48 protein-coding genes (2 of these 48 running past the window's edge) are annotated in these 57,671 nt (G+C 35.6%); 16 read left to right on the top strand and 32 right to left on the bottom strand.

What is annotated here, in order from left to right; all coding sequences use genetic code 11:
* The 11 genes from purL to GX311_09315 form a co-directional block, all read right to left on the bottom strand.
* Positions 1 to 964 carry the 5' portion of a phosphoribosylformylglycinamidine synthase subunit PurL gene (gene purL, locus GX311_09365; protein ID NLK16589.1) on the bottom strand. It extends 1,259 nt beyond the left edge of the window, so the window shows 964 of its 2,223 coding nt (coding positions 1–964); it begins with the start codon at positions 962 to 964; its stop codon lies beyond the left edge, outside the window.
* Positions 965 to 1,173: 209 nt separating this feature from the next.
* Positions 1,174 to 2,187 carry a S41 family peptidase gene (locus GX311_09360; GenBank protein ID NLK16588.1) on the bottom strand — a complete coding sequence of 338 codons (1,014 nt, stop codon included), beginning with the start codon at positions 2,185 to 2,187 and terminating at the stop codon, positions 1,174 to 1,176.
* Between the two features lie 7 nt (positions 2,188 to 2,194).
* Positions 2,195 to 3,115 carry a hypothetical protein gene (locus tag GX311_09355; protein ID NLK16587.1) on the bottom strand — a complete coding sequence of 307 codons (921 nt, stop codon included), beginning with the start codon at positions 3,113 to 3,115 and terminating at the stop codon, positions 2,195 to 2,197.
* Between the two features lie 155 nt (positions 3,116 to 3,270).
* On the bottom strand, positions 3,271 to 4,410 hold the full coding sequence (locus tag GX311_09350) for an ABC transporter substrate-binding protein (protein NLK16586.1): 1,140 nt from the start codon (positions 4,408 to 4,410) through the stop codon (positions 3,271 to 3,273).
* A gap of 17 nt (positions 4,411 to 4,427) precedes the next feature.
* Positions 4,428 to 4,895 carry an HIT domain-containing protein gene (locus tag GX311_09345; GenBank protein NLK16585.1) on the bottom strand — a complete coding sequence of 156 codons (468 nt, stop codon included), beginning with the start codon at positions 4,893 to 4,895 and terminating at the stop codon, positions 4,428 to 4,430.
* A 71-nt stretch (positions 4,896 to 4,966) separates the two neighbouring features.
* Positions 4,967 to 5,488, bottom strand: coding sequence for an NAD(P)H-dependent dehydrogenase/reductase (locus GX311_09340; GenBank protein NLK16584.1), 522 nt, complete (start codon positions 5,486 to 5,488; stop codon positions 4,967 to 4,969).
* Between the two features lie 36 nt (positions 5,489 to 5,524).
* The gene (locus tag GX311_09335) at positions 5,525 to 8,185 is read right to left on the bottom strand and encodes a PAS domain S-box protein (protein ID NLK16583.1); all 2,661 of its coding nucleotides are present in this window, start codon (positions 8,183 to 8,185) and stop codon (positions 5,525 to 5,527) included.
* A 110-nt stretch (positions 8,186 to 8,295) separates the two neighbouring features.
* The gene (locus tag GX311_09330) at positions 8,296 to 9,336 is read right to left on the bottom strand and encodes an isoaspartyl peptidase/L-asparaginase (GenBank protein ID NLK16582.1); all 1,041 of its coding nucleotides are present in this window, start codon (positions 9,334 to 9,336) and stop codon (positions 8,296 to 8,298) included.
* A gap of 47 nt (positions 9,337 to 9,383) precedes the next feature.
* Positions 9,384 to 9,731: a translation initiation factor gene (locus tag GX311_09325; protein NLK16581.1), complete on the bottom strand. Its 348-nt coding sequence runs from the start codon at positions 9,729 to 9,731 to the stop codon at positions 9,384 to 9,386.
* 120 nt (positions 9,732 to 9,851) lie between these two features.
* Complete coding sequence (nspC, locus tag GX311_09320) at positions 9,852 to 10,994, bottom strand: carboxynorspermidine decarboxylase (protein NLK16580.1); 1,143 nt, start codon at positions 10,992 to 10,994, stop codon at positions 9,852 to 9,854.
* A gap of 139 nt (positions 10,995 to 11,133) precedes the next feature.
* Entirely contained in the window at positions 11,134 to 12,327 is a 1,194-nt protein-coding gene (locus GX311_09315; protein NLK16579.1) for a saccharopine dehydrogenase family protein, read from the bottom strand.
* 242 nt (positions 12,328 to 12,569) lie between these two features.
* Here GX311_09315 and GX311_09310 point away from each other — a divergent pair, with 242 nt between their 5' ends.
* From GX311_09310 to murB, 6 genes are all read left to right on the top strand, one after another.
* A complete protein-coding gene (locus GX311_09310; protein ID NLK16578.1) occupies positions 12,570 to 13,709 on the top strand; it encodes an endonuclease/exonuclease/phosphatase family protein in 1,140 nt (379 codons plus the stop codon).
* A gap of 185 nt (positions 13,710 to 13,894) precedes the next feature.
* Entirely contained in the window at positions 13,895 to 17,440 is a 3,546-nt protein-coding gene (locus GX311_09305) for a SpoIIE family protein phosphatase (GenBank protein ID NLK16577.1), read from the top strand.
* A 194-nt stretch (positions 17,441 to 17,634) separates the two neighbouring features.
* On the top strand, positions 17,635 to 21,564 hold the full coding sequence (locus GX311_09300) for a SpoIIE family protein phosphatase (GenBank protein ID NLK16576.1): 3,930 nt from the start codon (positions 17,635 to 17,637) through the stop codon (positions 21,562 to 21,564).
* A 103-nt stretch (positions 21,565 to 21,667) separates the two neighbouring features.
* Positions 21,668 to 24,289, top strand: coding sequence for a hypothetical protein (locus GX311_09295; protein ID NLK16575.1), 2,622 nt, complete (start codon positions 21,668 to 21,670; stop codon positions 24,287 to 24,289).
* Positions 24,290 to 24,449: 160 nt separating this feature from the next.
* Positions 24,450 to 26,303 (top strand): YgiQ family radical SAM protein, encoded by a 1,854-nt coding sequence (locus tag GX311_09290; protein NLK16574.1) that lies wholly within the window; start codon positions 24,450 to 24,452, stop codon positions 26,301 to 26,303.
* A gap of 6 nt (positions 26,304 to 26,309) precedes the next feature.
* Positions 26,310 to 27,326, top strand: coding sequence for a UDP-N-acetylmuramate dehydrogenase (murB, locus tag GX311_09285; protein ID NLK16573.1), 1,017 nt, complete (start codon positions 26,310 to 26,312; stop codon positions 27,324 to 27,326).
* Between the two features lie 215 nt (positions 27,327 to 27,541).
* On the opposite strand, the gene GX311_09280 is transcribed toward murB, so the two are convergent.
* From GX311_09280 to GX311_09265, 4 genes are all read right to left on the bottom strand, one after another.
* Entirely contained in the window at positions 27,542 to 28,738 is a 1,197-nt protein-coding gene (locus GX311_09280) for an ATP-dependent 6-phosphofructokinase (GenBank protein NLK16572.1), read from the bottom strand.
* 235 nt (positions 28,739 to 28,973) lie between these two features.
* A complete protein-coding gene (locus GX311_09275) occupies positions 28,974 to 29,936 on the bottom strand; it encodes a hypothetical protein (protein NLK16571.1) in 963 nt (320 codons plus the stop codon).
* A gap of 119 nt (positions 29,937 to 30,055) precedes the next feature.
* Entirely contained in the window at positions 30,056 to 31,495 is a 1,440-nt protein-coding gene (locus GX311_09270) for a hypothetical protein (GenBank protein NLK16570.1), read from the bottom strand.
* 163 nt (positions 31,496 to 31,658) lie between these two features.
* Positions 31,659 to 32,195, bottom strand: coding sequence for a T9SS type A sorting domain-containing protein (locus tag GX311_09265; protein ID NLK16569.1), 537 nt, complete (start codon positions 32,193 to 32,195; stop codon positions 31,659 to 31,661).
* Positions 32,196 to 32,955: 760 nt separating this feature from the next.
* On the opposite strand from GX311_09265, the gene GX311_09260 reads away from it, so the two are divergent.
* From GX311_09260 to GX311_09215, 10 genes are all read left to right on the top strand, one after another.
* Complete coding sequence (locus tag GX311_09260; GenBank protein ID NLK16568.1) at positions 32,956 to 33,300, top strand: hypothetical protein; 345 nt, start codon at positions 32,956 to 32,958, stop codon at positions 33,298 to 33,300.
* Between the two features lie 5 nt (positions 33,301 to 33,305).
* Positions 33,306 to 33,728: an anti-sigma regulatory factor gene (locus tag GX311_09255; GenBank protein ID NLK16567.1), complete on the top strand. Its 423-nt coding sequence runs from the start codon at positions 33,306 to 33,308 to the stop codon at positions 33,726 to 33,728.
* A 63-nt stretch (positions 33,729 to 33,791) separates the two neighbouring features.
* Positions 33,792 to 35,177, top strand: a complete 1,386-nt coding sequence (locus tag GX311_09250; protein ID NLK16566.1) for a 4Fe-4S binding protein — start codon at positions 33,792 to 33,794, stop codon at positions 35,175 to 35,177.
* 37 nt (positions 35,178 to 35,214) lie between these two features.
* Positions 35,215 to 35,547, top strand: a complete 333-nt coding sequence (locus GX311_09245; protein NLK16565.1) for a serine kinase — start codon at positions 35,215 to 35,217, stop codon at positions 35,545 to 35,547.
* Positions 35,548 to 36,309 carry a PHP domain-containing protein gene (locus GX311_09240; GenBank protein NLK16564.1) on the top strand — a complete coding sequence of 254 codons (762 nt, stop codon included), beginning with the start codon at positions 35,548 to 35,550 and terminating at the stop codon, positions 36,307 to 36,309.
* Between the two features lie 10 nt (positions 36,310 to 36,319).
* On the top strand, positions 36,320 to 36,874 hold the full coding sequence (locus tag GX311_09235; protein NLK16563.1) for an ATP-binding protein: 555 nt from the start codon (positions 36,320 to 36,322) through the stop codon (positions 36,872 to 36,874).
* 15 nt (positions 36,875 to 36,889) lie between these two features.
* A complete protein-coding gene (locus GX311_09230; GenBank protein ID NLK16562.1) occupies positions 36,890 to 37,288 on the top strand; it encodes a (2Fe-2S) ferredoxin domain-containing protein in 399 nt (132 codons plus the stop codon).
* A 15-nt stretch (positions 37,289 to 37,303) separates the two neighbouring features.
* On the top strand, positions 37,304 to 39,097 hold the full coding sequence (locus tag GX311_09225) for an NADH-quinone oxidoreductase subunit NuoF (GenBank protein NLK16561.1): 1,794 nt from the start codon (positions 37,304 to 37,306) through the stop codon (positions 39,095 to 39,097).
* Positions 39,098 to 39,110: 13 nt separating this feature from the next.
* The gene (locus tag GX311_09220) at positions 39,111 to 40,886 is read left to right on the top strand and encodes a 2Fe-2S iron-sulfur cluster binding domain-containing protein (GenBank protein NLK16560.1); all 1,776 of its coding nucleotides are present in this window, start codon (positions 39,111 to 39,113) and stop codon (positions 40,884 to 40,886) included.
* A 31-nt stretch (positions 40,887 to 40,917) separates the two neighbouring features.
* Entirely contained in the window at positions 40,918 to 41,412 is a 495-nt protein-coding gene (locus GX311_09215; GenBank protein NLK16559.1) for an NAD(P)H-dependent oxidoreductase subunit E, read from the top strand.
* Positions 41,413 to 41,634: 222 nt separating this feature from the next.
* On the opposite strand, the gene GX311_09210 is transcribed toward GX311_09215, so the two are convergent.
* The 17 genes from GX311_09210 to GX311_09130 all read right to left on the bottom strand — a co-directional run.
* Entirely contained in the window at positions 41,635 to 41,976 is a 342-nt protein-coding gene (locus tag GX311_09210) for an alkylphosphonate utilization protein (GenBank protein ID NLK16558.1), read from the bottom strand.
* A gap of 137 nt (positions 41,977 to 42,113) precedes the next feature.
* The gene (locus GX311_09205) at positions 42,114 to 46,436 is read right to left on the bottom strand and encodes a 2-hydroxyglutaryl-CoA dehydratase (protein ID NLK16557.1); all 4,323 of its coding nucleotides are present in this window, start codon (positions 46,434 to 46,436) and stop codon (positions 42,114 to 42,116) included.
* Positions 46,437 to 46,647: 211 nt separating this feature from the next.
* Positions 46,648 to 47,454 carry an alpha/beta hydrolase gene (locus GX311_09200; protein NLK16556.1) on the bottom strand — a complete coding sequence of 269 codons (807 nt, stop codon included), beginning with the start codon at positions 47,452 to 47,454 and terminating at the stop codon, positions 46,648 to 46,650.
* Positions 47,455 to 47,483: 29 nt separating this feature from the next.
* On the bottom strand, positions 47,484 to 48,245 hold the full coding sequence (locus tag GX311_09195) for a cell wall-active antibiotics response protein (protein NLK16555.1): 762 nt from the start codon (positions 48,243 to 48,245) through the stop codon (positions 47,484 to 47,486).
* 196 nt (positions 48,246 to 48,441) lie between these two features.
* Positions 48,442 to 49,251, bottom strand: a complete 810-nt coding sequence (locus GX311_09190) for a CPBP family intramembrane metalloprotease (GenBank protein NLK16554.1) — start codon at positions 49,249 to 49,251, stop codon at positions 48,442 to 48,444.
* Positions 49,248 to 50,063, bottom strand: a complete 816-nt coding sequence (locus GX311_09185) for a CPBP family intramembrane metalloprotease (protein ID NLK16553.1) — start codon at positions 50,061 to 50,063, stop codon at positions 49,248 to 49,250. The genes GX311_09190 and GX311_09185 overlap by 4 nt, the downstream gene beginning before the upstream one ends.
* 114 nt (positions 50,064 to 50,177) lie before the next feature.
* Positions 50,178 to 50,636 (bottom strand): hypothetical protein, encoded by a 459-nt coding sequence (locus tag GX311_09180; GenBank protein ID NLK16552.1) that lies wholly within the window; start codon positions 50,634 to 50,636, stop codon positions 50,178 to 50,180.
* A 272-nt stretch (positions 50,637 to 50,908) separates the two neighbouring features.
* Positions 50,909 to 51,361 carry a hypothetical protein gene (locus GX311_09175; GenBank protein ID NLK16551.1) on the bottom strand — a complete coding sequence of 151 codons (453 nt, stop codon included), beginning with the start codon at positions 51,359 to 51,361 and terminating at the stop codon, positions 50,909 to 50,911.
* 36 nt (positions 51,362 to 51,397) lie between these two features.
* On the bottom strand, positions 51,398 to 52,048 hold the full coding sequence (locus GX311_09170; GenBank protein NLK16550.1) for an acyloxyacyl hydrolase: 651 nt from the start codon (positions 52,046 to 52,048) through the stop codon (positions 51,398 to 51,400).
* Between the two features lie 17 nt (positions 52,049 to 52,065).
* Positions 52,066 to 52,956: an alpha/beta hydrolase gene (locus tag GX311_09165; GenBank protein NLK16549.1), complete on the bottom strand. Its 891-nt coding sequence runs from the start codon at positions 52,954 to 52,956 to the stop codon at positions 52,066 to 52,068.
* Positions 52,957 to 52,975: 19 nt separating this feature from the next.
* The gene (locus GX311_09160; GenBank protein NLK16548.1) at positions 52,976 to 53,740 is read right to left on the bottom strand and encodes a CPBP family intramembrane metalloprotease; all 765 of its coding nucleotides are present in this window, start codon (positions 53,738 to 53,740) and stop codon (positions 52,976 to 52,978) included.
* Between the two features lie 26 nt (positions 53,741 to 53,766).
* Positions 53,767 to 54,519 (bottom strand): hypothetical protein, encoded by a 753-nt coding sequence (locus GX311_09155; protein NLK16547.1) that lies wholly within the window; start codon positions 54,517 to 54,519, stop codon positions 53,767 to 53,769.
* An 11-nt stretch (positions 54,520 to 54,530) separates the two neighbouring features.
* Entirely contained in the window at positions 54,531 to 54,740 is a 210-nt protein-coding gene (locus GX311_09150) for a hypothetical protein (protein NLK16546.1), read from the bottom strand.
* 14 nt (positions 54,741 to 54,754) lie between these two features.
* Positions 54,755 to 55,648, bottom strand: coding sequence for an alpha/beta hydrolase (locus GX311_09145; protein NLK16545.1), 894 nt, complete (start codon positions 55,646 to 55,648; stop codon positions 54,755 to 54,757).
* A gap of 18 nt (positions 55,649 to 55,666) precedes the next feature.
* Positions 55,667 to 56,488 carry a hypothetical protein gene (locus GX311_09140; GenBank protein NLK16544.1) on the bottom strand — a complete coding sequence of 274 codons (822 nt, stop codon included), beginning with the start codon at positions 56,486 to 56,488 and terminating at the stop codon, positions 55,667 to 55,669.
* A 7-nt stretch (positions 56,489 to 56,495) separates the two neighbouring features.
* Positions 56,496 to 57,641, bottom strand: coding sequence for an alpha/beta hydrolase (locus GX311_09135; GenBank protein ID NLK16543.1), 1,146 nt, complete (start codon positions 57,639 to 57,641; stop codon positions 56,496 to 56,498).
* 17 nt (positions 57,642 to 57,658) lie between these two features.
* On the bottom strand, positions 57,659 to 57,671 hold the end of the coding sequence (locus GX311_09130) for an NAD(P)/FAD-dependent oxidoreductase (protein NLK16542.1). 1,469 nt of this gene lie beyond the right edge of the window; the window shows 13 of its 1,482 coding nt (coding positions 1,470–1,482); the start codon falls outside the window, past its right edge — the gene reads right to left on this strand; it ends in the stop codon at positions 57,659 to 57,661.

The raw sequence follows: 57,671 nt of genomic DNA, 5'->3' as shown, positions 1-57,671 counted from the left end.
TTTGAACTACCATCAGCATACGTTCTTGAGACTCGCTAAGAAGTATTTCCCATGCCTCCATGTTTTTTTGTCGCAAAGGCACTTTATCAAGCTCGATACGCATACCACAACCGCCTTTTTCGCTCATTTCACTTGTTGAACATATAATTCCAGCTGCTCCCATATCTTGCATACCAATCAGTGCGCCTGATTTAGCTACCTCCAAAGTAGCTTCAAGAAGTAATTTTTCCTGGAATGGATCTCCAACCTGGATACTTGGTATATCGTTAGCCGAGTCCTCTGTAAGTTCGGCTGATGCAAATGTAGTTCCGTGTATTCCATCTTTTCCTGTTGCTGAGCCTACAATGTAAACTGGGTTTCCTACACCTTTGGCTACGGCTTTTATCAGTCTGCCTTTTTTCATTATGCCTACCGACATAGCGTTAACCAATGGGTTTTGTGCGTAACATTCATCAAACATCACTTCGCCACCAACTACAGGTACTCCAAAAGCATTTCCATAACTGGCAATTCCTTTAACAACGCCGGTTAAGTGCCATTTGGTTCTGTCTGAATCTAAGTTTCCGAATCGTAAGCTGTTCAGTTGAGCAATAGGTCGGGCACCCATTGTGAAAATATCGCGGTTTATACCCCCTACTCCTGTTGCTGCGCCTTGAAATGGCTCTACCGCTGATGGGTGGTTATGCGACTCCATCTTAAATGAGCAAGCCAAGCCTCCGCCAATATCGACTAATCCGGCGTTTTCCTCGCCTGCTGCTACCATAATAGCTTTGCCTTCACGCGGAAGGGTTTTAATCCATTTTATACTGTTTTTATATGACGCGTGTTCACTCCACATTACCGAAAAAATGCTCAGTTCGGTGTAATTTGGCATTCTGCCCAAGTGTTTTTGAATCATTTCAAACTCTTCAGCATTTAAGCCTAATTCCTTGGCTACTTCAAGATTTACTTCGATGTTTGACATAACGATAGTTTTTGTTTAAATTATCGTTGCAAATATAGCGAAGTTAGGGCATAGTTTTTACTCTATTTGATATTTTGTTGATTTTTTGTAGAATTATTTTATGTTATCTCTCGAATATTCATGTAATACCGATATGTTAAATTTATTTTGACATAAATAAAAAGAGGCAGAACACTCTCCGCCTCTACAATATTTTGATTTTCAATCAACTATTTTTTAACTGTTAGAATCTCGTCTATCGCTCTGTCGATAATTTCGTCTTTGGTAAGATCGCTCCAGTCAAATTGTGCTACTATATCAGGTGGCACTCCATCTTCGGCATAATTATTTCCCTCTAAATCAAGTGCTTGTCCTATGCTAAAACGGTAAGTCCAACCATTTGGAAGTTGACCTCCGTTAGGTAGCCCTCCGCCTCCGCCTGTGGTATCTCCAACCAAAACTATATTAGAGAGTGCTTTGGTTGCAAGTGCGAAATGTGTGGTTGCGCTATAAGATCCGCGGTCAATTAAAACCATAACTGGCTTTTTATATCTTATACCATCGTGTGGCGTTATTACAAATGATTCTCGATCGCTAAAGTCGTTGTGATTTCTTCCATTACGGGTAATAAAATAACATACAGTAGTATTTGTCTCAACAAAGCGACCTAATATTTGTGGAACTATAAATAAGCTGCCACCGCCATTCATTCGCATATCCAAGATCAAGCCGTCTGTGTCTTTATATCTATTTAAAATAAAATCTAACTGTTCATCTGAAAATGAGTCCATAAATGAGCTATATCTTATATAGCCTACTCTATTATTTGCCAAAAAAGCATGAGTAAAAGCTCCCGTATAATATACATTCTCTTTCAGATAATAATCTTGAATGGTTCTTGCAAAAAAGTTTGGGGGACTCTGTAGTTCAACATAATAGATTGCAATATTAAATGGCGATATCAGATTTGTATGGTCGTCACGCAGTTCAAACAGCATAGCTTTAAGAACGTTAAACAGTGAGTCTTCTGACATACCTGGAAACAGCTTAGCCCTATATGTAGTTTTAATTTCGTTCCAATCGATGTTTTTAAGTTCGAAGTATGAATACTTTCTGTCAGCTTCATCCCACAAATAATCGAAATTGTCATACGGATTTGTTGATGCTAAATCAGGTTCGAACAATATTTTTTCGCACGACTGTGAAACAATAGCAACAATGAGGATTATTAATAATTTTCGCATAGTTATATTAATTTAAATCTAAATATCTTGTAAAACGAATTGAATGTGTAGCCATTTGAAAAGGCTCTATTTTTCCCTTAGCATTAAAGGCTTCCCATACATAGGCAATGCTTTGTGCACGACCTTTTTTATTGTAGGTTTTATATATCAGGTGTGTTCTTAAACGCCAGCCATTTACAGACCATTTGTAATCATTAAAAAACCATTTTACAGGATCTGTTTCTGTTCCTATCACCTCAGCTTCATACGAATAGGCATATCCCGGGCGATGGTTAATGTTTAGTACTCCCACATCGGCTTGAAATATCAAATCGCGTTTCATGGGTTTAAGGTTTATCTTAAAAAGATATAGATTAATGGTTTTATCCGCGGTTCTTGATATATCGCGCACAACACGCCCCGATACCATTAAATTTATCAAATTGTCTGCAGCTAATCCGTTATTACCTAAAAATGGATTGTAACGAAAGTTTGATGTAAACACCCCTACTCCTCCTATTTGCACTCTATGTTTATTAAAAATTAATTTTGAGTGTTGATAGAGAGTTGAAAATTCTACATCTAATCCCATACCCATAGAGAATGCATTGGGGTTAATTAATGAACTTTTTGGAATTTTTGCATCTGCACCATAAATATTAAAGCCCAGTTTATAGTCTAACTCAATTTTGGAAAAAACAAATGTCTGACCACCGGAAAAATTAAACATAGCCCCTCTGTAAAATAGTGGAGATGTCGCAAAATCACGAAAATTCAAATAACCAAGTCCAGAAGATGAATTATAAGTTTTGGATAGTATTTGAAATTGTTTTACAGTGCTGTCGCTTTCAACATTATCACTCAGAAACATTGGTTTTGAGTAAATTGTGGAGTGTGTAATAATAAAACTAGTTATCAATATTAGTTTTAAAAATTTTGTTTTTAACATATTAGTTGTTTTTGTTTTGTGCAAAAGTGAGTGTTTTTTTTAGAGTAACAATTAAATTGTTGTTAAATATATGTTAAGTATTATGAATGTAAGTGTAAATGTAAGTGTAAATATAAACAACAAGACAATCATTTGATTTTCAATATATTAACTGATTATTCTAATTGTTTGTAATAGTACAATTCGTGTTCTTCAATCAGTTCTGGATGTAGGATTGAGATTAAATCTTTAAGTATTATTTCGGGGCTAACAATTCCTGATTCTAAATAGTCGTTACCCCCTATGCTGTTTTGTCTTTTATTGTTGTTAAATACCTTTTTGTTAGCAAATGCTTTAAACTCAACAAATCTCTTATCTGTCATTGAAATGTCAGACAAGCTGTTTGCAATTCCTGTATTTATCCAAAAATCGGCGTTTCCTGCGTGTAAAAAAACCTCCTCAATTCCCAATTGGTAATTAACCTTCTGATTAAGATGCGAATAGATATACTCGCCTCCTGCATCTGATATAAGCGCAGCTGTAAATGTGTTGCCTCCCGAAATATTCCATATATCTTTCCAAGGCAACCCTGTTAATACAGTTGGTCTCGTTTTTACTTGACTTGCAATTTCTTTATATTGGTTATATGTCTCTACTTTGTAGCTGATAATGCTATCGGCGATATCTAATTTGTCGTAAAAACATCCCATAAATCGCAGCCACTCAAGTTTTGCTAATGGCGTAGTTTCGTTAAACTCGGAAACGAACACAACGGGCACTCCCATTTTTACAATTCTATGGAAAGTTTGTGAAATACCTTGCGATAATCCGTAAACGAAAATAGCATCCGGCTTGAGTTCCAATATCTTTTCTACATCAATTGAGTTTTCGTAGCCAATATCTGAAATGCCATTCTGTTCATAAATTTTCCAAAAAAGCGAATCGTAAACATATCTACTCTCCGATATTCCAACAACAGAATGTGTCTCATTCAAAGCTGCAATCATAGCTAAATGCGTAGTTGACATTATTGCGACTCGCTTTACCGGTATAGGAACAACCTGATTTTCCATTGTATTTGAATGCTGGGCAGTATCGTTAGTTGTAAGTCTGTAAGTGAATGTTGTTGAATAGTTGTCCATCCACGGGGATAGTAGTTTTATAGTGTACCCGTCTGTTTCAGTAATAATTTCAAACCCTTGCGCATATTTATTATCGGTTGATTGTTGAATGTTAAAGTTTTGTTGATTGCCACCACAAGAAGCTAATATTAAGGCTATTAATAGAATTATTGCACTGTTAAATCTCTTTTTCATTTTTATATGGATTAAGATTAATCGTTAAATATTTTTTGTGAAACTCTTCTTAATTTTGAAGTGATATCGTTTAATTTCTCTTCTGATAATTTTGGACGCAATGCACTATCAATAACGCTTTTATCGTCATTGTACAGTAAATCGTACCAATCGCCTGCATTGGGTAAATCGCCTGATATTCTTGGGATTACATGTATATGCAAGTGCATTATTGTTTGTCCGGCTGCCGTTCCATCTTGAATACTTATGTCAAAATCTTGTGTATTAAACAGTTCTGATAATATTCTGTTTACTTTAATTACAAATGGCATTACTTCTTGCGTTTCTATTTCCGACAAGTTCGCAAGGCGTACAACGTGGCGTTTCGGGATTACAAGTGAGTGCCCTGGCAGTATTGGAGAGATATTGTAAGTGGCGAAAAAGTATCTGTTTTCGTAAAAATACGCGCCAGATGAAGCTAACCGACAAAATGGGCAATCAATCATAGAATACAGAGCATACTGATTAAACGGATTTACACAGATTTTGAATTTCTAATTTCAATGGTTTTGCTGTTTTATTTTATGTCCACAAATTTATCATTCCTTTCGGTGTAATGTACATCATGTGGAGAAGGTTCAGATTTTGGATATCCGATTGCAATAACACACTCAATACCCAATGATTCGGGCAAATCTAAAAGATTGGAAATATATTGTTGCGCACTTATTTTATCGTTATGTGGTCGGTTTCTTACTTGAAGCCAACAGGCACCTAGTCCTAAATCTACAGCTTTGAGTAATAAATATGTAGCAACAATTGAACAGTCTTCTACCCACATATCAGAGAGATTTGTGTCAGCTGTTACCACAACATGAAGTGGCGCTTGCTTGATAAACCCGGAACTGCTTTTAAACTTCGACAACTTATCAATTTTCTCTTCATTGGTCACAAAATATAGCTTCCACGGATAAATTGCTTTAGCTGATGGAGCTTTAAAAACAGAGTTTTTTAGTTCTAATATTTGTGTATCTGTTAGTTGTTCATTTGTAAAAGAACGTATGCTTTTTCTGTAATTTAAAACTTTACCAAACTCCATATATTATTAATTTTCATTTTATTACAATAAACCTTATCAATTTTCATGAGTTTTGTCGCGCAAATATTTCTTAATCATAGATTTCAGTTTTTTAGGTTTAAGGGGCTTAACAATAAAATCATCGCAACCGGACTCAAGGGCAGTTACAACATCGTTATAGTTTGAATAGGCTGTTTGAGCTATTATTGATATGTGCGGGTGAGTAGCTTTGATTATTTTTGCTGCCTCATATCCATTCATTCTTGGCAATCTGATGTCCATTAAAATTAAGTCTATTTTTTCCTTTTTTGCGAACTCAATAGCATCAATTCCATCTTGTGCCCAAAATAGTTTATATGGTTCATTTTTAAGTGTCTCTCTTATCAAAATATAATTCATTTCCTCATCTTCAACAACCAATATATTTTTTGTAACAGTTTCACCAGTGGTATCTTGAGCTATTTGACTGATAGATGGGACCTCTACTGTAACTACATTGCTCTTAATTGGTAACGTAAAATAGAAGGAAGCTCCTTTATCATCATTAGATTTTGCCCATATTGTTCCTTTCATCAATTCAACCAAATTTTTTACAATGGAAAGTCCTAACCCAGCACCTCCAAATTTAGCTGAATCATGTTCATCAACTTGGCGAAACCTATCGAATATATAATCAATATTTTCTTTAGTTAATCCTATACCAGTATCGGCTATACAAAACTCTATTTCATGGTCTCTCTTAACGTAACTAAGAGTAATATTTCCTTTTTCAGTAAATTTTGCGCTATTTTCAATCAGGTTTGAAACTATTTGTGTAAATCTTACAGGATCTACATCAATTATTAGTTCCTCATCTTGAGGTTCAAATATTATTTCTACGTTCTCTTTATTTATGAATTTCAGCTTTTCTTTATGTGTTTTCACAGTATCCTTTAACAGCTGTATGATATCGGTACTATGGTTTTTGATTGTTAACTGTCCTGCTTCAATTCTCGATATATCGATAATATCATCAATAAGTCGTAATAATTGGCCTGCATTTATATTTATAAGTTCAAGATACTCAGAGCGTTTTTCTGTACTTAAGTCATCATCAGAAAGAAGATCAATAAACCCTAAAATACCATTCATTGGTGTTCTGATTTCGTGACTCATATTAGCGAGAAAAGCAGTTTTCAACCTATCTGCTTCAAGTGCTTTCTCACGCGTTGCAATTAACTCTAATTCAGCCTCTTTACGTATAGTTATATCTCTTGATGTACCAATAATTCCAATATGTCTTCCGTATTCATCGGTTTGAGCATTTAGGTTGATTTCAATGTGTCTAAGTGTTCGGTCTTTACGATACTGTAGTGTTTCAATTCTATAATCTTTTCGTATTTTTTCGTGTTTTCCAAGTTTTATGTGCTTAATTATGTCATTTACAACCATTTGCAACTCTTCCAAGGATTCTTTTGTAAATGAAGATTCAAATACTGCAGTACTCATCTCTTCTGGTTTATACCCTAAAACTGTTTCAACAGCCGAACTGACGTACAAAATATCTCTTTTTAGATCCATTGTCCAGATAACATCTGTAGAATTATTGGCTAATAGTCTGTAGTGTTTTTCATTTTGGGTTATTTTATCAACCATATTTCGATGTGCGGTTACATCTCTGTTAATAAACAAAACTGAATGCACTGTATTTGAATTAGGTGCTGTTTCTGGAACCAAAACGGCCTCAATAATTCTTTCTCCTCTTATGGAATCAAATCTATACTCTATATTACGCTTTTTACGTTCCGAAAACGACTCTATAAAATATTTTTTCAGTAGTGATAAAGTATCTTTATTAAAACCAATTTCTTCGATGTTTTTGCCTACCATTTCAGATGGAGAAATTCCTGTTATTAGCTCTACACCATAGTTTGCGTTAGTACAAACAAACTCACGATTAAATCTGAAAATAAAAGCGGTTGTATTACTGGCTAAGGTTTTAATCTCTTCGTTACGTTTTTCGAGTTCTATTTGTGTGTTTTTTTGCTCTGTAAAATCAAATAACAGACTGACTATTATATTATTATTATTTGCTAATTTATAAAAGGTGTTTTTTACGTACTTTCTTTCACCCCCTTCAGATATAATCCAAAACTCAAATGGCTCAGTTTGTGAATTAATCTTTTCGTAAACTGTCTCAACCATTCTTCTGTAATCTGGGCATGTATAAAATGCAGGAGTATTGTATTCTTTCAACTTTTGAGTTGAAAAACCTGTCAGGTTTTCCATCTCTTTATTTATTTGAACTATTTTTTGATTTTGATAAACAGTTATACCTACGGGAAACACATCAAGCATTTCTTTTACCAACTGTGATATTTCAATATCTATATTTGAATTATTAATTGGTACTAATGTGAGTAGGTATAGATCCTTATTGTCTAATGATACAGCTTTTACAATTGCATCAGTTGCTGTTTGGTTTTTAAAATTGTAAAACTGTACTACTTCTTCTTTTCCTGAATTGATTATATTGGCCAATTTATTTATGTAAATATCAGACACATGATTATTAAGGCTTTGATTTGTGTCTTTATCGAATCCAAAAAAGTTGTACGCTTTAATATTAGCTTTCTTAATATAATAAGTTGGTTTTTTAAAACTTTTATCAAATGTCAACAACAGAATAGGAACTCCTATACTATCGATATTAACACTTTGTTTTTTTGTAATTCTCATTCTGTTTATTTTTATTGTAAAAAACTATCTCTTATAGTAAACTTGTAATCAAGTTAATTAAAAGATATCTGCTATTATCTGTATATTTAAAATTCGCAATCAAGTTACAGCTATTTTTTTGATAAAGCTACATTTTGTCTTCCATTTTTATCAAACCATGCATGAAATATTGTTGTGGTATTGCCCTCGATGGCAATTTCTCCATCTTTATCAATGGCTATAATTGCTCCGATACCTCCTAGTTTATCTATCTGATTGCAAACAACTTCGTGTAATGATTTGCTCAACGAATACTCTTTATATTTTATTAAACTTGCGACTTCGTGTGCCACAACACTTCTTATAAAAAACTCGCCCCAACCTGTACATGAAACTGCACAAACATCATTATCTGCCCACGTGCCAGCACCGATAATTGAAGAGTCTCCTACCCGTCCATATTTTTTATTACTCATTCCGCCAGTACTTGTACCTGCCGCTAAGTTACCGTATTTGTCGCGTACAACACAACCAACTGTTCCTGACTTGTCGTTTTCTAAGGCTTTTTTAAGTCTTGCTTTTGCGTTTGCGGTAATAAAATATGAGTTTGGAACAATCTCAAGTCCTTGTTGTTTAGCAAACTCATCTGCTCCTTTACCGACAAGCATCACATGCGAAGAGTTGTTTAAAACGCAATAGGCTGCATAAATCGGATTCTTAATATTCTCGACACAAGCAACAGCGCCTGCTTTTTTGTCCCAACCAGTCATTATAGATGCATCAAGCGTGACTGTACCTTCGTTTGTGAGTGCTGCTCCTCGCCCAGCGTTAAAGAGATGATTATCCTCCATCATAGAAATAACCTTAATGACAACATGATGTGCAGAATCACCATTTAACAACATAGCTTTACCAATCTCCAAAACTTCAAACATAGCACTTTTATACGCTATTTTTAAGGAGTCGCTCATCATCCCTGGATCTGCTGTTCCAGCTCCTCCGTGAATGACTAATGACGGGGGAACCTCTTTCTGTTTTTTAAATGAGGTCTCTTCGACTGCTTCTGTAACTCTCTCTTTTCTATCACCATTGGTATTTCTAAAAAAATGGAAAAACACCATCGGTATCAAAAAAAGTAGTAAAATATATAAGTATGGTTTTATTTTGCTCATTATTTCATGCATATTTATGAGAGACACCATAATACGACGTCTCTACATTAACCTCCTGAACGTTTTACCTTGTATCCATCTGCTTTTAAAAGCTCAATAATTTTATTGACAAAATCACCTTGAATAATAATATTACCTTCTTTTACAGTGCCTCCTACTCCACATTTTGATTTTAACTTCTTTCCAAGTTTCTCTAAATCAGCTTTTGTGCCGATAAAACCTGTAATAAGTGTAACTTTTTTACCACCACGTTGTTTTCTGTCAAGCGATACACGCAAATCTTGATTTTGAGGATTAAGGGTCTCTTCTTCAGGCTCTTGTTCTCTATCAATTTTAAAATCGGGGTTTGTTGAATAGACAATGCCTCCCAATTTATCTTTCCAGTCAGATGACATTAATGAAAGGTGCAAGGGAAAAGGCATAAGATGTAAGGAACAACGTGCAAGCCGAATGTAACTTTCTGATAATAAATTAATTAATGTTTGGTAATTATTCATTGTTAATTGTTAATTGACTCACGAGAGTCTTGATTTAAAGTCGTTATAATTAAACTCTCTTACCATTTGCAACGTTTCGTTGGCTTTCCAAATGGCAATGGAAGGGTGTTTAACACCGTTAAACATATTTGTTTTGACCATTGTATAGTGAATCATATCCTCTAAAACTATAGTGTCGCCAACTTTCAGCTCTTTTCCAAAATCGTATTCTTCCATAAAATCACCTGCTAAACAACTAACTCCACCTAAACGATATTTGTATTTCGGGTTACTGTTGTTGTCGGGTTCTTTAGCTCCTCTTACGCGTGGTTTGTATGGCATTTCAAGCGTGTCTGGCATATGTGCAGTGAACGAAACATCTAAAATAGCTGTTTGTACACCTCGGCTTTGAACAATATCTTGCACTTTTGATACTAAAACACCTGTATCCCACGCAAATGCACTTCCGGGTTCGAGAATTACATTGACGTTATGTTTTTGTTTAAAGCTTTTTATAATTCTTATAAGATGCTCAATATCATATCCTTTGCGAGTCATTAAGTGTCCTCCTCCAAAATTAACCCATTTTAATTTGGGTATATATTTTCCAAAGAGCTTTTCAAATGATTCTATAACCTCTTCTAAGGCTTGAGATGTCGATTCACATAAAACGTGAAAATGTAGTCCTTCAACCATATCTGGCAAAACATCCGGCAAATTTTCACTTAAAATTCCAAGTCGTGATTTAGGAGAACTTGGGTTATATAGTTCCGTTTCCACATCACTTTTTTCAGGGTTTACGCGTAATCCACAAGATATGTGATGTTTAGCTGTATTAATCAAATTGCCGAACCGTCTTAACTGTGATAAAGAGTTGAAAACAATGTGACTACTGTAGTTCATCAACTCTTCAAATTCATCATGAAAATATGCAGGAGCATAAACATGTGCCAGGGTTTTCATCTCCTCGAAACACAAACGTGCTTCATAAAGCGAACTTGCAGTTGCACCTTTAATATATTCTCTGACAATCGGAAATGCACTCCACATTGCAAATCCTTTAAAGGCGAGTATTATTTCGGCACCTGACTGCTCTTGCACATAGCGAATTAACTCGAGATTTGAGCGTAATAATTTTTCATCGAGTACAAAACAAGGTGAGGGTATTTGTTCAATATTCATATAAGTTAAAAGGTAAAAGGTGAAAGTTAAAAGTTTATACAGTCACCGTGTTTGTTTTATTTGCTATAAATATTCAAGTACTAAGCTAAAAGAGACGCTTTTTGTTGCGTCTCTTTATCAGTAATATTTATTGAGGTTATTATAACTCGATATCTCCGTTTATTTCCTCTTCCCAAGGTAAACCGTATTTACCAATTAAATTCATAAAAGGATCTGGATCAAACTCTTCAACATTAAAGACTCCTGGTTTTTTCCATTTTCCTGTTAACAACATTTTTGCACCTAGCATTGCGGGAACTCCAGTTGTATAAGAAACACCTTGCGTTCCGGTCTCATTATAAGCATCTTGATGTTTGCAATTGTTCCAAATGTAATAAGTCTTCTCTTTTCCGTCTTTTATTCCACGAATACGACAACCAATTGAGGTTTCGCCTGTATAGTTTTCTCCTAGATCTCCCGGGTTAGGTAATACCTCTTTTAAAAACTGTAATGGAATAATCTCTACACCTTTGTACATTATAGGTTCAATACTTGCCATACCAATGTTTTGAATAACTCGTAGGTGGGTTAAATACTCATCACCGAAAGTCATCCAAAAACGTGCACGTTTTAGTGTAGGAAAGTTTTTAACTAACGACTCAAGCTCCTCATGATAAATAACATACGAGTTTTTAGGTCCAATATTTGGATAGTTCAATGCTTTCTTAATTTCGTGAGGTTTGGTTTCAATCCATTTTCCATTTTCCCAATATCTTCCTTTTTGTGTTACTTCACGGATATTGATTTCAGGATTAAAATTGGTTGCGAAAGCTTTTCCGTGGTCTCCAGCATTGCAGTCAACTATATCTAAATAGTGCATTTCATCGAAATGATGTTTTGCTGCATAAGCTGTGTAGATACTTGTAACACCCGGGTCAAAACCACATCCTAAAATAGCTGTTAAGCCTTTCTCTTTGAATCGATCAAAGTATGCCCATTGCCATTTATATTCAAACTTGGCTTCGTCTTTAGGTTCATAATTAGCTGTATCTAAATAATGTACGCCTGTTTCTAAACAAGCATCCATTATTGTTAAATCTTGATACGGAAGTGCAACATTAATAACCATTTCTGGTTTAAACGATTTGATTAACTGCACCAATTCAGGCACATTGTCAGCATCGACTTGTGCTGTTTTAACACGATTACCTCCCACCCGTGCCGCTATGGCATCACACTTTGACTTTGTACGGCTAGCAAGCATAATATCAGTAAAGACATGTGGTACTTGAGCGCACTTCTGCACGACAACACTGCCTACGCCGCCTGCTCCGATAATTAAAACTTTTGACATTTTTTAATTGAGTTTAGTTTGTGAAACTTAAGCTCCCGCCTATCATGGGAACAGGATTTATACTTTTTTGATTGATAAGCACACAAAAATACAAAAAATTACGCTATTTATGGGCTATGTTCTAAACTTTTTAAATTTCAAAAGACAGTTAAAGTATCATGGACTTAAAAAAATGATTTTTTGCACTAAATTTGATGATATACTTAAAAATGGCTAATAGGTTTACCAATTGCTTTAACTTTATGAGACAAATATTTATTTTATTTTTTATATTGACTGCAGCGAAGTGTAGTTTTGCAGGTGTGGATACATTGACAGTTATGTACTATAATATCCTAAACTATCATATCGACAAACTGCCATATTATAGAACTATAATTGGTTATTCAAAGCCAGACGTTATTCTATTGAACGAAGTAGTAAGCGATACAGCCTCTATCGCAATGCTAAACGCTATTAATGAGTCAGGCATTTGCAACTATGCTAAAGCGAGGTTTACCAATGGTCCAGACAAGGACAATATGCTGTTTTATAATACTGACAAATTGGTGCTTGCATTAGAAGATAGTATACCTACTGATTTGAGGCTGATTAACAGATATCTACTTTACCACAAGAATACAGATACCGATACTGTATTCATGGACTTTTATTGTGCACACTTGAAAGGTAGCTCTGGAATAACAAACGCTATTAAGCGTTACTTTGAAACAAAACAGTTTACGAATTATCTTGAACGGTTAGCAGTAAAAAGAAATGTGTTTTATGGCGGTGACCTTAATTTTTATAATTACGAAACTGAACCTGCCTGTGTTTACCTAATTGACAGTAGTGCGATTAAATTTTTTGATCCGATAAACAGTTTGGGAAACTGGCATGATAATCCTACGTTTGCTTCAATCCACACACAAAGCACAAGAACAATTTCTTTCGGTGGTGGAGCAACTGGAGGGCTTGATGACAGGTTTGACTTTATATTTGTAACAGAGGATATTTTAAATGGTATGAACAGGGTAAAATATATCGAAAATAGTTACATGGCTTTAGGTAATGACGGACAGCGACTAAACATGAGTTTAATTAATGAGCCTCTGTCAGAAGAATTACCTGATAGCGTTACCTATGCTTTATACTACTCAAGTGATCATTTGCCTGTAATTATGAAGATTACTGTTGAAGTGGGTGAAATGGCAATTATGAATAAAACCGAAAATAACCTAGGAGAATTGATTGACATTGAAGTTTATAACATAAGCGGAAGATTGATATACAAGGGGATACGAGAAAAAGCACCGAATATTGAAAACGAAATTTTATTGATACGAAATAACTATCAGTTTGGAGTTGTAAATGAAAAAACTGTTGGGCTATTTCGAAAATAATAGACAAAACAATGGGTGTACAATAATCTGTGTTAAGTTGTTAACTAAAATTTATTATACAATTGTATATACAGGGAACACAAAACTTGTAAAACAAGCATACATTAAGTTTTTGTAACACCTTGTCAGGACTAAAAAAAGGACATAATTTTGTCACATCTAAATCAATAAAATTTAATCGTTAAATGCGAAATACTCTCATAAAATTTTTATTGACGACTGCTCTGCTCAACATATCCTTTACAACCAATAATTTACATGCTCAGGGAATTATTGAAAATATTAAGTTCGACCAAATTACCAATGAAAATGGAAGGTCGCTTGGTTTTATCACAGGAATTGAGCAGGACAGCACAGGTTTTCTGTGGTTTGCTACACGCAACGGACTAATCCGATACGATGGCTACTCTTATACATACTTCAAGCAAGGTAAGCATTCGAAACATTCACTCCCTTTCAATAACGTTACATCTATCTACTACGACCGTAACAAAATGTTGTGGTTGAAACATGTTGATGAGCTATATCTATTTGAAAATCAAAAAATAAGCAATCGTCTTGACACTATTTTACAAAACAGATTTAGACATAATACACAGGTAGTACAAGATATTGAAAACAACTACTGGATAGGTCCACACGAACAGTTGCTGTACAAGTTTAATCCAATTAATATGGAGGTTGATACTTTTATGTGTCAAACAAACCAAATTAAACCAAATACATCGGCACAACTAAAACAGAACTCAAAAAAAGAGATATACGGAACAATAATTTATCAGATATCTATTAGCCAGTCTGGATTTCCGCTAATATCTACCAACAAAGCTATTCAGGAATATAACCCCAAAACAAAAGGGTTTCAAATAATTGAAAAAATTGAAGTTCCTGACAGCATGCGTAACTACATAATAATACCTGTTTTAGAAACACCTGATAATACGTACGTCTATGCTATACAAGACAAGTTATTTTTAAAAAACAGTAAAAATACATATCAAATTAATCTACAATCAGTTGATAAGGTTATGTGTGTTATGTCAGATTATGAAAAAAATTTGTGGATAGGAACAACCAATGGTCTTTTTATTATTGACTTATCTAACAGCAACATACAACAAGGTGTGATACATATTAACTCAACACCCGAAAACCAACTATATAGCGATAAAATCTGGAATATTTTCGAAGACCATTCACACAATATTTGGATAGGGACAGACAAAGGGTTGAATCGGTACCGCAAATCAAAATTCAATATTATAAACATTGACAATGAGCGATTTACAACACAACCAATGGCGACCGACAATCATGGCAATATATTTTTACTGACACATCAAGGCAAATGGACAGTGGTAAATAAATACAAAGTTGAACATTCAGAATTACCAAAATCAATATTCAAGTATGAACAACAAACTGACAAATATTCATACGACTTTAATGACCTAATTATGCTAGATAACCAAATATGCTATTTTGCAGTCGATAACAAAATTGGCAAAATGGATAAATCTGGTAATCTGTTCAGAATAAGAGAACTATATTGCGCAAAAACGGGTGACGAAAACATTGTAATAAGAATAATTCCAACAAACAAAGGGATTTGGGCAGCCACAACAGAAAAAATGATATTGTTCGACCATAATCTCAATATTATAAATCAGGTAAACCATCCCGAAACTCGTGATGATAGCTACGAAATGGCAAAAGATTTTGTAAAAGATGTTATTTGGACAGGTAATACCACGTTAACCATTAGAACCGCAACGGAAATCTACTCATTGTCAACTAACGATCTAAAAACAAACATATTATACGAAATACCACAATTCAGTAGAGGCTCAACATTATCTGAAGGTAACTTGGCACTTGACACCAACGGTTGTCTGTGGTTTGTAGTGTTTCCGCAGTTGATATGCATAACTAAAAAAGGAGAGCTACTTGAAACCACTATTGAAATACCTGAAGATATTGTTAACGCTAAAATAATCTTTGTTGACAGCACAATGCTGATATACTCAAACAACGGACTTTTAAAAATTTCCGATTACTGCAAAATTTTAAATTCAAAACCAGAGATAATAACAAGCGAATACTACGACTTTTACACCATTCAGGAAGGATTAGCTGATAACTTAGTAACCGGAATAATAGCTGGGAAACAAAACAGAATATGGGTAACAACATTTAAAGGTCTATCACATATAGATTTAAGCACAGGCGAAATACAAAATTACTTTCGAGATGGCGACCAAAGTCTTGGCTTCCCTGGCAACAAAGTAACAAGAAGTGACAGGCATAGCAAAACCGCCATACTGCAGACAACCAACGGAATAATGACATTTATTCCCGACAGCATTAACCCATTTACTCCTAATGTGGTTATAAACGAACTATTACTGTTCGGGAAAGAGTTTGAAACGGATAGTATGCTGTGGAACAAAAAGTATATAAAACTAAAGTATAATCAAAACTCTTTAACAATTGGTTTTTCTGCGCTTGATTATACACAACCAGTAAGAAACAAGTACCGTTACCGAATGGAAAACCTTAATGACGAGTGGATTTACACAGATGCCAACAATCGTAAAGCAATATTTGTAGGACTTCCATCAGGGGTTTACAGATTTACTGTACAAGGCTCTAATAATGACGGCTTATGGAACACAAAGGGACAAACCATAATCATACAAATAACACCTCCTTGGTGGCGAACAACCGTAGCCTACATATCATATATTGTTATTGCCATTGTTGGAGTATTTGCATTTATGAAAATCAGAGAACAAAAATTTATTGCTGAGAAACGCATTCTGGAAGAAAAAGTGAACGAGCGCACTTATGAAATAATGATGCAAAATGAAAAAATTCAAAAACAGAGTGACAGAATAGCCAAGCAACACAAACGCATTACAGACAGTATTCACTACGCCCGACGAATACAGACAGCACTTTTGCCATCGGAAGAACATATACAAGATGTTTTCCCTTCTCATTTTGTACTATGGTTGCCACGTGATATTGTAAGCGGCGATTTCTTCTGGATTACCAATGAGAACAATCTAACAATAGCTGTTGCAGCCGATTGTACAGGTCATGGTGTTCCTGGGGCATTTATGAGCATGCTTGGAATAGCCTTTTTAAATGAATTAATTAATAAAGAAGGATTGTTTGAAACTGATGAAATACTTAATCGTTTGCGTACCAACATAATACGCTCGCTTAAACAAACAGGCGAAGATTATGGCACAAAAGACGGAATGAATATCTCAATATGCGCCATAAATCACACCACGCTAACCGCCCACTACTCTGGAGCATATCAACCGCTGATAATTATAAGAGACGGCGAAATACTTGAATACAAAGCTGACAGTATGCCGATAGGATATCATATAAGGAAAAACGAAACATTTACATATCAAGAAATCCAACTAAAACTCGGTGACCGTCTGTACATGTACAGCGATGGATACATCGACCAATTCGGAGGAAAAAACGATCGAAGATTTACATCAAGAAGATTAAAAGATATGCTTTCAGAAATACAAAACCTTACAATGCTCGAACAAAAGAAACATTTAACAAAAACCTTAAAAACTTGGATGGGAAGCCGCGAACAGGTTGACGACATTCTTGTTTTCGGAATTGAAATAACCGGCAAATTTGCATCAGAAAAAATTGACAACAGTATACTAAACGAAGTAATAGAACATTGTAATTAATGTACTGCACACGATATAAAAACAATTAGTATTATAGTTGTTGTAGTACTTAAATAATTTCAAATATTTGGAGGGTACTCACAAAAAACTTTTTAAGAAACATTAATCCCAATATAATAAGTATTACAAAATTTTGCACAGTCGAAAAAACAACATAAATTTACCATATTAAAATCGATAAAATCTGACTGTTAATGCGGAATATCTATACAAATTTTTCATTTATAGTAATTGTTTTCAATGTTTTTTTAATTGTCAACAACTTATACGCACAAAATATTACCCAAAACATACAGTTTGACCAAATAACCAATGAAAGCGGACGTTCGCTTGGCTTTATCACTGGAATTGAGCAAGACAGCACAGGTTTTATATGGTTTGCCTCACGTAATGGTCTTAGCCGCTACGACGGATACTCTTTTACTTACTTTAGAAAAAGCAAACGCACACAATATTCCCTCCCTTTTAACGATATCACATTTAGCTACTACGATCGCAATAAAATGCTATGGCTAAGACATTTCGATAAATTATATCTATTCGAAAATCAAAAAATAAGCAACCGTTTCGATACTATTTTACAAAACAGATTCAGTCATAACACACAAGTAGTGCAAGATATTGAAAACAACTACTGGATTGGTCCACACGAGCAACAGCTTTACAAGTTTAATCCTCAGAGAATGGCGGTTGACACATTTATTTGCCAAACAAATCAAATTAACCCCAGGATAATTGAGCTATTACGGCAGAATTCGGAAAAAGCATTAAAGTTAACTCCAAATATCAATAAAACAGATCTTGACACCTCAATAACATTCACTATCGAAGCAGACGGACATTATATTGTATCAACAGCAGGCGAAGGAAATAGATTTAATCTATTCGACTACGGAACAGTAAAAAAAGGGTCGAAAATTATTTGGACACCACAATACAGCAAATGCAACACTAGCCGTGAGTCACTTTACTATAGCCAACTTGATATGATTTTTTTAAGTCGAGGAACTTACCAGCTAACCTATAAAAATGACGATGCTAACACTTTCGATATTACAGCTTTAGCACAAAACATGCCCGAATATGGCATAACTTTAACGCCAATGCCTAATTACACAGAAGCAGAAAAGCTTTTAAATGAGCCATATACACAGCAAAACGGAATTTTCGGAACAATTATTTATCAGCTCGCTGTTAACCAGTCAGGATATCCATTAATATCAACTGACAAAGCTATTCAGGAATACAACCCAGAAACTAAACGATTCCAAATAATTGAAACTGTAAATGTTCCTACCGACATTCGTAACTACATAACGATTCCGGTATTAGAAACACCTGACAATAAGTATGTTTACGTCGTACAAAATAGAGTGTTTTTAAAAAACAGAGACGAAGTACAACAAGTCAACCTGCAGTCGGTCGATATGGCAATATGCATTATGTCCGATTTCGAAAACAATTTGTGGGTAGGAACAACCAATGGACTCTTCTTTATTGACCTTTGTAACAGCAACTTACAACATGGAGTAGTACACATGAATTCAACCATCGAAAACCGACTTTACAGCGATAAAATCTGGAATATTTTCGAAGACCATTCACACAATATTTGGATAGGGACAGACAAAGGTTTGAATAGGTACCGCAAATCAAAATTCAATGTTATAAACATTGACAATGAGAGATTTACAACACAACCAATGGCGACCGACAATCATGGCAATATATTTTTACTGACACAACAAGGTGAATGGACAGTAATAAAGAATAACAAGGTCGAACAATTGGAGTTACCGAAGTCAATATTCAAATATGAACAACAAACAGGCGAATATATTTACGATTTTAATGACCTGATAATTGTCGATAATGAAACATGTTTTTTTGCAACTGGAAACAAAATTGGCAAAATGGACAAAGCCGGTAATTTGTTAAAAATAAACCAAGTAGCCAATTTGCAATTTGGCAATGAAAATAGTGTTATAAGTCTGCTACCAACTGACGAAGGATTATGGGCTGCCACAATCGAAAAAATGATTTTTTTCGACAACAACCTGAACATAATAAACGAGGTAAATCACCCCAAAATTCACGAGAATAGCTACGATATTAATAAAGGTTTTGTAAAAGATGTTATTTGGATAGGAAAATCAAGCCTAGCTGTTAGAACCGAATTGGAAATCTACTCACTATCAACCAACGATTTGAAAATAAAAACGTTGTACGAAATACCGGAATTCAATATAGGCACAACATCATCTGAAGGAAACTTAGCGTTAGACAGCGACAGTTGCCTGTGGTTTGTAGTGTTCCCTCAATTAGTAAGTATATCCAAAAACGGACAACTATTTGAAACTACCATTGATATATCCGAAGATATTGGCAACGGCAAAATAATCTTTATCGACAGCACAATGCTAATATGCTCAAACAACGGATTACTAAAAATCCCCAATTATAGAAGTATTTTAGATTTAAAAACAGATACACTAACCGACAAATATTACGACTTTTACACTACACAAGATGGGTTGGTTGATAACCTAATAACCGGGATAGTAGCCGACAAACAAAACAATATATGGTTAACCACATATAAGGGTTTGTCATTCATGGATTTAAGAACAGAAGAGATACAAAATTATTTTCGTGATGGCGACTTCATAAGTCTTGGTTTCCCCGGTAACAAAATTGCAAGAAGCGACAAGCAGAGCAATATCGCCATACTGCAAACAACAGATGGAATAATGACATTTGTCCCGGACAGTATCAACCCATTTGTTCCTAACGTGGTTATAAACGAACTACTGCTGTTTGGCAAAGATATTGAAACTGATAGCATGTTGTGGGACAAGAAGTTCCTTAAACTGAAGTACAATCAAAACTTCTTAACAATCGGGTTTTCTGCGCTTGATTTTACACAACCAACCCAAAACAAGTACCGTTATCGAATGGAAAACCTTAATGACGAATGGATTTATACCGATGCAAACAATCGCAGAGCAATATTCACAGGTATTCCACCAGGAGTTTACAAATTTACCGTACAAGGCTCAAATAACGACGGTTTATGGAACACTGAAGGACAATCCATAATCATAGAAATAACGCCTCCTTGGTGGCGAACAACAGTCGCCTATATAACATACATCGTTATTGCTGTTGCGGCAATATTTACATATATAAAAATCAGAGAACGAAAACTTGTTGAAGAAAAGCGCATTCTTGAAGAAAAAGTTACAGAACGCACTCATGAAATAATGATGCAAAAGGAAGAAATTCAAAAGCAGAGCGACAAAATTGCCATGCAACATAAAGAGATAACCGACAGTATCCACTATGCAAGCCGAATACAGACAGCACTATTACCATCAGAAGAGCATATGCAGAATATTCTACCATCTCACTTTGTTCTGTGGTTGCCACGAGATATTGTTAGCGGCGATTTCTTTTGGATAACTAACGACAACGATCTGACAATAGCAGTAGCAGCCGATTGCACAGGTCACGGCGTTCCAGGTGCATTTATGAGCATGTTAGGAATATCATTTTTGAACGAATTAGTAAACAAAGAGAGACTGTCTGAGACAAACGAAATACTTAATCGCCTACGTACCAATATAATAGACTCACTTAAACAAACAGGCGAACAGGGCGGTTCAAAAGACGGAATGGATATCTCCATGTGCGCCATTAATCACTCTACTCTAACTGCTCGCTTTTCAGGGGCATATAATCCATTGGTAATAATAAGAAACGACGAAATTCTTGAATATAAAGCTGACAAAATGCCGATAGGGTATCATATCAAGAAAGACGAAAAGTTTTCATATCAAGACATTCAATTGCAAATTGGTGACCGTTTATATATGTACAGCGATGGGTATGTTGATCAATTCGGCGGAGAAGACGGGAGAAAATTTATGTCTAAAAGATTTAAGGAGATGCTTTTAGAAACACGAGACCTTTCGATGCAAGAACAAAAAACACATTTAATCAAAACATTAGAAGAATGGATGGGAAACCATGAGCAAATTGACGATATACTTGTTTTCGGAATCGAAATAACCGGCAAGCAATTAGCAATAAACAATGAACAATTACGAATTACGAACAATTAACAATTTTCACCAATCACCTAAATTTGTTAACAATATGCTAAACAGACAAATTGAGAATAAAAATCAAAAAATAGAGTGTAAATTGCAGAAAAATTTAATAACCATGATACGAAAACTGATAACATCAATTACGTTAGTGCTTGCAATAAGCACTTTAGGCATAGCGCAAACATTTGAAGACTATGTTAAAATGCGCGACAAACAATTTGAAGATTATGCCAAAAAACAAGATGAGGCACTTAAAAAATACGCCGATGAGATGGACCGTAAACTCGCCGAACTCGATAAACAATGGACAGAGTACTTGAAAAAGAAATTTATCGAATTTGAAACATTCTCTAAAAAACAGCCTGAAATAGGTCCGAAGCCAAAAACAAAACCCTCTATTGATATCTCTAAAGCAGACAAAACTAAGTCGCAAAAAGTAGAGGCAGTATCAAATGTCGAAGTTGAGGAAATTAAACAGGTTGTTACTCCCCCACTACAAAAGAAAATACCCGATGGTATAAAAACAAGCACAGCAAAATTTGATTTTTACGGAACTCCTTTAAATATCAAGTATCCTAACGATTTGATTGCCTCTTCAGTTTCTAAATCAATTAACGAACAAGCAATTTCAGATCATTTTGCAAAACTTTCAGAAACACCTTATTCTGTGGTTGTTAACAGTTTACTTGAAGCAAAAACAGAACTTAACTTAAACGATTACGCACTCTATCTGTTAACAAAACAGACAACTGAAAAAATTACAAAAGATGCAAACAATGCCGTTTTCCTACAATGGTTTTTGTTGATGAAATTGGGCTATAAAGCTAAAATTGGCTACAATGAATCTGATTTATATCTATTAATCCCCTCAGCCCATGAGATATACGAAAAGCCTTCTTTTATGGTCGATAATATCAGGTTCTATTTAATGAACGGTAAAGCAACGTCAGTTAACACCTACGACAAGGACTTTCCCGAAGCACGACAAATATTTAATTTAGATTTACGTTCGCCACTTAACTTAAAGGAAAACAATGGTTTACGTGAGCTTAAATTTACTCATGCAGGTAAAACTCACAGCATGAAAATAGAGTATAACAAAAACCTTATCAATTTTTATAACGATTATCCTGTTTGCGATATCCGGGTATATTTCGATGCAACGGTCTCATCGGCAACTAAAATGAGTTTGGCACAATATATCAAGCCTTTAGTAAAAGACCTAAGTGAAGAGGAAGCTGCAGCATTATTAATCAAATTTGTTCAAACAGCCTTTGAATACAAAACCGATGCAGAACAGTTCAAACGCGAAAAATTCTTTTTTTCCGAGGAACTTTTCCACTATCCATACTCCGACTGTGAAGACCGTGCTGTACTGTTTGCATATTTAGTACGCGAGTTTCTGAACTTAGAAGTAGTTGGAATGGCTTATAACGGACACATGGCAACAGCTGTTAAATTCAACGAAAATGTTTCGGGAGATTATTTTATGCGTGGCAGCGATAAGTTTATAATATGTGATCCTACATTTGTTAATGCCCCTATTGGAATGGTAATGCCTCAATACGCCAGCCAAAAAGCTGAAATGATTGAATTACGCTCACAGTTCAACACGATTGACAGAGAACAACAAATTTGGCAAATGGCTATGCAAAACGGCTGTTTCAGAGGTGGTAATGGAAAAGATGCCGTTACCGACAAAGAGGGAAACATTTATATAACCGGCTACATTGCAGGTACAGCAAAATTTGATGAACGCGAATTCAAAAGCTTTGAAGATAGTCGCGATATGTTTGTCGCACGCTATAATCCTAAAAATGAGTTAGATTGGGTTCGTAGATATGGACATCGAGGAAATGAATCGGGATACTCAATTCAAATAGGCAACGAGGGCGATATTTATGTTGCATGCTCATTTAACGAAAGTTTTAACTTAGATTATAAGTTTCTGAAAGCCAAAAACACTGGCGACGTAGCAGTTGCACGATTTACACCATACGGAAAGGTTGAGTGGGTTACTCAAATAGGAATAGAAGAGACTGGACTTACCGAACCGTTTATGTTTGTTGCTCAATTAGACACTAAAGGCAAAGTACAACCACTTACCGTATTTAACCAAATGGAAGAGTATCAGAGCTTTGGACTGCAAATTGCCGAAAATGGCTCTCCTATCCTAACCGGAGCAAACTATATGACAGCAGAGCTAATAACAACAAAAGTTTCTTACGATGCAGGAGCCGATTTCTCTGCGTCAGAGATGATTCTTGCCGAAAACTCTAAACTATTGGCTGATAATTTCCATCCAGCAGTTGCTGGTCTGTTTGCAGCACTTAAACTTATAAATAACAGCGCAATAGCCCTACACGGAACAGAGGTACAAAAAACTATTGACCAATATAACCCCAATTTCAAAAAGACTTCACCTGTAGTATATGAAAGTCTAGGTGTAGTACAATTTATCCGTAACTCACAAGGTATAATAACTATTAGGACCGACTCAAACACTGATGCCAACTTTAAAACATTAAGAATAAACAATAATGCTAAATTTAAAGTATCATCGTTTAGTTCAGGAAATCATCAAATAGATGTTATGAACGGTATAAACATCGGAAAATCAATTATTTGGTACAATCTGAACAGTCTTAAAATAATGAAAACCGGTGATATGATTGTCGATTACGATAGTGACCATACTAAAATCAGAATGGATATTACTAAAGACGTTCTACAATAGAGAGTTAAAAGGTGCAAGGTAAAAGGTAAAAGTAGTACAGTGCATGCGCTGTATGTACTGAAAGTTAAAAGGAGTAAGTACTTGTTTCTTGCTCCTTTTACCTTGTACCTATATTAACTTTTCTAAATTTGCAAAACCGTAAGAAATAACGTTATCATAAATGGAACAACCCCTGCCAATCACAAAATGGCACCCTACAACAGTTAAAGAGATGCAACGTCACGGTTGGGAAAAGCCCGATGTTGTGTTTTTTAGTGGTGATGCTTATGTCGATCATCCCTCGTTTGGTACAGCCATGATTGCAAGGGTTATGGAGTCGGCAGGAATGAAAGTTGCAGTAGTGCCGCAACCCAACTGGCAGGATGATTTGCGCGATTTTAAAAAGTTTGGCGAACCAAAATATTTCTTTGCAATATCTGCAGGCTGTATGGACTCAATGGTTAATCACTATACGGCTCATAAACGCCTACGGTCAAACGATGCCTACACGCCAGATGGTAAAGCAGGCTTTCGCCCTGATTATCCTACCGTTGTATATTCTAAAATCCTAAAATCAATATATCCCAACATACCAATAATTGTTGGCGGAATAGAGGCAAGTCTGCGTAGATTAACACATTACGACTATTGGCAGGATAAACTAATGCCCTCAATTTTACATACATCGGGAGCAGACCTGTTGGTTTATGGAATGGGAGAAAAAGCGATTGAAGCAATTTGCAAACATTTGTTAAATGGTGGCAACTTTGATAAAGTCAAATCGTTTCCACAAGTTGGATATATAAGAGCCATTGACAACAATTGTAGCAATGATAACAAACAGAATATCATAAAGTTAGCATCGCACCAAAAATGCTTGGATGACGTAAAAGTTTATGCCGAGACTTTCAAAGTTATTGAAACAGAGTCAAATAAGATGTTTGTATCAACACTTGTTCAGGAAACATTTGATTCTGAGGTTGTTATTAATCCCCCATATCCTACCCTAACAACCAATGAGATTGATAAATACTACGATCTGCCTTTTACACGGCTACCGCACCCAAAATACAATAAACGTGGTGCTATTCCTGCTTACGAGATGATACGCCACTCTGTGACCATTCATCGTGGGTGCTTCGGAGGATGTTCGTTTTGCGCTATCTCGGCACATCAGGGAAAGTTTATAAGTAATCGCTCGGAGGAGTCGATTTTTCGGGAGTTGAAAACAATTACCCAAATGTCTGATTTTAAGGGCAATATAAGCGATTTAGGAGGTCCGTCAGCCAATATGTATAAAATGCAGGGAAAGGATATTGAAATATGCAAAAAGTGTCAACGACCCTCGTGTATTTTCCCGACAATATGTAAAAACCTTAATAACAGTCATAAACAGTTAACTAATCTGTATAAAAAAGCCCTGCAAATCAAGGGAATAAAACGAATATTAATTGGTAGCGGGGTGCGTTACGACCTGTTGTATGCAGGTCAAAATATGTCAAATGATGGACGAGAGTATGCAGCCAATCTGATAAAAAACCACGTTAGCGGTCGCCTTAAAGTTGCGCCCGAACATACAGAAGATAACGTATTAAACTGTATGCGAAAGCCACCTTATACACTTTATCAGAGCTTTGCAAAATATTTCGGTGAGGAGAACCGAAAAAATGGGCAAAACCAACAGATAATACCATATTTTATCTCAAGTCACCCAGAGTGCACTTTGAAAGATATGTTGGAACTGCACCAAAAAACCTCAAAAGAAAATACGTTAACCGAACAAATTCAGGACTTTACTCCAACACCTATGACTCTATCAACCGCAATGTTTTACACGGGGATTAACCCATATACAGGAAAAAAAGTTTACGTTGCCCGTGACATGGAGGAAAAACGGATACAAAAGAGTTTCTTTTTTATTAAGGAGAGAACAAAACGGATTGAGATAGAGAACTTTCTATCGAAAAACAATAGATCAGATATTTTAAAACAGATACGTGGCTTTCAAAACCCGAAAAGACCGTACAAAAAATAGTTAAACATGGAAAAACTGTATTCAAACTACCCTTTAAAGGAGCATAACTCGTTTGGAGTAGATGCTCTCGCCCAATATTTCTACGAATTTAGCGAAACAAAAGAGATTGAAAAATTTGCCAAAGAGAAGCTAAAGGATTACAATACGTTCAAAATATTAGGCTCTGGCAACAATATTCTGCTAAAGGGTGATATTAAGGGAGTTATAATCAAGCCAACAGGCAAAAAAATTGATATTATTAGCAAAACCGATGATGATATTACGATACGCGCCGAAGCCGGAATAGATTGGGATTGGCTTGTAGATTACACAATAAAACAGAAATGGTATGGACTTGAAAACCTGTCACTTATACCCGGTAGCGTTGGTGCTGCACCAGTTCAGAATATCGGAGCATACGGCGTTGAGGTAGAGCAATTTATTGAAAGTGTCGAGGTTATAAGTCTACAAACATCAAAAATTTACGACATTGAACACGAAAATTGCAATTTTGGATATAGATACAGTATCTTTAAAACACCTGAAAATCGCGACCTTTTAATCCTGTCGGTAAAATTCAAACTACTACTTAAACCACGACCAAATCTATCATACAAAGCTTTATCAGACTCTTTTAACAATATCGAAGAGGCAAATCCCGACAAAATCAGAGAGAAAGTTATTGAAATAAGAAACAGCAAACTTCCTGACCCTAAAATAATTGGCAACGCTGGTAGCTTTTTCAAAAACCCAGTAGTAAGTAAAGCCGTTGCCAGCCAACTAATTGAACAGCACCCAAATATCCCAAATTGGAACGCTCCAGACAACCAAACCAAATTTTCAGCTGCATGGTTTATCGAACAGTGCGGACTAAAGGGACATATTTCAAAATCGGGAGCAGGCACATATAAACATCAACCTTTAGTTTTAGTAAACCACGGAAAAGCAAGCGGTAGTGATATTTGGAACTTTGCCCAAAAAGTTATTGCCGAAGTAAAAAACAAATTTGGCATTGAATTGGAACCCGAAGTCAACATCTGGTAAGCAATTAACAATGTGCAATGTGCAATGAACAATTATTGGGAAGGCGCGACATTCACTGTGCCAATAATAGAACGGACAGACGTGAAAATTAATTTTCTCTAACGCCTTTAGGCGTTAATAATTTCTCATTGCTAACTCAAAACGTTCAATAACCAACTGACTTTCAATCTATTAACAATATATATCTAATTGTTCATTGCTAATTGCACATTGCCTTAGTCTCCCGTCATAAAGAACATCGTCTGCTGTTCAAAGTTCTTATACTTAGGTCTTAACCTGTCGATGTTGTAATATTTATCTACATTAACTAACTTTTTGTACGATGTAACAACATCTATCGGAGCATTGTCGTATCTGCCATTCCTAACAACAACTACACGTCCGTGAATTTTCTTGAGAATCAAATCGAGAGCCAAGTTTCCGTATGCCATAGGGACAAGTGAGTCGATAGCATCAGGGTCTCCTCCCCTAACCAAATATGCAAGATTTTGGGAAATTGTTCCAACCTTTGCTCCACCTAGGTATTTTGGTGATAGCTCTTTAATCTTAGCGGAAACAACATCTCCTATTCCTCCAAGCTTTGCATGACCATATTGATCTTTTTCGGTATCCTTAAACATCATATGCTCATCTCCTTTGAACATAGCTCCCTCAGAAACCAAAACTACAGAATAACGGCTTGGGTTTTTAAAACGGTCCTCCATTAACAGCTCAGTAAGTCTCTCAATATCAAACTTATGTTCAGGTATAACACATCTGTTTGCTGCACCTGCCATTGTCGGGATCATAGCTGTAAATCCTGCATAGCGACCAAATACCTCAACAACCATAATCCTTTCATGTGAACCTGCCGATGTTCGCAAAGTATTTATCATATTGATTGTACGGGTTACACATGTACTAAATCCTATACAATAATCTGTTCCGGGAACGTCATTGTCCATTGTTTTTGGAATGGCTACAACCTTTACACCCTCTTGATAAAGACGTACTCCATAGCTTAGAGTGTCATCTCCTCCTATAGGAATAAGATATTCGATTCCAAGAAACTCGAGGTTTTTAATAACTTCCGGAGTTAAATCATTAATATCTTTATTGTATTTATCTCTTAAATGGTCTGGTACTTCATCTTTTGGAAGATGGCTGGGACGAGTGCGAGATGTATGCAAAAATGTACCACCCGATCGTCCTGCTTTGTTTACAACCTCTTCTGTTAAATGAATATAGTTATTTGAGTTATCAGCCTTTTTGTCACGTATTATGTTCAAAACTCCAGCCCAACCTCTTTTAAGACCGATTACATTGTAACCCTCACTAATAGCCCTTAAAGTAATTGAACGAATTGCAGGATTAAGACCAGGAACATCTCCTCCACCTGTTAAAATTCCAATTGTTGTTTTTCCTTGTGCCATAAAATTATGTTTAAATTTTTTTTTGATAAAACGTCATAAATATAGCGATAGATTATGAGTTTTTTAACTTATAGAAGATTTTTTTAGGTCACATATTGTTATTTTTTTGTAACTTTGTATGGTTTTTAGTAAATTTGTTTTCATACGCTCTCGTTCTGAATAAGAAACGAGACATTTAAAAAGCCAACTATATCATGGCGTAGTTGGCTTTTGTTTATTGTTTTGTCTTCTTATATCATTTTGCGATATCAAAGGCTTTAATAATATTTCCTCTATTATTATATCCTATTGTCTTGTTTTCAAAATATTCTATTATCTTTTGTTTCTCTATATCATCTTCAAGTACTCTTATATAATCATAAATCTTTTCCCAAGTCAAACGAAAAAATTTACTTTTTTCTGTTTGAATTATATGCTTACCGAATCCTGATTCAATATCTTTCTCCCGAGAACTTGGAACAAGATTATAAAATTCAAAATCAACTTTAAGTTGATGTGCAATCCAATTGCCTAAAAGCCAGAAACGCATTAGTTCGTATCGTCTATCTTTAATTACTACAGTTTCATAATCTGATCTGAATATTTGTCGGAACATGTTATTTCCGCCTGTTTCATATTGTTTTCTGTTTTTGGGATTACTTGGCTTAGATTTATTATTTGCATTTAACTTTGCTTCTATAAAATACAATACTTTATCTGTCTTCACTATAATATCTGGCTCTGAACCTCTTCTAATAATTTCTCCAAACTCTTCACGTGCTTTATTTAATAACGTCCAACTCGACTTCTCTTTAGGAGAATATGACCATAGTATTAGCTCAGATTCATTTATTTTTTTGTTAGATAGTTTTGAAAGAAAATCTGTAACAAGCCCTTGTCTATCAAGAAACCTCATAACATTCCAAGTCAAGGCATCTTCACTATTATCTCTCGCAATACGGCTTTCTCTCTTGACCTTTTTTATTTCTTCAAACAGTTGCTTGTCTGAACTATCATGCCACAAAAGATTTTCTTTCTCAGTTTCGTACGCAAAAGTCGAGGGAGAAATATAAATTTTATGAGTACAGCATTGATATTTTTGCTCTCGTTTAAATGTTTTCCTTTGTCGAACAACTTTAAAAGAACAGCCTTTAACTGGACACTCTACTGAATTAGCGTCAATTTCTATTTTACTTTTTAAATCTTTTAGTCCGTACATATGTCAGTCTTTTTTTAGTCTATTATTATTAAATGTTTTGTATAAATTAGTATTTGCTTTAAATTTTTATTTGATTATCCCCTGTTTATAATACACAACAGGAAAACAAGTCAAATAAATCAATCACGCACACAGCGGACAGAATAACCGTGTGATATAGATCTATATTCATTAAATACATTTCCGCTATCATAATACATAATACGAATAGATGCCTTTGGATTATCAATTCCATAATTTCCCGAGGAACTCCACCAATTACCACTCTCACCTATAACACCGAAATATCCACCTGCAGTGGCGCTACCCCCTAAAGCTGTAAAACCAGATTCATTTGTTGCTCCCTCATTTGGAGACATCCAGTGAGCTGTTCCCACTTCTTTTAGTTTACCTCCTGCATTGCCTCCTAAGCCAATATAATATATTAACTGATTCCACTCTGAATGACTTGGCAAATGCCAACCTTCGGGACATATTCCCTGTCCTCCGCTTGGAGGATTAATACTTACCTCTCCTCCCATTGCAGCAACCCAGTTATACAATACACCATAAGTCCTGTAATATGCAGTAGCTTTGGCTTCTGCAACACTCGTTCCATTATAATCATATACATAATAGTATGGCGTGGTATCTGAATTTGTCGTTGGTCTAACTACACTCGGCAAATATCTTAAGTTTTCAGCCATCCAAACTTGATTTCCTATTTTTACTATCTTGTAATAATTACCGTCTCTTAAATCTGTAAACACACTGCTTAAATCTTCAAGAGATTCTATTCTTGCCAACAGAGCATCTACATATGCTTTTGTTGCTGCATCTTGTGCACTTACCGGGGTTGCAAGATTGGTTATATTTAAATTATTTGCATCCATAGTAAAATCGCTTATAGCTGTAGGTCTATTAGTTAAATCCGTGTAATTCTTATCCCATGAGGTAAAAGTAGGGTCAGTTTCTGTTTCAATATAAGCGCCTAAGTCACTAATTTGACTTTCTGTAATTGAAATTCCCGTTGATTTATCCCATTCAGTAAAAGTGGGATCAATTTCTGTTTCAATATAGGTACCAAAGTCGCTGATTTGGCTTTCGGTAATTGAAATACCTGTTGATTTATCCCATGTAGTAAAAATTGGGTCGGTTTCAGTTTCAACAGTTTTAGCATATAGAGCATAAGGCACACTTAGCAACTGGCTTGTGGTTGTAATAGAGTAGCTTACTCCACCCGTTGGATCGGTTTCTGTTTTAATAAAATATGGTCCGTTCGCCCAGTCAATTGTAGCAAAATTGCCGCTTAATACTGAGCCTGCACCTATTTCAATACTTACTAAGCCATTGACATTAGTAGTTGGCGTTTGTGTTTCTGCATAAACAATCGTACCAACAGCGGAGCTTCTCAAAATGCTTATCTGCATTCTTATTTGCGTATTTGCAACTAACACATCGCTGCTATTACGTATAACTGCCTGATAACTAATTTTTTCAGGAGTTTGTGCTAGCACAGATAAAAGGTACAATGCAAAAATTGCAAGTACCATGATTGATTTTTTTAGAATTGTGTTCATATTTTTATGTTTTAAAAGTTTATTATTCATTGTTAATTAATTTGGTGATTGGTGGTTGGTGGAAGTGTTGCCACCTCCAAATACTTTTAGCTTTACGGGAGACGCCACAATGTGACGTCTCTACAATACCTTGGCATTCAACTAAGTAATTGTTCACTAATTATCATCTTTTTATGATTTTGAATGTTTTTAACTCCTCGTTTCCTTGGGTTACTTTTACAAAGTAGGTTGTAGCTGCATAGCTACTAATATCAATTTGGGTTTCTGTGCTTACTAACTCCTTTGTTTGTAAAAGCTTGCCGTTTATATCGTAAAGCTGATAAGATAAATCTTTAAAGTTCTCATATTCAACTCTCAACTGCAAGTAATTGCTTGTTGGGTTGGGATAAGCATAAACCGAAAGATTTATCTCTGTGTTCTCAACTCCAATCTCTACTGAAATTTCATAGGGTTGCTGTACACCTTGTGCCACAGAACCAGTCGCTCCAGTGTTAGTAGTGTAAACAACCTGTCCTACGGAGTAGCTCACTGAGCCTCCGCTACCGGAAGCATCTCCGCCTGCGGCGTTAATGCTTGTTTGTGCTTGCAACCCAGAAAGAGTTAAAAGGTGAAAGGTAAAAGTTAAAAGTGTTGTCATCACGTAAACTTGCACCTTATACCTTACACTTTGCACCTCCGTTGTAGCTTTTTTGTTTCTCATATATTATTCTCCTTATGTTTATGGTTATTATTAATACGTATATAAAAAAATAGCGTGGTCATATTGCCTACACCGTATCCGAGGTCCGACCAAGAACCCTACAAACAAGTCTAAAGCAACGACCACGCATTAGCGTGACGTTTTTGCTTTTTTCCTGTTTGTATTTGAAATTTGGTCGGTTCCGAACACAGAAATCGGCTAAAACGCTATATTATATTTTCTTTATTTCTACATAGTTATCATTTTAAATTTGTACTTTCGTTTGTTTTATTTCTTAATTTATGCCTTATATGTTGTTACCACTTCGGTTTCGTTTTTTATACTTATCACCAGCATATAATTTGTGAAACAAATTTTTCGCATTTGTAAATATATGATTTATAAATTAAATTCAACTAACAAATGCAAAATTTTCCTTATTTTATAACTCCTAATTCAAATTTACTCAAAACAGAATTCTATTGTAATTTTCAAAAGTAATATATTTCACTATTGAGAATTTTATGAACTATTTTACATTTCGACAAATTTAACGTTTATCATTCTATATCAATTCATTATATAATGTATAATTTCGCTTAAACTCAAATAATGTGATTTATTTTACATTAAGGAATAATAAATCACACATTTAAAAAAGAAATATTTATTTAAACTGAATATGAATTACTTAACAACCCCTACTCTATGCTTAAATTTCGTAAATGAAACTTATCTTTGCTAAGGCAAAATAAATTTAGCATGCTTTAACAGATAAACTATGAACCATAAGGAGGTAGCCAAAGTATTAAATGCTCGAATAATTACAGGAGAAGGCGGAGAGCAAACAGAGTATCAGTACGTATTCGCGTCGGATTTGATGAGCGATGTATTAACAATCGATACCGAACATTTGATATTACTAACGGGGTTGGCTAATCTTCAAGCCATCAGAACTGCTGAAATGTCGGATATCTCGTGCATTGTATTGGTACGAGGTAAAAAGGCAACTGAAGATATGATTCAGTTAGCAATTGAAAATGAGCAAACAATAATTGAGTGTAGCTACTCAATGTTTAAAGCTTCGGCTCTACTGTATAACGCTGGACTAGAATCTTTATATTAGAAACAATGCAGTTCGAATTCAAAATTATGGGGGGCGATTTTGCTAGTGCCGGTACAGCTTCAAGTGAAGTTAAAAAGGTTTTAAAGCAAATAAATATAGATCCCAAGATTATCAAACGTGTTGTGGTAGCTCTGTATGAGGCTGAGGTTAATGTGTGTGCTCACGCCTATGCTGGTAAAGTAGAAGTAAAAATCACACCCGAAGAGATAAACATAACCATAACGGATAAAGGTCCTGGAATACCAAATATTGAAGAGGCGATGGTTGAGGGATATTCCACAGCAAGCCCTGCTGTACGAGAAATGGGATTTGGCGCAGGAATGGGATTACCAAATATTAAACGAAATACCGATAAAATGCATATAGAGAGTGTTGTAAATAAGGGCACAACTCTCAATTTTGTAAATTACCTGAGTAAAACAACATAATTTACTTTTTGTAGAGACGGAGCATGCTCCGTCTCTACTTTACAAACTTTTAACTCAATATATATGAAAGAACAAGCTTTCCATCACGCACTAAAAATCGACAATGAATTATGTTTTGGTTGCACACATTGCATGACAGCGTGTCCAACCGGAGCAATACGTGTACGTGACGGGAAGGCTAAAATCTACGAAAACAGATGTATTGACTGCGGCGTTTGTCTAACGGCTTGTCCTGCAAAGGCTATCAGTGTTGAACAAGATGATTTTCAAATGATTTTTAACTATAAACGCAGGGTTGCCCTTGTTCCATGTGTATTATTGGGTCAATTTGATACTGATATTGATATACGACAAATAACTGCAGCTCTTTATGAATTAGGTTTTACCGATGTTTATGAAGTTGAAAATGGAGTGGATTTTCTTGTAGATAATATTAGGGATTATATGACTGAAAACGGTGATACAAAGCCTCTTATATCATCATATTGTCCTGCAATAGTTAGATTAATACAGGTAAAATTTCCATCATTAGTCCAGCACCTTATAAAACGCAAACAACCACTCGACATTGCTGCAATCTATTATCGCAAAAAGTTAGAAGATGCTGGTGTAGAACCAAATGATATAGGAATTTTCTATATCACTCCTTGCGCAGCAAAAATTGCAGCTATTAAAAGCCCTGTTGGCGAAGAGCACTCATCTATTGATGGTGTTATTAATATGAATTTTATTTTCAATAAAATATCGTGGATTCTTAAAAACAATAAGAACTTAGATTTCAGTGATATAGAAGCCTCTAAAATACATCATCGCAGTATTCGTTGGCCTCTAACAAACGGTGAAATTGACAGATTCGAAGGACGTTGTTTGGCTATTGATGAAGTACATAATGCCATTGAATTTTTAGAAAAATTAGAGAACGACGAAGTTACCGACATTGATTTTGTGGAAATTCGTGCATGCGATGAAAGCTGTGCAGGCGGGATACTTACAGTAATAAACAGATTTATTGCAGTTGAAGGGATTAAAAAACGTTCAAAAAGACAACGTGAAAGCCTGATGATAAATCCCGTTGAAAACCCTATTTTAGATGAGAGAGAGTATTTACACAACAAGTGCATTATTCACGACATACAACCACGCTCTATGATGGCTATTGACGAAGATATAAATAAAGCCATAAGCAAATTGGAAAAGGTACGGCGGTTGATGTGCTATCTGCCGGGAACCGATTGTGGAATGTGCGGAGCACCGTCATGTCAATCTCTTGCCGAAGATATTGCTCAACGCAAAGCGCAAATGTCGTACTGTGTTTTCGTACGAACACAAATGCAAAATCGTGGGGCTTTAAGTCAGGAAAGAAGTGTACAGTTAATGCGAAAAATTTGGGGTAAAAACTGCTTCGAAAGAGATTGTACAAAACGTGGAGCAAAAAATGCAAATAAGTAATGAAATATAAATCAAACTTAATAATATTCAATTAATTATGCAAGTACAAGATATCGTAGATAAATTAAACCTTACTGTTTTGGCAGGAAGCAAGGGCTTAAATCGCGAAGTTACCGGCGGATATGTTTCCGACCTTTTAAGCGATGTTATGGGATTTTCAAATGAAGGTCAAGTTTGGATTACCCTACAAACGCACAAAAACGTTATGGCAATAGCATCACTAAAAGAGTTGGCTGCAATTATTTTAGTAAAAGGATTTCAACCTGATGCAGATATGGCAGAGCAAGCCGAGGAAGAGCAAATACCTATTTTAGCTACAGACGAATCAACATTTGATATAACAGGAAAACTATATACCCTTTTAAAATAAATGCCTTTATATAAAGCTGATATGCACATACACACAGTTCTTTCGCCTTGCGGAGATTTGATGATGAGCCCACAAAATATCGTGGAACAAGCTCTATTGTGCAATATCAATATATTGGCTATTACCGACCACAACTCTACAAAAATGTGTAAAATAGTAGCCGAAGTAGCTGAAGAGAAAGGCATTACTGTTATTCCAGGGGTAGAGATAACAACCAAAGAGGAGGCTCACTGTTTAGCCTATTTCTATAACTATGAGCAAGTTAATGAAATTCAAAAATATATTGACGAGCATCTGCCATTTATACAAAACAGTACAGAAAAGTTTGGTTACCAATTAGTTGTGGATAAAGACGAGATGATTGTTGAAGAGGTTGAAACCTTGCTAATTACTGCTCTTGACGTTTCAATAGATAAAATTGAACAGAAAGTTCATGAAATAGGTGGAGTATTTGTTCCTGCACATATCGACAGACCAAAATACTCGATTTTAAGCCAGTTAGGATTTATCCCCCCAGATTTGCGGTTTGAAGCATTGGAGCTATCGAGATACACAACAACAGAGGAGTTCGGAAAAAAATTCCCCATGTACTCGAAATTTACATTCACACAGAGTTCAGATGCACATTTCATAGAAAACATTGGAGACGCATATACCATTTACAATATAGAAAATCCAACTTTAGAAGAGATAGTAAAAGCATTTAAAAATCAAGATAATAGAAAAATAGAGGGTTTTAGGAACAAAGCTCAATCAAAGTAAAGCAATATAAATGAAAGACATAGCCTTACATATATTAGATGTAGCGAACAACTCTGTTAGTGCAAAATCACTGCTAACAGAAATCACTATTGACGAACAGCCCGAAGCTAACACCTTGACTGTTACCATAAAAGATAATGGAAGGGGAATGTCTGAAGAGATTGCAAAAAGAATAGTTGATCCTTTCTACACAACACGAACAACCAGAAAAGTTGGATTGGGAATCCCTTTGTTCAAACAAAATGCTGAGAAAACAGGAGGATATTTAACTATTGAATCAAAAGAAGGTGTAGGCACAACAGTTGTTGCAATGTTTGTATACGACAATATTGACAGACCCCCTGTAGGAGACATTGCGGGAGTTATGACAATTCTCATTACAGGAAATCCAGAAATTGATTTTATTTATACGCATGTATTTAAAGAAAAAACCATTACCTTTGATACTCGTGAAATAAAAGAGGCATTAGAGGGTACGCCTATCAATAACCCCCAGATAGTGAAATACTTAAGAGAAATGTTTGAAGAAAACATTCATGATATAATTAACAATAATTCAAATTAATAAAAACAAACAAAAATGGCTAAAGTAAAATCATTGGCTGACCTACGTAAAATGAAGGAGGACCTTCAAGCTAAGGTACACCTTCGTGAAAAAGGCGACAATTATGAAAGCCTTGTACAAGTAAAAGTTGGCATGGGCACAAGCGGAATTGCATCAGGTGCCAAAGAGACATTCAACTTCTTTATAGAAGAACTAGAAAAACGAAGTATTGAAGCCGTGGTAACTCAAACAGGTGATATGGGCTACAGCTTTGCTGAACCAACTGTTGAAGTTACACTACCAGGCAAAGACCCAATTGTATTTGGCGGCGTAAATACCAAAAAAGCTGACCAAATTATTGAGTCATACATTAAGAATGGAGAATTGGTTGAAGGTATTCTACCAGAAAACTACGATACTATTGATAACAAATAACGGAGGAAACGCAACATGGCAAAATACTCGATGCATATTTTAGTATGCGGTGGCACAGGTTGCCGAGCATCCGAAAGTGCTGCAATAACTAAAAACTTCAAAAAACAAATTGAAGAAAACAACCTTAGCAATACCGTACAGGTTATCGAAACAGGTTGTTTTGGATTCTGTGAAAAGGGTCCTATTGTTAAAATTATGCCCGACAATACTTTTTACGTACATGTAAAACCAGAAGATACGAAAGAGATAATTGCCGAACATATTATCAAAGGACGTAAAGTTCCGAGACTTCTTTATGTTGATCCAAACAAAAAAGAGACAATTGAAGACTCAAAACACATGGGTTTCTATCGCAAACAGTTACGTATTGCTCTTAGAAACTGCGGATTTATTGATCCTGAGAACATTCAAGAGTACATCGGTCGCGAAGGATACGAAGCATTGGCTCGCTGCCTTACAGAGATGACTCCACAAGACGTAATCAAAATAATTAAAGATTCGGGCTTACGCGGACGTGGCGGTGCAGGCTTCCCTACTGGTCTAAAATGGGAATTTACAAGCAAATATCAAGCAGACCAGAAATATGTTGTTTGTAATGCTGACGAGGGCGACCCCGGCGCATTTATGGACAGGTCAATCCTTGAAGGTGACCCACACTCAGTTATTGAAGCAATGGCTATTTGCGGATATTCAATTGGTGCAACAAAAGGTTTAATTTATATCCGTGCAGAATATCCATTAGCAATTAAACGTCTGCAAATTGCAATTGCTCAAGCACGTGAATATGGCTTGTTAGGTAAAGAAATTCTAGGAAGTAAATTTGATTTCGATATTGAGTTGAAATATGGTGCTGGAGCATTTGTTTGCGGTGAAGAAACAGCATTAATTCACTCAATGGAAGGTAAACGTGGTGAACCTACCGTAAAACCACCATTCCCCGCAGAATCAGGATATTGGGGCAAACCAACAAACGTTAACAACGTTGAAACATTTGCAAATATTCCTGTAATTATTCAAAAGGGAGGCGCATGGTTCAGATCAATTGGTACTGAAAAATCTCCAGGAACAAAAGTATTTGCTCTTGCAGGAAAAATCAACAACGTTGGTTTAATTGAAGTACCAATGGGCATCACACTTCGTGAAGTTATTTACGAAATTGGTGGCGGAATCAAAGATGGTAAAAAATTCAAAGCTGTTCAAACAGGAGGTCCATCGGGCGGTTGTTTAGCCGAAAAACACCTTGACACACCAATAGAATTTGACACCCTTGTTGCAGCAGGCTCAATGATGGGTTCAGGCGGTATGATTGTTCTTGATGAAGACGACTGTATGGTTTCGGTAGCTAAATTCTATCTTGAATTTACAGTTGAGGAGTCTTGCGGTAAATGTGCTCCATGTCGCGTAGGAAACAAACGTATGCACGAAACGCTTGGCAAAATTTGTAAAGGACACGGAACAATGGAAGATTTGGAACTTCTACAAAATATGGGTCGTGTTATAAAAGACACCGCTCTTTGTGGATTAGGTCAAACCTCTCCTAACCCCGTATTATCATCATTGGACAACTTTTGGGATGAGTACGAAGAGCACGTAAACGAGAAAAAATGTCGTGCCGGTTCATGTAAAGAGTTAATGCAATATTTCATTAATCCTGATAATTGTACCGGTTGTACAGCATGTGCACGCGTATGTCCGGTTGGAGCCATTACAGGCGAACGCAAACAACCACACACCATAAATCAAGATTTGTGTATCAAGTGTGGAGCATGTATTGAGAAATGTAAATTTAACGCTATATTCATACAATAGGAGGAAATTGACAATGCAATTTGTAAAACTTACGATAGATAACAAACAGGTCGAGGTACCTGTTGGAACAACAATCTATAAAGCAGCACGTAAACTAGGGATAGATATTCCGGTTTTGTGTTATATGAATCTAGAACACTTGGGTATCGAAAATAAACCAGCTGGTTGCCGTATATGTGTTGTAGAAGTCGAAGGACGCCGTAATTTAGCTCCATCATGTTCAACAGATGTTACTGAAGGCATGGTGGTTCGCACAAACACAATGCGCGTTTTAAATGCACGTAGAACAGTTCTAGAGTTTATACTCTCTAATCACCCGAAAGATTGTTTAACTTGTCCAAAATCTGGAAAGTGCGACTTACAAAATTTAGCAATTAAACTTGGTGTTAGAACTATTCATAATGAAGAGATAGCCGAAATGTCAAAACATAAAACCGACTACTCTCCTTCAATTATTCGAGACCTTGATAAATGTGTAATGTGTCGTCGTTGTGAAACTATGTGTAATACAGTTCAAACTGTAGGTGCATTAAGTGCTGTCAACCGCGGATTTACTTCTGTTGTTGCCCCTGCATTTGAAATGGACTTGATTAAGTCTAGTTGTACATATTGCGGACAGTGTGTTGCTGTATGTCCAACAGGAGCATTAACTGAGGTTGATCATACTCCAAGACTTATTCGCGCACTTGCAGATAAAAAGAAAACTGTTGTTGTACAAACAGCTCCTGCAGTTCGCGCAGCTTTAGGGGAAGAGTTTGGAATGCCAGCAGGTACATTGGTAACTGGTAAAATGGCTGCTGCATTACGTCGTTTAGGTTTTGATTACGTATTCGACACCGACTTTGCTGCAGACTTAACCATTATGGAAGAAGGTACCGAGTTGCTCAGCCGATTAACTAAATTCTTGAATGGCGAACCAACTAATCTACCTATCTTAACATCATGCTGTCCAGGTTGGGTTAATTTCTTTGAACAACAATTCCCAGATATGCTTGATATTCCATCAACAGCACGTTCGCCACAGCAAATGTTTGGAGCCATCGCAAAAACTTACTTTGCTGACAAAATTGGTGTAAAACGTGAGGACTTGATTGTTGTATCAATAATGCCTTGCTTGGCGAAAAAATATGAGTGTCAACGTGATGAATTTAAAACAGACAATAATCCTGATGTTGACTTCTCAATATCAACACGCGAGTTAGCTCACTTGATTAAAGAAGCTAACATGGACCTAAATAATATGCCTGATGAAGATTTCGATAGTCCACTTGGAGAGTCAACAGGTGCAGCTGCTATCTTTGGTGCAACTGGTGGTGTTATTGAGGCAGCATGCCGTACAGCTTATGAAGTATATACAGGAAAAAAACTTGAAAAAGTTGATTTTGAACAACTTCGTGGCCTTGAAGGAATCCGTTCTGCATCAATTGATTTTAACGGCTTCAAAGTTAATATAGGTATTGCTCACGGTTTAGGTAACGCAAGGAAACTGTTAGAAGAAATCCGCGCAGGAAAATCAGAGTTTCACGCAATTGAAATTATGGCATGTCCTGGTGGATGTGTAGGCGGTGGTGGTCAGCCATTACATCATGGTGATTCTGAAATACTTACAAAACGTGCAGCAGCTCTTTATCGTGAAGACGCTAACAAACCAATCCGTAAGTCACATGAGAACCCAATGATTATTGAACTTTATGAAAAGTTCTTAGGTAAACCAATGAGCGACAAAGCGCACCATTTATTGCATACGCACTATCAGGATAAATCTCCTAAGATTAAAACAAAAAAATAATTTAAAAGAATCCGATTTAATAAATAACGATATGGCTGAATTAAAAGTTGCGTTAAAACACGCAGAAGTTGAACAATTAATAGATGTATGTCGCGAGTTTAACAACAACCCCGGCGAATTGATCAACGTGCTTCATCGTGCACAAGGAATTTTCGGTTACCTGCCGGCAGAAGTTCAGGAAATAATTGCTCGCGAACTGAATATACCTGTTGCAAAAGTTTACGGAGTTGTTACGTTTTACTCGTACTTTACAATGATACCTCGCGGTAAAAACCCAATCTCAATTTGTACAGGAACAGCATGTTATGTACGAGGTGCAGAAAAGGTTTTAGCCGAGTTCAAACGAATACTTAAACTTGATGTAGGCGAAACATCAGCAGATGGTGAATTTTCACTCAACTGCCTTCGTTGCGTAGGCGCATGTGGTCTCTCTCCTGTTGTAGTTGTAGGCGACAAAACCTATGGACGTGTTTCTCCCGACCAAGTAAAAGAGATTCTAAAAGAGTACGGATACGAAGCAAAATAAGTTTTGTAACTGCCTATAAATAAATGTTATAGGTTTTGATAAAAAAATCCACTAATTTTTTAAGTTAGTGGATTTTTTTACAATTAGAGATGTACAGTTACGAGTTACGAATTACGAATGGAACACAGATGACGTAGATATAACGGATTTTTCACAGATTTTTATCCGTGTAAATCTGTTTAATCTGTGTGTTCTGTGTCCTATTCATTCGTAATTGATTTCTTACGCTTTTTTAACAAACTCCGATTTCAGCGCCATAGCACCAAATCCATCAATTTTGCAATCTATATTGTGGTCGCCGTCGGTTAGGCGAATGTTTTTTACTTTAGTGCCAGCTTTTATTGGACGTGGCATTCCTTTTACTGGTAAGTCTTTGATTACTACTACCGAATCGCCGTCTTGTAGCTCATTGCCATTGGCATCAAACACTTTGCTTGCATGCTCTTGCGCGGCTTTTAGTTCTGCCGGATCCCACTCGAAAAAACATTGTGTACACGCCCAAAGTGCACCGCTTTCGTAGGTATATTCTGACTTACATTTAGGGCAAATGACTGCTTTACTCATAATATTTTGAAAATCTGTGTGTTAATAAATTGGTTGTAAAGATAAGGATTATTTGGATACCCATATGTCTTTATGTAAATTTGAAGTTGTACTTCAAATTTACATAAAAAGAACAAATTACTTATTTATCAAGTTCCTTACACAACATCAACGGGTTCTTCCCTATTTTCTGACGAAACCGCTACCTGTGCATTCCTAATCATAAAATGTAAACGATTATAAATGTTGGCTTCGCTCATTCCGCTGTCGAAATCTAAAAACAGTAGGTTCATATTGGGATAGAGTTCTTTTGTTCTTTTCTCTATTCCTTTGGAAATTACGTGATTAGCTATACAGCCGAACGGTTGCAAACTGATTACGTTGTTTATTCCGTTGTGTGCGAATTCTGAAAACTCGGCAGGAATGCTCCACCCTTCGCCAAATTGAGCGTTGGTACTTATTATTTTTGATGCATGTTTTGCATCTTCGTGAACGTTGGAAATTGGGAAATAGAACGGATAATGGGAAATTTTAGATTCCATCTTACGGATAATTCTGTAAACCAATTTCTCTACAAAATTCATTACAAACTTTGGCGTAGTGCGCTCTTCAATATTTCCTTTAATTCTGGCTTCACTATTGGCGAAAGCAACAATAAAAAACTTGGTTAGTGGCGGTAAAATAGCTTCTACTCCTTGCTCGACAAGCCAATTAACAACGTGCTTATGACCAAAATCGTTGTATTTTACATAGATCTCCCCTACTACACCTATTCTTGGAATCTCTTTCTGGTTGTTGATACTCAAAAACTCATCTGCTGCCTGTTCAGCCAAATGATAAAAACGACTAGCGCGACTGTTTTTTCTGAGAGCCTCTACTCCTAATTCTAAATACTTATCTCTCAAGCGTTTTGCTCCGCCTATTTCTGTTTCTCTGGGTGCCGTTGAGTAATAAAACTGTGATAGACAGTCAGCATAAACCATTGCACATAAAATGGCACGAACACACTTTCTCCAGTTTATCTCAAAGCCTGGCTGATAGTTCAATCCTGCTGTGGTTGAGACAGTTACAACAGGAATATCTTCAAATCCTGCAGCTATCATTGCTTTTTTTATCAAGGCTACATAGTTTGTTGCTCTGCACTGCCCGCCGGTTTGAGTTACTGCCAATGCTATTTCATTTCTGTTGTATTTGCCACTCTCTAAGGCTTTCATTAAGTCTCCTACAACTAAAGTAGCAGGGTAGCAAATCTCATTGTTGGAGTATCGCAATCCATATTCAACTGATTTTAAGTCGCTTGGTGGTAGGTTTTCCATTTTATAGCCAATTAACTCAAAAGCAGCAGGAAGAAACGGCGAATAGAAATCTCCAAACCACGGTCCGAGAAGCGTTCTACGTCTATCCTCTTTCTCGAAAGGTGGCGTGTGTACAGCGATATCTTTTTCGTAAACCTTGTCCTCGTGTTTAAATTTCAAGCTCTCGATAAGCGAGCGTATTCTTAAACGAGTAGAACCGATATTGTTAATGTCATCTACCTTTATTATCGTTGCGTTTTTGCCTTTGCGGTGTAAGATGTCATTTACTTCATCGAGAATAAAGGCATCGGGACCACAACCGAATGAGGTTATTTGAACGTAATGTACATTTTGTGGCGCTCTGTTTGCAGTCCATAGTGCAGATTTGAAAATTCGGTTGGTGTAAGCCCACTGCATAATGCTTTGCACATCTTCAGGGTCGGCTTGCAGATGACGAACAACGTCTTCTGTGATTACATCTGCTCCAAAATCAGCTACTAAATCGGAAATCTTGTGCTGTATCAATGGGTCGATATGGTACGGTCGCCCTGCAAGCAGTATAACTAAACGATTTTCTGCAACAGCCTTGTCTAAAATCTCGTTTGAACGTCTGTTTAGTTGCTCCTCATAGGTTTGTTGAGCTATTAGGGCGTTCTCGAATGCTTTATTGATTTTTCTTGTATCTATTTCAGGTATAAGAGTTTTGATATACTCTACGCACGATTTACGCATCAACTTTTTATCGGCAAATGTAAATGTGGGCGAGTCAACAGGAATTCCGAACTTTTCCTGTGGATTGATAGCACTTTTAATAACATCTGAGTAGCCTGTAACAATCGGACAGTTGTAGCTGTTATTGGTCTTTTCGTCCTCTTTGTTTTCAAAAACCACGTAAGGTATAAAAATTCTGTCAACCCTTTTGTCAACCAAGTTGTAAATATGTCCGTGTACGAGTTTTGCGGGAAAGCAGATATTATCAGCCATTACCGTGCCAATGCCTGTTTCGTACATTGCCATAGTGGATTTATCGGAAAGCACGATTCTGATTCCGCACTCGGTTAGCAAGGAGTGCCAAAAGGGATAGTTTTCGTACATCCCCAATGTGCGAGGAACTCCAAGAGTGATTTTTCCATCTTCCAAAACAGCGCGATTGAACAGCAAATCGTATTTTTCGGTGTGCTGATTTGCTCCCTTTACAGTGGCTTCACCTGAATTGTTGAATATTTTTTCGCATTTGTTGCCAGAGTAAAATTTATTGTCGTTATCGAATTTGAATTGGGTAACTGTGCAATTATTTTCGCATCCTTTGCAAACTGTTTTTCTTTCGGAATACTCTTTCAGCTCGGAAATGGTTGCCAATTTTACCGTAGTTGTTTGACCCATTTCAAACTTTTTACTTGCGTACTTGGCAGCACCGTAAGCTCCCATCAGTTCGGGATAATCGGTAACCATAACCTCTTTACCTAATTCTAACTCCAATGCACGAATTACGGACAAATTTCTAAACGTGCCTCCTTGCACCATTATATGGTTACCTAACTCTTTGATATCTTTGAGTTTCAATACTTTATTCAGACAGTTCTTTACGATAGAGTAACCTAATCCTGCTGAAATATCTGCTACGGAGGCTCCTTCACGCTGTGCTTGTTTCACTTTGGAGTTCATAAAGACAGTGCAACGTGTACCTAAATCGCACGGATGCTTGGATTTCAGAGCTATTTTTGAAAAATCGGGGACTGAATAGTTGAGCGAATTGGCGAAAGTTTCAATAAATGAGCCACAGCCCGAAGAGCACGCTTCGTTGATTTCCAAGCGTTTAATAACTCCATTTTCTATAAAAGTGGCTTTCATATCTTGCCCGCCGATATCCAAAATGAAAGAAACATCTTTGTTGAAATGGTGGGCACTCATATAGTGAGCAATCGTTTCGACCATGCCCGAATCGAGATGGAACGCTTTTTTGACTAAATCTTCGCCGTACCCAGTCACACAGCTACCGAGTACATTCATCTCTATTCCAGCATCTTGCGTTTGTTGGTAGAGTTTTTGCAATCCAACAGCTACGGCTTGTAGCGAAAGTCCTTTGTTTTTAGTGTAATAGTCGTAAAAAACGTTTCCTTTTTCGTCAGTTGCGATAATTTTCGTTGTAGTGGAACCGCTGTCGATACCGATAAAACAGTTTGGGTTTTTAATGTCTTTAATGTCTATTTTAGGAAGTTTATATCTTTCCTTTGATTTTAGCCATTCGGCGTACTCATCATTATCTTTGAAAAGGAGTTTTAATTGAGTGTGAACACTTTTGATAACTCTTTTTACCTCCCTGTTGAATATTGAGATATATTCAGAGAGCGGCTTGCTCTCTTGCTGGTCGCTTGCAACGATAGCTGCGCCCCAAGCCGGAATTACTTCTGAGTTTTCTGAAATCACAATTTCAGAGCTATCCATTTTCATTTCCTCAATAAATGCTTTTCGCAGTGATGGGATAAATGTAAACGGACCTCCGCAAAGGAAAACCTTAGCCTCAGGTTCGTAACCTCTTGCTAAAGAGGTTATTACTTGCATACTTACTGCTCTGAAGACAGAAGCAGCTATATCGGCTTTACTGGCATTTCTGGCTAAAAGATTTTGTACGTCTGTTTTGGAAAAAACGCCACAGCGAGAGGCTATCGGATAGATTGTTTCGGATTGCTCTGCCAATAAATTAAACTCATCAATATCGACATTGAGTAACGTAGTCATTTGGTCTATAAATGAGCCTGTACCACCTGCGCAACTTCCGTTCATTCGCATGTCGGGAGTTTTACCGGGCTTAAAGAAAATCATTTTGGAGTCTTCGCCACCTATATCTACAAATGTCTTTATATCAGGAAATTGGCGTAAAATGACTTCACAAGAGGCTACCACTTCTTGGACAAAAGGGACTTTATAACGTTCTGCTACTCCCATTCCAGCAGAGCCAGTTAAACAGAACTTGACAGGGCAATCGCCAATTTTATCCAATATATCAGATAAAATCTCTTTCAAATTTCCCAGAACATCGGCGTAATGTCGGCGGTAATCCTTGTATATGATTTGATTTTGTGAATCGGTTACTACTACCTTAATAGTCGTAGAGCCTGCATCTAATCCTATATTGATTGGCTGTTTTTGGGGACTATTTTTAGGAGAATTATGTGATAAATTCATAATGTTTGCCGTGACAATTGACTCATCTTGTGTTGATTAATGGTCTTTACACGAAAATTTTATTGTTACGACGAATTTAATGATTTTATTTAAGGTTGCAAAATTAAAAATGAGACTGTCTTCACTTTGATATACCATCTTTTATTATATCTATGCCTATATATCAGATGTTTCTGCTTTCACTCAAATAGCCACTATTAAAGAAAACTTTTTATTTTATTCTCTTCTTTATATATTTCTCAAGAATATAATTGAATTCCAATGGATTATCATAATTTGCATTGTGCGAAGCGTTTTTTATTACTTTCAATTTTGCATTTACCGTGTTTGCCCAATGCTGATTATATTTTGCAACTAACCCAACTTTATCGGACTCGCCATAGGTTAACAGAATAGGAAAATGAAACTGAACACAATTTTTAGCTCTCAAAAACTCTTGATAAACCGAATTAGTGGCATTAAGCATATTCCTTTTTCCTAAACGCACTAATGTTTGGTGCATATTTTTTTGTGTTTCTGGAGTCACAGCAACCTTTTTAGAGCAGGCTTTGCAAAAAAGTGAATAAGGATATAAGCCTGCAATAGTCGCAAAATGTTTTATCCAAAAGAGTTCTGATTTTTTGTAATATTTCAAGCCCAATGGTGTGGTTCCGATACCAACAAAACCATGCACTTTATAGGGATATTTATTAATAAATGCTTGTGCGATATATCCTCCGCCCGACTGTCCAACAAAAATTAATTTGCTTGCACACTTCTTTTCGATTATCTGATTTAGGTCAAAAGCGACATTATCGAATGTGAAATTTTGGTAAGGGATTGACTTCCCGTGCAGAGGAATATCCCATAGTAAAATTTGATATTTAGATGCAAAAAAATCAATCTGTTTTTCAAACAAAGAATGGTCTGCTGTTAGTCCGTGGCAAAAAACAACACACACATCTGAATCTTTAGGCTTTTTATTGAGCCAATAGTAAATCTCGCCATTTTCTGTTTTTATTGATTTTTCTTTTAGCATATTTATCTGTTTATCACGCTAAAATATAACTACTGAACTGTACAACCCGAAAATATTAGAGTACCTTGCAAAACGAGCTTACTATCGCTCTTATCATCTGAAACAACTACATTTACACGCTTATCACTATAACCCCCAAAAACAGAATCTATATCTGATTTAACACTCCAGTTTTCTGGAATATAAATCGTTACTCCTCCAAACACCACATCTATGTTGAGATATACTGTTGTCTCTGGCAAGGTAGTTTTCCGTAAATCAAGCACTACGCCGCCAAAAACCACATCAATTTTTCCTCCTTTAAATATAGGCTCAAGAAAAACACTTTCCGAGCCACCGAAAATAACATCTTTTACTATCCAACCGTCTGTATTACTTTGCTTATTGACGATATCATTTCTAAAGGGAACTTTTTTCTTTCTATTTATGGCAACTGCAATAATAATCATTAAACCAATAACTATCAGTAAAAGAGGCCAGTAGTTAGATGTGAATTCTTTACCTGCTTCGCCTAATATCCCCGGATAGACAGTCTCTAAGCGTGGCAAAAGAAAAAACAGGCCAAGCAATAAAAAAATAACTGAGATCAATCTTTGTCTTTTTACAAAACCAATAACCGCGAACAGGACAAAGAGCATGGGCCAAGAAAAAACAATTGATTTAAGTGCAGGATTTAGCCAGCCAATATTAAATGCAAGTAAAAGCAAACCACTCAATACCAAGACAGCACCAAGTACAATTAACAAACTGAGGGTATTATACCCTTTCTTGTTGAATATATTTTCATTCATATTTTTATACGTTTAAGTTAACTATTTAATTACAAATATTGCAAAGTTAGTTAAGTCCTTAAAGAAAAGGTGTATAACAACAATAAAATGGCGTTAAGATTTTGTTAAGTTTTTATGTATAATCACATAATTCATGAGCATTTTTCCCTTTATTAAGTTTATTGTTATAGAATAATTAAACGCATAAAGTCAATTTTCAACTATTCTTTAAACATCGGCTTTTACGAGAACTGTTAAAATATCCAGAATCGACTATTCTCACTAACAAAATGATAATCGTCAAAACAGAAATACTAATAATGTAGCCAACAATTGTTTCTCTTTCAAAAAGCAGGGACATATATGCTAAATTGATAAACGTATGAAGTAAAATTGAAGGCAAAATGCTTCCTCCAGATTTATCATTCAAATAGGTCATCAATAGGCTAATAGGAATAACAGAAAGCGTAAAAATAAGATAGTGAATAACTCCAAACTGAAATATTTTTGTAAAATGCCAAAGTCCCCAAGCTAATCCAACAATCAAGGAACTCGTTAACGGTTTTATATCTGTTCTGAACGTTTTGTACAAGTATGCCCGCCAGCCTATTTCTTCGCCAATACTGCCAATAAGCGTTGTTATTACTGATAATATTATTAGTGATGGCGTAACAAAAAAAGCTGAGTTTATATACGTTTGCCCCATTGATTGTAATATTAAGTGTTGAGAACCAATACTGAGCATAGGAATAAGGATAATGAGAAGCCAAGCCCAATTAAGTTTAGGCTTTACAAAAAAAGGAATACTTTGCGAGTAACGTTTTCTGCTTATAATTGCTGCTAAAGCTGGTGCTAATTGTGCCGACATCGTTGTAATTAAAGCAGTTTCAATAAAATTAAAGCTCAGTTTTTTACAAATTAATACTGATAATCCGTATAACGCCCCTGTGAACGGAAAAACTAATAGATAGAAAAAATTAAATTTTCTGAATAGTTTTTTGTTTATCAACCTATTATCTTTACTCATAACTCTTTTCTAAAAAACATCTCTTTTTCTTTAAACAAAACAACTACAGTAATAATAAGTAGCAACAGTGTTTGAATTACTTTGCTGTCAGGATGAGTGGCAAATATCTCATTTGTAACATTCGCAGAACAATGAAATATTATTGTAATAAAAATATTTCGGTTTGTTTTGTAATACAGCCAATTCATTAATATAACAAAAACAAAAAGACTGAATACATAATTCAAAGAATACAATAACCCTTCAGCTACTACATTACTATGATAGTAATCGTCTATAAAGGAGAGCGGCAAATGCCAAAAAGCCCAGTAAAGGGAAAAAATCATGGAAGTCTTAAAAAGATTAAATCTTTGTCGTAAAGCATCTGTACCATATGTGTGCCATGCCAATTCTTCAACTACCGGTGCAAAAAGCAGAATAAACCAAGGTGAAAGTAACGATGAGGTAAAACTTGGTGAACCGGAAATGTAAAATTGGTCAAGACTATGACCAAACAACAACGATATGAGTTGAGCTAGAACCATTGAAATAAAAATCAATGTAAAAGCTAAAAAAGTATAGATATGATTAAACCCTTTTTGACTGATAAATCTTTTTTTTAGGTCATTAAATAGCTCTTTATTTGATAAAAACAGATAGGCAGCAACAAAAGTCGGTGCCAATAATCCAAGTATTGCTAACAGTGCCTGAATAAAAATTAAATAACTGTTTTGTTTCGGCAAATGACTAATATAGGCAACTGTAAACCAAAGACACCACGGGATTAACAATGATAAACCATAAAAGAAAATAGGTCTGTTGTACTTTTCAATAATCTTACTTTCCATTTTGCTTCCTAAAATTTATAATAAAATTGAATAAATAAGGCTCCTATGTAATTGTCAAAGTTGGTCAGCACTAATATTCTATTCTTAAATAAGAGAATTTCAATGTTTGTCTTTTTTCTCTACCAAATAGTGCTGACGTAACGGCTTTAAGAGTGCCAAAACTAATAGTAAAATGCCATAGAAAAAGTAAAATGAATGTAGCCAATGGAAACCTTGTAGGAAATAGACTTCCATATAAATCCAAATAATAAGTGCAAAGCCAGTGTAAACCAACCAAGACCACGACCAATGCATATCGGGGAATATATTTACTGCTTGAGCTATCTTGCAATCCTTGTGTTTTAGTAGTCCCCAAACAACAAAAATAGGCATTACTCCAAGTACAGTAAACAAAATAAGTCCGGGTATAAAAAAGTTTCGAAAAGGCGAGTGTTGCAGCATTAATTCTGGTGTCATTCCCATCCAACCTTCTGGAAATATTAGAAATGCTCCTCCACCAAATAAGGCTCCTACTGAAAGAAAGAGTAAAAGACCAACTAATATGTTTCGTGTTTTCATAAAGATTATTTTATTTGGTTTAACTATTGTTGTTTTTCAAAAATAAGCATGGTTTTACACCATATATCTTGTGTTCGTCATTTTTTAATCAATTTTTATTACCACATTACCCTTTTTATGACCTTTATCAACATATTAGTGTACTTCAATAATTTGCTCTATTGAATAGATCCGATCAATGACGAGTTTTGTTTCTTTCAATTTCCTATATTTTCAACACACTTTTTGACACGCGTCCAAACAGCGCATACACATAAAAAAACTACGCTATTTTATCGTTCATATTTTACTCTAACCCTTGTTTTCCAAAGCATTGTTGTTACAAAAACCATCAACAGAGCCAGAATGACTGAGCCGATCAACTGTCCAATCGCTACTGCCGGAATCGGTTCCAAGGGCCACGGTTCGATGAACGTAGCAAGGCATGCTCTAAAGACCCAGACCACTGTTAAAAACGTATAGAAAACGAGCGTTTCAAAATTTAATGCAAACACACTTTTTGCCAATATAATTAACACTAAACTGCTTCCAAATAGCAACAATGCAAAACACAAATTAGTATAATCAATTCCGACTATAAGATTTTCATATTGCATAGGAAGATAGTCATACCAATTGTACAAGTGTGGCACGAAAAAATGCCAAAACCCAACTAACATACTCAGAGTTAACGTTATGTAATATGTGATTTTCGTTCCTACTTTAATTGACTTTTCTTTGTTCATTTTAGTAAATAACTGATTTAGCTGTGTAATTTCTACTTAAAATTGTACTCCCATTATTATTCCTACTGCGTCTAATGCTGGATTATCCACATATTTTTTCCCATTTGAAGCATGAAACAAGCGGATACTTGTATAACCTTTAAGATTGTCATTTATTTGATATTCCATTCCCATTCCAACATGACTTCCAATGTTGACTATCGAGCCGGTTGCTCTTCCATTTGTAGTGTTTATATCAGGAAATTCCCTGGCATATACAACTAATGACATCCCAAGTCCTTCTACATACAAACGAGCATTAATTTTTGAAATTGGCAATATAAAAAGTCTTGCGCACCAATTTAGTTCAAATCCGGGCGTAATTTTTGAATGATCAGGACGCATATTCCCAAAGTTATCTTGTTTGGGTTCATTTACTTGATCAAAAGCCATTAAACCATTTAGCCCAATACTAAAATCAATCAAATTGTATTTTGGAGTTATGTCGATTAGTTTTAATACAGCGTCATATCCACCTTGTAACATATTTATGTTGTCATGATAGTATGAACCATAATAGCTAAAGTATATTCTTTGGTTAAAATGTCTTTTGAACCAGTTTTCTGAATTATTACTTTTAATTTCTTGAGCAAAAGCACCAAACGTTGCTAAGCAAAACAGCAACGTAAAAACAATTTTTTTATTCATACCTAAATTTCGTTTTTTTAGTCGCAATTCTTTTCAATAAATTGTATGATTTCGCTGTTTAATTCTTCCGCATATTCCATTGGTAACGAATGAGTTGCATTTTTCCATATTTTAGCGGTTACGTGTTTAACGTTTTTTTCAGCCACTTCTACAGCCTTAACAGAATTATGAACACCGCTATTATCAGCAAAAGCAACATATACAGGGAACTCCCATTCTTGCATTTGTTTCTTGCTAATCATTGTTGGATTAGGTAAATTAGAAGAATAATAATTTGCTCCTTCGTCAATCATTTTTGCCACAGGGTCGGTTGTGTCAATGGTTTCTGAACCGCTTATTTGTTTCAATAATCCCTGTCGCCACTTTTTCGGCAAAAACTTCATATTGTAGGGTATCGATTTTAATACGATAATAAGTTTTATCATCTGAAATGTGAAAACAGGTTCAATCAGAATCAAAGAGGCAACTTTTTGAGGATACAATGAAGCGTAATTAGCTGATAACCAGCCTCCAAATGAATGTCCTATTATATTTGCTTTCGTCAGGTGAAGATTTTCTATCGTTTCATTTATCCATTTCGCTTGATCTGCACTGTTTTTTATTGGAATCTCTTGCTCACTCAATCCCACATCTCCCAACGCATCAAAGGCGTACACAGTTCTATTTTTATAAAAATCGGGAACATTTGCATACCACATAGGTGTACCTGAAGACTTTCCGGGAAAGAGAAGTATCGGACTTTTATGGTTTGCATGATCATTTTTCCAACAATAACCTTGTACCGTTCCAAATGATGTTTTTATTCTTATCGATTCGGCTTCGGGCATTGTTTGAAGTGCTCTTTTGTACGCTTCTACGTACTCCTGTTGCTTTTCAGCAGAACTCCATTTGCCAATTAATTGTTTCATAATTTTTTACCACTTAAGGTTAAATGACTCTTTGTTCTAAAACATTAGTTTGTTTTATTTTCTTATAAAGGTATATGGTGTATAAAAGCATTATCAAAATTTGTACTAAGGAAAGTCCAATCATAAGGGGACTTAACTCTACCTCAACGCCATGTACCCTATCTCCCATAGAAAATGCTAAAAAATCATGCAGAAAGTGCCATACAATAACAGGAGTTAAGGATTGATGGAGCGTAACAATTGATGCAGCTACCAATCCAAACAAAAGCGCGTATATTATTTGAAGTACAGTGTAAAGCATATTGGCACCACCAATCAAGTTGGAAGCGTGTAGCAAACCAAACACTATAGATGAAGCAATTATAGAATAAATAACTCCATCTTTTTTTAAGATTTTAAGTATTATGCCACGAAAGAAAAGCTCCTCTGAAAAACCAACAGCTAAAGTAAATATTAATATTATTACGAATAGTTTCAGGTTGTTATGAAGGTAAAATCCTTCGTTAATATACCCGGGAATTAGTACGATAAGTTCCATAAGAATTATTGGAATAAAATACAATACTTTATCATAAGGGTATTTTGAACTTGTTTTTGACTTAGACCTATACTTTCTATAAATAACACCACCGACAATTGCCGCTAAAACAAAACAAATGGCTTGTATTAAATATACGGTTTCAACATCTTCTATACCATTAACTTGAGTAATAACTCCTGCCATTATAGGAAATAGTATTATCAAAATCCCAAAGGCAATGCTTATTAATAATCGTTTTATCATAACTATATTTTTTTAAATTTATAAAATTAGAGTTGGTCTGCACCAATATTTTTTTCTTGGATAAGGGGATTTATATATCTGCTTTTTTTTCGTTTGTTTTTATAGACAACAGCCTTTTCAGGACAGCGATGGTAGCAACTCAAACAGGCAACACATTTTTCGCCAAAGACAATGCGACCATTTTCGAGTTGGATATTGCCAGTTGGACAAATGCGAATACACTTCTGGCAATTATTACAATTCTCTGTAATACTGAAATCCTTGGCTAACATATGCCATTTTTTGCGGTTTTCAAGATGTTTTGGCGTCCATTTGTCTTTCTTAGGCTTGGAAATAATAATCTCCATGTCGTCTTGTATGGCAGCAATAACGGGATTTAAGCGTTTAGGAGCCTTGCGTAGAACCATTCTTATAGCCCATTTCGGTTGTGAAAATGTTAAAGTGTAGATTTCTGGCATCATAACAACCTGAACAGAACGTATATTAAGTCCCTTTTCTTTGCAAAGCTGATAAGCATAGTATGGGGCAAATGCTTCCATTCCTCCGTGATTGAGCACAATATACAATGGCTTGGAGGATTTCATATTGACAATAAAATCATAAACAAGCGTGGGTAAACCAAAACTATGAATAGGTGAAACTATGATAATCTTATCATAGGTATTGACATCATCCTTAAACTTAGGAATATAGCGAATCTCACCGTCCAATTCAGCTTTGATTTGTTCAGCGATAAAAAGACTATTTCCTGTTGATGAAAAATAAAAAATTCCGTTCATATTACTTTATCCTAATTGTTGTTTTTCTTTTTTTCTTCTTTTGCGAGATAGACAAAAACAAGTATTATCCCAATTACGTTAAGTCCGATTCCGAGACCCACTAAAAAGCCCTGCGTAAAATCACTAAAATTACTTGACGTTACATTATCAAAAAAATCTTTTGATACATATAATACATTACCTAATATTATCAGCGTAATTCCTGTTTTTAAATTTTTCATTTCAAAATCCCTTTTTATTTAAACTTATTTATAAAATCATCTAATGCTTTATCTATCTCATTGCCATGACCTTTCATCATATGCCCACCATCTGGAAATGTTACTAATGTGAGATTAGGAAAACGATGTTTAGCAGCTTCCACCTTTTTAAAACTTGACAATTTATCATCTTCAGAATGAACGATTAGCGTTGGTACTTTCAGTTCTTCAATAGGATACTCCTCAAAATTTCTCTCCATATCCGGATTTATTATTTTCCCATCTAAAACTACCCCAACTTTCCGTTCTGCAACAGGCATAATATCTTTTGCTGTTGATGCTGGCATACCCATAACAACAGGCATAAGAGGAGAAATTAAACACATAGCATAATTGGATAAAAACAGTTTAGGCGGTGCTTGATACTCAGAATATTTATCAGGTTTTTCAGTAACCGGCATTGCGGAACAGTAGAGTATTAACCCTTTAACACGTTCAGGATAATCTAATGCAAATCGGATAGCCGGAGTACCGCCAGCAGAAGTTCCCAAAATAAATACCTTGTCAATTTTTAAAGTGTCCAACAACTCTTTAAAAGCCTTGGATTGCTCTTTTGGTGTGCCATCATCTTTTACAATAGAACCTAAATATCCAAAACGTGATGGTGCTATTATACGATTTTTACCATATCTACTCTTAATATTGTCGTAAGCTTGGTCATAACCACCAAACATTCCATGAACAGACAAAATAGCCTCACCTTCTCCTTCATCTATATAGGTAATCTTGCCGTATGATAAATCTAATTCCTTTTTATTATATGAATTCAGTTTTTCTTTGGCTCTTTCTAAATCCAAATAACATTTAATGCCTTGTATTAGAATATATAGGGCTAATATTACTGCGATAACAATCAAAATCCGCTTCATTTTCTTTTGAGTTACAATTTATTCAAAAACATTAAATTCTATTTTATCAACTGTTCCTTTAAAATACTCATAATCGCCTTCAGGCAAATGCCACATTACTTTGACCTCCTCGCCAATTTTTAAATTATCCTGATTTTTATAACTATCCACAACAACAGAAAACTTGACTTTTTTGTAGGTGTTTTTGCCAGTAGTAAAATATCGGTCTGATGTTTCAAAATGTGTAAAGAGTCCCTCTTCGTTAAAGTAGAATATCCCTGAAACTTCAATTCCGTTATCTACGAGAGTTCCTCGAACTGAACAGTCATCTATCTGTTCCCATTTTACGTTATCTGATAATAGATAACTCGGAATAAATGCAAATTCACAAAAAGTCGTTATCAGTGCCGATTGCGCTACTTCTTTACTGTTATCGAAAGCTACATTTATCAAATTAAATAGCTTAACTTTCATTTCTCCATAACCATCTCGATATAAGTCTCTTGCTGCCACAGGCATACCTAAAATTTTCATATAGGCTACCCTTCCTATTGGCTTCACAGAATTGAATTGTGTTGTATAGAGTTTTTTCCACTCTTTGTCTGGCGACATTTTTAACCAAGACTCAGTCCAGTAAATATTAGCGTTTACGGGGATTGGTGTGTTTATATATCCACAAACACGAAGGTATTTTTTCAAGGGTTCAGGTAGGCTATTTATTGATTCTTCGGTAAATGTTTCAATCTTATGGCCCTTATTCTTCTCAATAAACTCTAATTTTTCATTTATAAAAACTCTCTTCATATTAGTACAACTTGTAAAAATTAGTAAAACTGACAATAGCGATAATACTCTATTCATTTCAAGTTTAGTTTATTGTTTTTTCTATTTTACTTTTTAAATCAAGTAAAACCTTAATAAACTCGTCAGGCAGGTCGGCGTGTATATCGTGGGCGGATTTAAAACCTCCAACATATTTACTATTAGGTACTAAATCAACAACTTTTTGAGCATCTTTTTCGTCCATTGCAGCAAGCAAAACTCCATTTTTATCGTAATATCCGGGAGCAGTTATCTCATTGGGTGCCACGTGCATAACAATGGTAGGCAATTGAATATTTTTCAAAATTTCTTCCGTGTCAAATCCTTCAAACCACGAAAAATCATAAAATGTTAATCCAAATCTTAGGTCATAATCGCCTGTTCTATCTTGCATATTGGCATTCAAGGCGTAGATAGAATTTATTCCCAATTTTGGTGGATAGTACCATACCTTAGGAATTTCTCCGGGATGTTTAGATAAATATTTCAAGGCGGGTCCTTTTATCACCTTGTCCCAAGCATTGAAGTCTGGAGTATTGATAACTTCTCGCATATAATTATGCTCTAATGAGTATTCCATAAAGCTACTTATCTCGTTTTGGTTAAGATAGTCGTACATATTTTTAAACTCTAACCATGCAATTGTTTTTTCCGCTCTCTCGGGAAGTGTTGAAAAGAAAGGACCATCTTCTAAAACAGAAGCTATAATATTGTCGGGTGCTTTAGCGGAAACATAAGCAGCAAGCAAGGCTCCCGACGAATGACCTGATATATAAACTTTTTCCCTTATAATATTTTCGATAAACCAAACTATATCATCTCCTATTTCTGCGGCATTATACTTGTCGGGATTTTTTGATGATTTCCCGTGTCCATAATAATCAAGGGCAAAAACATGAAATTCTTTTGACAGTTTTGGTAATACTTTAGCGTAATCGTAGCAGTTAACCTGCTGACCGTGAAGCAAAAGAAGTTTTGGACCGTTGTCGGGACCCTCTATATAATAAATTTCGGAGCCATCGGGTAATTTGGCAATATTCTCGGTAAAGCCTAATTTATATCCCTTTTTAACTAAAAACTTCTCATTTAGATAGTCGTAATTCAAATTTCTGTATGCAAAAACTGCAACAAAAATTATAACTGCTAGTACAACTATTCCGATTACTATTAGAATTTTATTTCTTTTTTTCATAAATCACTTCCTATTTTTTAAAATGGTATA

This window comes from Bacteroidales bacterium (assembly GCA_012519055.1).
Classification (GTDB): Bacteria; Bacteroidota; Bacteroidia; order Bacteroidales; family Salinivirgaceae; genus JAAYQU01.
Note: the sequence above shows the minus strand (reverse complement) of the source record. Positions and strands in the feature narration are given on the sequence as shown.

Excerpts from the sequence above, each read along its gene's own strand:
- nspC (NLK16580.1), bottom strand. The coding sequence starts at position 10,994 with ATGAATATTGAACAAATACCCTCACCTTGTTTTGTACTCGATGAAAAA.
- GX311_09205 (NLK16557.1), bottom strand. The coding sequence starts at position 46,436 with ATGAATTTATCACATAATTCTCCTAAAAATAGTCCCCAAAAACAGCCA.
- GX311_09305 (NLK16577.1), top strand. The coding sequence starts at position 13,895 with ATGCGAAATACTCTCATAAAATTTTTATTGACGACTGCTCTGCTCAAC.
- GX311_09160 (NLK16548.1), bottom strand. The coding sequence starts at position 53,740 with ATGATAAAACGATTATTAATAAGCATTGCCTTTGGGATTTTGATAATA.
- GX311_09170 (NLK16550.1), bottom strand. The coding sequence starts at position 52,048 with ATGAATAAAAAAATTGTTTTTACGTTGCTGTTTTGCTTAGCAACGTTT.
- GX311_09325 (NLK16581.1), bottom strand. The coding sequence starts at position 9,731 with ATGTCATCTGACTGGAAAGATAAATTGGGAGGCATTGTCTATTCAACA.
- GX311_09245 (NLK16565.1), top strand. The coding sequence starts at position 35,215 with ATGCAAGTACAAGATATCGTAGATAAATTAAACCTTACTGTTTTGGCA.
- GX311_09220 (NLK16560.1), top strand. The coding sequence starts at position 39,111 with ATGCAATTTGTAAAACTTACGATAGATAACAAACAGGTCGAGGTACCT.
- GX311_09145 (NLK16545.1), bottom strand. The coding sequence starts at position 55,648 with ATGAAGCGGATTTTGATTGTTATCGCAGTAATATTAGCCCTATATATT.
- GX311_09175 (NLK16551.1), bottom strand. The coding sequence starts at position 51,361 with ATGAACAAAGAAAAGTCAATTAAAGTAGGAACGAAAATCACATATTAC.
- GX311_09180 (NLK16552.1), bottom strand. The coding sequence starts at position 50,636 with ATGAAAACACGAAACATATTAGTTGGTCTTTTACTCTTTCTTTCAGTA.
- GX311_09265 (NLK16569.1), bottom strand. The coding sequence starts at position 32,195 with ATGAGAAACAAAAAAGCTACAACGGAGGTGCAAAGTGTAAGGTATAAG.
- GX311_09360 (NLK16588.1), bottom strand. The coding sequence starts at position 2,187 with ATGCGAAAATTATTAATAATCCTCATTGTTGCTATTGTTTCACAGTCG.
- GX311_09135 (NLK16543.1), bottom strand. The coding sequence starts at position 57,641 with ATGAAAAAAAGAAATAAAATTCTAATAGTAATCGGAATAGTTGTACTA.
- GX311_09310 (NLK16578.1), top strand. The coding sequence starts at position 12,570 with ATGAGACAAATATTTATTTTATTTTTTATATTGACTGCAGCGAAGTGT.
- GX311_09355 (NLK16587.1), bottom strand. The coding sequence starts at position 3,115 with ATGTTAAAAACAAAATTTTTAAAACTAATATTGATAACTAGTTTTATT.
- murB (NLK16573.1), top strand. The coding sequence starts at position 26,310 with ATGGAAAAACTGTATTCAAACTACCCTTTAAAGGAGCATAACTCGTTT.
- GX311_09230 (NLK16562.1), top strand. The coding sequence starts at position 36,890 with ATGGCTAAAGTAAAATCATTGGCTGACCTACGTAAAATGAAGGAGGAC.
- GX311_09345 (NLK16585.1), bottom strand. The coding sequence starts at position 4,895 with ATGATTGATTGCCCATTTTGTCGGTTAGCTTCATCTGGCGCGTATTTT.
- GX311_09350 (NLK16586.1), bottom strand. The coding sequence starts at position 4,410 with ATGAAAAAGAGATTTAACAGTGCAATAATTCTATTAATAGCCTTAATA.
- GX311_09225 (NLK16561.1), top strand. The coding sequence starts at position 37,304 with ATGGCAAAATACTCGATGCATATTTTAGTATGCGGTGGCACAGGTTGC.
- GX311_09255 (NLK16567.1), top strand. The coding sequence starts at position 33,306 with ATGCAGTTCGAATTCAAAATTATGGGGGGCGATTTTGCTAGTGCCGGT.
- GX311_09200 (NLK16556.1), bottom strand. The coding sequence starts at position 47,454 with ATGCTAAAAGAAAAATCAATAAAAACAGAAAATGGCGAGATTTACTAT.
- GX311_09215 (NLK16559.1), top strand. The coding sequence starts at position 40,918 with ATGGCTGAATTAAAAGTTGCGTTAAAACACGCAGAAGTTGAACAATTA.
- GX311_09260 (NLK16568.1), top strand. The coding sequence starts at position 32,956 with ATGAACCATAAGGAGGTAGCCAAAGTATTAAATGCTCGAATAATTACA.
- GX311_09280 (NLK16572.1), bottom strand. The coding sequence starts at position 28,738 with ATGGCACAAGGAAAAACAACAATTGGAATTTTAACAGGTGGAGGAGAT.
- GX311_09270 (NLK16570.1), bottom strand. The coding sequence starts at position 31,495 with ATGAACACAATTCTAAAAAAATCAATCATGGTACTTGCAATTTTTGCA.
- GX311_09195 (NLK16555.1), bottom strand. The coding sequence starts at position 48,245 with ATGAATGAAAATATATTCAACAAGAAAGGGTATAATACCCTCAGTTTG.
- GX311_09290 (NLK16574.1), top strand. The coding sequence starts at position 24,450 with ATGGAACAACCCCTGCCAATCACAAAATGGCACCCTACAACAGTTAAA.
- GX311_09210 (NLK16558.1), bottom strand. The coding sequence starts at position 41,976 with ATGAGTAAAGCAGTCATTTGCCCTAAATGTAAGTCAGAATATACCTAC.
- GX311_09165 (NLK16549.1), bottom strand. The coding sequence starts at position 52,956 with ATGAAACAATTAATTGGCAAATGGAGTTCTGCTGAAAAGCAACAGGAG.
- GX311_09140 (NLK16544.1), bottom strand. The coding sequence starts at position 56,488 with ATGAATAGAGTATTATCGCTATTGTCAGTTTTACTAATTTTTACAAGT.
- GX311_09295 (NLK16575.1), top strand. The coding sequence starts at position 21,668 with ATGATACGAAAACTGATAACATCAATTACGTTAGTGCTTGCAATAAGC.
- GX311_09240 (NLK16564.1), top strand. The coding sequence starts at position 35,548 with ATGCCTTTATATAAAGCTGATATGCACATACACACAGTTCTTTCGCCT.
- GX311_09335 (NLK16583.1), bottom strand. The coding sequence starts at position 8,185 with ATGAGAATTACAAAAAAACAAAGTGTTAATATCGATAGTATAGGAGTT.
- GX311_09315 (NLK16579.1), bottom strand. The coding sequence starts at position 12,327 with ATGTCAAAAGTTTTAATTATCGGAGCAGGCGGCGTAGGCAGTGTTGTC.
- GX311_09150 (NLK16546.1), bottom strand. The coding sequence starts at position 54,740 with ATGAAAAATTTAAAAACAGGAATTACGCTGATAATATTAGGTAATGTA.
- GX311_09275 (NLK16571.1), bottom strand. The coding sequence starts at position 29,936 with ATGTACGGACTAAAAGATTTAAAAAGTAAAATAGAAATTGACGCTAAT.
- GX311_09300 (NLK16576.1), top strand. The coding sequence starts at position 17,635 with ATGCGGAATATCTATACAAATTTTTCATTTATAGTAATTGTTTTCAAT.
- GX311_09190 (NLK16554.1), bottom strand. The coding sequence starts at position 49,251 with ATGAGTAAAGATAATAGGTTGATAAACAAAAAACTATTCAGAAAATTT.
- GX311_09250 (NLK16566.1), top strand. The coding sequence starts at position 33,792 with ATGAAAGAACAAGCTTTCCATCACGCACTAAAAATCGACAATGAATTA.
- GX311_09155 (NLK16547.1), bottom strand. The coding sequence starts at position 54,519 with ATGAACGGAATTTTTTATTTTTCATCAACAGGAAATAGTCTTTTTATC.
- GX311_09330 (NLK16582.1), bottom strand. The coding sequence starts at position 9,336 with ATGAGCAAAATAAAACCATACTTATATATTTTACTACTTTTTTTGATA.
- GX311_09235 (NLK16563.1), top strand. The coding sequence starts at position 36,320 with ATGAAAGACATAGCCTTACATATATTAGATGTAGCGAACAACTCTGTT.
- GX311_09340 (NLK16584.1), bottom strand. The coding sequence starts at position 5,488 with ATGGAGTTTGGTAAAGTTTTAAATTACAGAAAAAGCATACGTTCTTTT.